The organism is Micromonospora sp. NPDC005172 (assembly GCF_040608555.1).
In the GTDB taxonomy this organism is placed as follows: domain Bacteria; phylum Actinomycetota; class Actinomycetes; order Mycobacteriales; family Micromonosporaceae; genus Micromonospora.
In genome coordinates this window covers 1-56460 of sequence record NZ_JBEXIL010000034.1, presented here as the reverse complement: position 1 = coordinate 56460, position 56460 = coordinate 1, and the positions used below count along the sequence as shown (strand labels likewise).

53 protein-coding genes, 1 pseudogene and 1 riboswitch (1 of these 55 only partly in view) are annotated in these 56460 nt (G+C 72.1%); of the genes and pseudogenes, 25 read left to right on the top strand and 29 right to left on the bottom strand.

What is annotated here, in order from left to right:
- On the bottom strand, window positions 1-491 hold the 5' portion of the coding sequence (locus tag ABZV06_RS22240) for a hypothetical protein (protein ID WP_355623795.1). 223 nt of this gene lie to the left of the window's left edge; only the first 491 of its 714 coding nucleotides appear in the window; the start codon lies at window positions 489-491; its stop codon lies beyond the left edge, outside the window.
- Between the two features lie 140 nt (window positions 492-631).
- Window positions 632-1162: pseudogene (locus ABZV06_RS22235) on the bottom strand (helix-turn-helix transcriptional regulator); the annotation flags it as partial.
- Window positions 1163-1275: 113 nt separating this feature from the next.
- Here ABZV06_RS22235 and ABZV06_RS22230 point away from each other — a divergent pair.
- Window positions 1276-2073, top strand: coding sequence for an alpha/beta hydrolase (locus ABZV06_RS22230; protein WP_355623792.1), 798 nt, complete (start codon window positions 1276-1278; stop codon window positions 2071-2073).
- A 216-nt stretch (window positions 2074-2289) separates the two neighbouring features.
- On the opposite strand, the gene ABZV06_RS22225 is transcribed toward ABZV06_RS22230, so the two are convergent.
- The 4 genes from ABZV06_RS22225 to ABZV06_RS22210 all read right to left on the bottom strand — a co-directional run bounded on the left by ABZV06_RS22225 (window position 2290) and on the right by ABZV06_RS22210 (window position 5708).
- On the bottom strand, window positions 2290-3249 hold the full coding sequence (locus ABZV06_RS22225; protein WP_355623789.1) for an asparaginase: 960 nt from the start codon (window positions 3247-3249) through the stop codon (window positions 2290-2292).
- Between the two features lie 94 nt (window positions 3250-3343).
- Window positions 3344-4171, bottom strand: coding sequence for a 3-keto-5-aminohexanoate cleavage protein (locus ABZV06_RS22220; protein ID WP_355623786.1), 828 nt, complete (start codon window positions 4169-4171; stop codon window positions 3344-3346).
- A gap of 23 nt (window positions 4172-4194) precedes the next feature.
- Entirely contained in the window at window positions 4195-5307 is a 1113-nt protein-coding gene (locus ABZV06_RS22215; protein ID WP_355623783.1) for a folate-binding protein, read from the bottom strand.
- A complete protein-coding gene (locus tag ABZV06_RS22210; RefSeq protein WP_355242704.1) occupies window positions 5304-5708 on the bottom strand; it encodes a Fur family transcriptional regulator in 405 nt (134 codons plus the stop codon). Before ABZV06_RS22210 ends, ABZV06_RS22215 begins: the two co-directional genes overlap by 4 nt.
- A 93-nt stretch (window positions 5709-5801) precedes the next feature.
- Here ABZV06_RS22210 and ABZV06_RS22205 point away from each other — a divergent pair, with 93 nt between their 5' ends.
- A complete protein-coding gene (locus ABZV06_RS22205; protein WP_355623780.1) occupies window positions 5802-6683 on the top strand; it encodes an aminotransferase class IV in 882 nt (293 codons plus the stop codon).
- A 3-nt stretch (window positions 6684-6686) separates the two neighbouring features.
- Here the strand turns inward: ABZV06_RS22205 and ABZV06_RS22200 are convergent, their stop codons facing one another.
- Both ABZV06_RS22200 and mtfM read right to left on the bottom strand, forming a co-directional pair.
- Window positions 6687-7277, bottom strand: coding sequence for an FABP family protein (locus ABZV06_RS22200; protein WP_355242622.1), 591 nt, complete (start codon window positions 7275-7277; stop codon window positions 6687-6689).
- A gap of 58 nt (window positions 7278-7335) precedes the next feature.
- The gene (mtfM, locus tag ABZV06_RS22195; RefSeq protein ID WP_305076120.1) at window positions 7336-7440 is read right to left on the bottom strand and encodes a small membrane protein MtfM; all 105 of its coding nucleotides are present in this window, start codon (window positions 7438-7440) and stop codon (window positions 7336-7338) included.
- A 12-nt stretch (window positions 7441-7452) separates the two neighbouring features.
- Between mtfM and ABZV06_RS22190 the strand changes: the two genes are divergently transcribed.
- The 3 genes from ABZV06_RS22190 to ABZV06_RS22180 all read left to right on the top strand — a co-directional run bounded on the left by ABZV06_RS22190 (window position 7453) and on the right by ABZV06_RS22180 (window position 10330).
- Window positions 7453-7827: a DsrE family protein gene (locus ABZV06_RS22190; RefSeq protein ID WP_007465736.1), complete on the top strand. Its 375-nt coding sequence runs from the start codon at window positions 7453-7455 to the stop codon at window positions 7825-7827.
- 71 nt (window positions 7828-7898) lie between these two features.
- A complete protein-coding gene (locus ABZV06_RS22185) occupies window positions 7899-8279 on the top strand; it encodes an SCP2 sterol-binding domain-containing protein (RefSeq protein WP_355623777.1) in 381 nt (126 codons plus the stop codon).
- Entirely contained in the window at window positions 8276-10330 is a 2055-nt protein-coding gene (locus ABZV06_RS22180) for a glycogen debranching N-terminal domain-containing protein (RefSeq protein WP_355623774.1), read from the top strand. The genes ABZV06_RS22185 and ABZV06_RS22180 overlap by 4 nt, the downstream gene beginning before the upstream one ends.
- A 9-nt stretch (window positions 10331-10339) precedes the next feature.
- Here the strand turns inward: ABZV06_RS22180 and ABZV06_RS22175 are convergent, their stop codons facing one another.
- Window positions 10340-11104, bottom strand: a complete 765-nt coding sequence (locus tag ABZV06_RS22175) for a hypothetical protein (protein ID WP_355623825.1) — start codon at window positions 11102-11104, stop codon at window positions 10340-10342.
- 261 nt (window positions 11105-11365) lie between these two features.
- On the opposite strand from ABZV06_RS22175, the gene ABZV06_RS22170 reads away from it, so the two are divergent.
- Window positions 11366-15739 carry a S8 family serine peptidase gene (locus tag ABZV06_RS22170; RefSeq protein ID WP_355623771.1) on the top strand — a complete coding sequence of 1458 codons (4374 nt, stop codon included), beginning with the start codon at window positions 11366-11368 and terminating at the stop codon, window positions 15737-15739.
- A gap of 65 nt (window positions 15740-15804) precedes the next feature.
- Here the strand turns inward: ABZV06_RS22170 and ABZV06_RS22165 are convergent, their stop codons facing one another.
- From ABZV06_RS22165 to ABZV06_RS22145, 5 genes are all read right to left on the bottom strand, one after another.
- Window positions 15805-16125 carry a DUF1416 domain-containing protein gene (locus ABZV06_RS22165; protein WP_355242610.1) on the bottom strand — a complete coding sequence of 107 codons (321 nt, stop codon included), beginning with the start codon at window positions 16123-16125 and terminating at the stop codon, window positions 15805-15807.
- A 2-nt stretch (window positions 16126-16127) separates the two neighbouring features.
- Window positions 16128-16976, bottom strand: a complete 849-nt coding sequence (locus ABZV06_RS22160) for a sulfurtransferase (protein ID WP_355242607.1) — start codon at window positions 16974-16976, stop codon at window positions 16128-16130.
- 210 nt (window positions 16977-17186) lie between these two features.
- Complete coding sequence (locus ABZV06_RS22155; protein ID WP_310503780.1) at window positions 17187-17264, bottom strand: Ms5788A family Cys-rich leader peptide; 78 nt, start codon at window positions 17262-17264, stop codon at window positions 17187-17189.
- 116 nt (window positions 17265-17380) lie between these two features.
- A complete protein-coding gene (locus ABZV06_RS22150) occupies window positions 17381-18169 on the bottom strand; it encodes a DUF2993 domain-containing protein (RefSeq protein WP_355242604.1) in 789 nt (262 codons plus the stop codon).
- 105 nt (window positions 18170-18274) lie between these two features.
- Window positions 18275-19327 (bottom strand): hypothetical protein, encoded by a 1053-nt coding sequence (locus tag ABZV06_RS22145; RefSeq protein WP_355242601.1) that lies wholly within the window; start codon window positions 19325-19327, stop codon window positions 18275-18277.
- A 241-nt stretch (window positions 19328-19568) separates the two neighbouring features.
- Here ABZV06_RS22145 and ABZV06_RS22140 point away from each other — a divergent pair, with 241 nt between their 5' ends.
- From ABZV06_RS22140 to mshD, 3 genes are all read left to right on the top strand, one after another.
- Window positions 19569-20288, top strand: a complete 720-nt coding sequence (locus tag ABZV06_RS22140; protein ID WP_179781168.1) for a response regulator transcription factor — start codon at window positions 19569-19571, stop codon at window positions 20286-20288.
- A 135-nt stretch (window positions 20289-20423) separates the two neighbouring features.
- Window positions 20424-21329 carry a polysaccharide deacetylase family protein gene (locus ABZV06_RS22135; protein ID WP_355623768.1) on the top strand — a complete coding sequence of 302 codons (906 nt, stop codon included), beginning with the start codon at window positions 20424-20426 and terminating at the stop codon, window positions 21327-21329.
- 87 nt (window positions 21330-21416) lie between these two features.
- Window positions 21417-22343, top strand: coding sequence for a mycothiol synthase (gene mshD / locus ABZV06_RS22130; protein ID WP_355242595.1), 927 nt, complete (start codon window positions 21417-21419; stop codon window positions 22341-22343).
- 182 nt (window positions 22344-22525) lie between these two features.
- On the opposite strand, the gene ABZV06_RS22125 is transcribed toward mshD, so the two are convergent.
- Window positions 22526-22873 carry an SH3 domain-containing protein gene (locus tag ABZV06_RS22125; protein ID WP_355242592.1) on the bottom strand — a complete coding sequence of 116 codons (348 nt, stop codon included), beginning with the start codon at window positions 22871-22873 and terminating at the stop codon, window positions 22526-22528.
- A 610-nt stretch (window positions 22874-23483) separates the two neighbouring features.
- On the opposite strand from ABZV06_RS22125, the gene pstS reads away from it, so the two are divergent.
- Genes pstS through pstB form a run of 4 tightly spaced genes read left to right on the top strand, consistent with a single transcriptional unit; the run spans window position 23484 to window position 27605 of the window.
- Window positions 23484-24593 carry a phosphate ABC transporter substrate-binding protein PstS gene (pstS, locus tag ABZV06_RS22120; protein WP_355242589.1) on the top strand — a complete coding sequence of 370 codons (1110 nt, stop codon included), beginning with the start codon at window positions 23484-23486 and terminating at the stop codon, window positions 24591-24593.
- Window positions 24594-24631: 38 nt separating this feature from the next.
- Window positions 24632-25726 carry a phosphate ABC transporter permease subunit PstC gene (pstC, locus tag ABZV06_RS22115; RefSeq protein WP_355242586.1) on the top strand — a complete coding sequence of 365 codons (1095 nt, stop codon included), beginning with the start codon at window positions 24632-24634 and terminating at the stop codon, window positions 25724-25726.
- Window positions 25723-26811: a phosphate ABC transporter permease PstA gene (gene pstA / locus ABZV06_RS22110; RefSeq protein ID WP_355242583.1), complete on the top strand. Its 1089-nt coding sequence runs from the start codon at window positions 25723-25725 to the stop codon at window positions 26809-26811. The genes pstC and pstA overlap by 4 nt, the downstream gene beginning before the upstream one ends.
- Window positions 26812-26828: 17 nt before the next feature.
- The gene (pstB, locus tag ABZV06_RS22105; RefSeq protein WP_099848932.1) at window positions 26829-27605 is read left to right on the top strand and encodes a phosphate ABC transporter ATP-binding protein PstB; all 777 of its coding nucleotides are present in this window, start codon (window positions 26829-26831) and stop codon (window positions 27603-27605) included.
- 84 nt (window positions 27606-27689) lie between these two features.
- Here pstB and ABZV06_RS22100 read toward each other — a convergent pair whose 3' ends face one another.
- Window positions 27690-28523 carry an NUDIX hydrolase gene (locus ABZV06_RS22100; RefSeq protein ID WP_355623765.1) on the bottom strand — a complete coding sequence of 278 codons (834 nt, stop codon included), beginning with the start codon at window positions 28521-28523 and terminating at the stop codon, window positions 27690-27692.
- Window positions 28524-28897: 374 nt separating this feature from the next.
- Between ABZV06_RS22100 and ABZV06_RS22095 the strand changes: the two genes are divergently transcribed.
- Window positions 28898-29866, top strand: a complete 969-nt coding sequence (locus tag ABZV06_RS22095; protein WP_355623762.1) for a Gfo/Idh/MocA family oxidoreductase — start codon at window positions 28898-28900, stop codon at window positions 29864-29866.
- Window positions 29867-29917: 51 nt separating this feature from the next.
- Here ABZV06_RS22095 and ABZV06_RS22090 read toward each other — a convergent pair whose 3' ends face one another.
- The 3 genes from ABZV06_RS22090 to ABZV06_RS22080 form a co-directional block, all read right to left on the bottom strand.
- Entirely contained in the window at window positions 29918-30925 is a 1008-nt protein-coding gene (locus ABZV06_RS22090; RefSeq protein ID WP_355242574.1) for an inorganic phosphate transporter, read from the bottom strand.
- A gap of 4 nt (window positions 30926-30929) precedes the next feature.
- Window positions 30930-31556: a DUF47 family protein gene (locus ABZV06_RS22085; protein ID WP_007465788.1), complete on the bottom strand. Its 627-nt coding sequence runs from the start codon at window positions 31554-31556 to the stop codon at window positions 30930-30932.
- 127 nt (window positions 31557-31683) lie between these two features.
- Window positions 31684-32634 carry a PPK2 family polyphosphate kinase gene (locus tag ABZV06_RS22080; protein ID WP_355623759.1) on the bottom strand — a complete coding sequence of 317 codons (951 nt, stop codon included), beginning with the start codon at window positions 32632-32634 and terminating at the stop codon, window positions 31684-31686.
- Between the two features lie 178 nt (window positions 32635-32812).
- On the opposite strand from ABZV06_RS22080, the gene sigJ reads away from it, so the two are divergent.
- Window positions 32813-33778 carry an RNA polymerase sigma factor SigJ gene (gene sigJ, locus ABZV06_RS22075; protein ID WP_355242567.1) on the top strand — a complete coding sequence of 322 codons (966 nt, stop codon included), beginning with the start codon at window positions 32813-32815 and terminating at the stop codon, window positions 33776-33778.
- Between the two features lie 12 nt (window positions 33779-33790).
- Here the strand turns inward: sigJ and ABZV06_RS22070 are convergent, their stop codons facing one another.
- A complete protein-coding gene (locus tag ABZV06_RS22070; RefSeq protein ID WP_355242564.1) occupies window positions 33791-34297 on the bottom strand; it encodes a DUF402 domain-containing protein in 507 nt (168 codons plus the stop codon).
- Window positions 34298-34376: 79 nt separating this feature from the next.
- Here ABZV06_RS22070 and ABZV06_RS22065 point away from each other — a divergent pair, with 79 nt between their 5' ends.
- Window positions 34377-36566, top strand: coding sequence for an ATP-dependent DNA helicase (locus tag ABZV06_RS22065; protein ID WP_355623756.1), 2190 nt, complete (start codon window positions 34377-34379; stop codon window positions 36564-36566).
- Between the two features lie 223 nt (window positions 36567-36789).
- Here the strand turns inward: ABZV06_RS22065 and ABZV06_RS22060 are convergent, their stop codons facing one another.
- Complete coding sequence (locus tag ABZV06_RS22060; protein ID WP_355242558.1) at window positions 36790-38088, bottom strand: AI-2E family transporter; 1299 nt, start codon at window positions 38086-38088, stop codon at window positions 36790-36792.
- Between the two features lie 158 nt (window positions 38089-38246).
- Here ABZV06_RS22060 and ABZV06_RS22055 point away from each other — a divergent pair, with 158 nt between their 5' ends.
- Window positions 38247-38585, top strand: a complete 339-nt coding sequence (locus ABZV06_RS22055; protein ID WP_355242555.1) for a co-chaperone GroES — start codon at window positions 38247-38249, stop codon at window positions 38583-38585.
- 82 nt (window positions 38586-38667) lie between these two features.
- On the top strand, window positions 38668-38835 hold the full coding sequence (locus tag ABZV06_RS22050; protein WP_355242552.1) for a hypothetical protein: 168 nt from the start codon (window positions 38668-38670) through the stop codon (window positions 38833-38835).
- 18 nt (window positions 38836-38853) lie between these two features.
- On the opposite strand, the gene ABZV06_RS22045 is transcribed toward ABZV06_RS22050, so the two are convergent.
- Window positions 38854-40332, bottom strand: a complete 1479-nt coding sequence (locus tag ABZV06_RS22045) for a PrsW family intramembrane metalloprotease (RefSeq protein WP_355242549.1) — start codon at window positions 40330-40332, stop codon at window positions 38854-38856.
- A gap of 23 nt (window positions 40333-40355) precedes the next feature.
- Window positions 40356-40476: riboswitch (SAM riboswitch) on the top strand.
- Window positions 40477-40523: 47 nt separating this feature from the next.
- Between ABZV06_RS22045 and ABZV06_RS22040 the strand changes: the two genes are divergently transcribed.
- Window positions 40524-41792 (top strand): aminotransferase class V-fold PLP-dependent enzyme, encoded by a 1269-nt coding sequence (locus tag ABZV06_RS22040; protein WP_355623754.1) that lies wholly within the window; start codon window positions 40524-40526, stop codon window positions 41790-41792.
- Between the two features lie 9 nt (window positions 41793-41801).
- Here the strand turns inward: ABZV06_RS22040 and ABZV06_RS22035 are convergent, their stop codons facing one another.
- Entirely contained in the window at window positions 41802-43037 is a 1236-nt protein-coding gene (locus ABZV06_RS22035) for an FUSC family protein (protein WP_355242543.1), read from the bottom strand.
- A gap of 107 nt (window positions 43038-43144) precedes the next feature.
- Here ABZV06_RS22035 and ABZV06_RS22030 point away from each other — a divergent pair, with 107 nt between their 5' ends.
- The gene (locus ABZV06_RS22030) at window positions 43145-43795 is read left to right on the top strand and encodes a metal-dependent phosphohydrolase (protein ID WP_355623751.1); all 651 of its coding nucleotides are present in this window, start codon (window positions 43145-43147) and stop codon (window positions 43793-43795) included.
- Here the strand turns inward: ABZV06_RS22030 and ABZV06_RS22025 are convergent.
- A complete protein-coding gene (locus ABZV06_RS22025) occupies window positions 43773-44048 on the bottom strand; it encodes a DUF4031 domain-containing protein (protein ID WP_355623748.1) in 276 nt (91 codons plus the stop codon). The genes ABZV06_RS22030 and ABZV06_RS22025 overlap by 23 nt on opposite strands.
- Window positions 44049-44104: 56 nt before the next feature.
- Here ABZV06_RS22025 and ABZV06_RS22020 point away from each other — a divergent pair, with 56 nt between their 5' ends.
- The gene (locus ABZV06_RS22020; protein ID WP_355242534.1) at window positions 44105-45505 is read left to right on the top strand and encodes an FAD-linked oxidase C-terminal domain-containing protein; all 1401 of its coding nucleotides are present in this window, start codon (window positions 44105-44107) and stop codon (window positions 45503-45505) included.
- 10 nt (window positions 45506-45515) lie between these two features.
- Here ABZV06_RS22020 and ABZV06_RS22015 read toward each other — a convergent pair whose 3' ends face one another.
- Both ABZV06_RS22015 and ABZV06_RS22010 read right to left on the bottom strand, forming a co-directional pair.
- A complete protein-coding gene (locus ABZV06_RS22015) occupies window positions 45516-46055 on the bottom strand; it encodes a hypothetical protein (protein ID WP_355242531.1) in 540 nt (179 codons plus the stop codon).
- 89 nt (window positions 46056-46144) lie between these two features.
- Complete coding sequence (locus ABZV06_RS22010) at window positions 46145-47974, bottom strand: glycerol-3-phosphate dehydrogenase/oxidase (RefSeq protein WP_355242528.1); 1830 nt, start codon at window positions 47972-47974, stop codon at window positions 46145-46147.
- Window positions 47975-48115: 141 nt separating this feature from the next.
- Between ABZV06_RS22010 and ABZV06_RS22005 the strand changes: the two genes are divergently transcribed.
- From ABZV06_RS22005 to ABZV06_RS21995, 3 genes are all read left to right on the top strand, one after another.
- Window positions 48116-50647 carry a S8 family serine peptidase gene (locus tag ABZV06_RS22005; protein ID WP_355623745.1) on the top strand — a complete coding sequence of 844 codons (2532 nt, stop codon included), beginning with the start codon at window positions 48116-48118 and terminating at the stop codon, window positions 50645-50647.
- Between the two features lie 39 nt (window positions 50648-50686).
- Complete coding sequence (locus ABZV06_RS22000) at window positions 50687-51622, top strand: GNAT family N-acetyltransferase (protein ID WP_355623742.1); 936 nt, start codon at window positions 50687-50689, stop codon at window positions 51620-51622.
- Window positions 51623-51698: 76 nt separating this feature from the next.
- Window positions 51699-51944: a hypothetical protein gene (locus tag ABZV06_RS21995; RefSeq protein ID WP_355242519.1), complete on the top strand. Its 246-nt coding sequence runs from the start codon at window positions 51699-51701 to the stop codon at window positions 51942-51944.
- A gap of 58 nt (window positions 51945-52002) precedes the next feature.
- On the opposite strand, the gene groL is transcribed toward ABZV06_RS21995, so the two are convergent.
- From groL to ABZV06_RS21980, 3 genes are all read right to left on the bottom strand, one after another.
- On the bottom strand, window positions 52003-53625 hold the full coding sequence (gene groL / locus ABZV06_RS21990) for a chaperonin GroEL (RefSeq protein ID WP_355242516.1): 1623 nt from the start codon (window positions 53623-53625) through the stop codon (window positions 52003-52005).
- Between the two features lie 270 nt (window positions 53626-53895).
- Window positions 53896-55122: a hypothetical protein gene (locus ABZV06_RS21985; RefSeq protein WP_355242513.1), complete on the bottom strand. Its 1227-nt coding sequence runs from the start codon at window positions 55120-55122 to the stop codon at window positions 53896-53898.
- A gap of 118 nt (window positions 55123-55240) precedes the next feature.
- Entirely contained in the window at window positions 55241-55444 is a 204-nt protein-coding gene (locus ABZV06_RS21980) for a cold-shock protein (protein WP_124815530.1), read from the bottom strand.
- A 283-nt stretch (window positions 55445-55727) separates the two neighbouring features.
- Here ABZV06_RS21980 and ABZV06_RS21975 point away from each other — a divergent pair, with 283 nt between their 5' ends.
- Complete coding sequence (locus ABZV06_RS21975; protein WP_355242510.1) at window positions 55728-56258, top strand: GNAT family N-acetyltransferase; 531 nt, start codon at window positions 55728-55730, stop codon at window positions 56256-56258.
- Window positions 56259-56460 lie beyond the last annotated feature (202 nt).

The following is a 56460-nucleotide window of genomic DNA, read 5'->3' as shown; positions in this document are numbered from 1 at the left end:
GTCGTCGCCTCGGTGGCCTCGATGTCCGCGTTGACCGTCTCGGCGGCCTCAATCACGCCGGCGCCGACGACCCGCTCGCCACGAGCCACCAGCGCGCCGTACGCGGCGAACGCCCGCCCCTGGGCCGCCTGCGCCGCGGTCACCACCACGGCCGCATTGCGGGTGGCGGCGGCACGAAGCTTGTCCATGTCGGCGACCTCGCGCAGCTTGGCCAGGTCGGCCGACTCGCGCAGCTTGGCCAGGTCCAGCTCGGCCTGCGCGCGGTCGCGCAGGGTGCCTGCGGTCTCGTTGGCCGTACGCAGGGTCTCGGTGGCCTTCTGACGCAGCTCGAAGCCGGTCAGAACCGCCCGGCCACCCAGGTCGGCGACGACCCGGGTGCCGTGCACACCGACCGCCGCGGGCAGCTTGCGGAGCTGCTCGAGAGCCAGCTCGGCCGCACCGGCGGCGGCGTAGATCGGAGCGGGGATGCGGTTGGTCTTCGGCTCGGTCATGACGTCTCCTCCTCGGCCGTCTCGGCGGCCTTCTTCTTCTCGGGGGTGTTGCTCGGGGCGGGTGCGAGCTTTTCGGGGGTGCTGCTCGGGGCGGGTGCCGGGCCTGCCTCGGTGACGGCGACCGATTCGAGCACGGCCTCGGTCGGGGTGCCGCCCGCGGTGGTGGGACCGGTCGCTGCCAGGTTGGCCACGTCGGCGGGCGCGTCGGCGACGTCGGTCGGGGTGGTCGGCTCGGTCGCGGCCTGGGTGGTCGTCCCGGTCGCGCCCTGGGTGGTCGTCCCGGTCGCGCCCTGGGTGGTCGTCCCGGTCGCGGCCTGGGCCTCGGACAGTCGGGCGTTCTCCCGGCGGAACGTCTCGTAGATCTGGCTGAGCGACTGCTTCTGGGCCATCGTCAGGTCGGGGTCCACCGCAATGGCGGCGAGCACGCCGTGGCCTTCCTTGTCGTCGAGCAGCCCAGCCCGCAGGTACATCGCCGGAGTCGACACCCGCAGCGCGCTGGCCAGCTGCTGGAGCACCTCGGCGCTGGGCTTGCGCAGACCGCGCTCGATCTGACTGAGGTACGGGTTGCTGACCCCCGCCTGCTCGGCAAGCTGGCGCAGGGAGATCTTGGCGTTGCGGCGCAGATCGCGGATGAACCCGCCAACGTCGGGAAGGTCCTTTGGTGTCGCCATGCCGCCGACGCTAGACCGACCTGCTAACTCCTGCAAGCAAAATGCTAGCCAGAGTTAGCAAAGTCTCAGCGTCCCGTTTGCGTGCCGCCCCGCCCGGTCCGTACGGTCCGGTGGTGCACAAGATCACAGTCAATGGAGCAGTCATCGCGTACGACGAGGCCGGCAGCGGTTCGCCCGTCGTCCTGCTGCACGCCGGCATCGCGGACCGGCGGATGTGGCGGGACGTCCTGCCCGCGCTCGCCACCCGACACCGGGTGATCGTCCCTGACCTGCGCGGATACGGGGACTCGGAGCTACCGCCGATGCCGTTCGCGCACCACGACGACGTCGCCGGTCTGCTGGACGCCCTCGACCTGCCTCAGGCCGCTCTGGTCGGCTGCTCCTTCGGTGGATCGGTGGCCGTCGACACCGCCCTGGCCCACCCGGACCGGGTGAGCGCGCTCGCCCTGTTCGACACGGCGGTCTCCGGCAACGAGTGGTCCGAGGAAGCCAACGACCTCTGGGACGACCTGGTCGGCGAGGTCGATCCGGACGACTTCGTCGCGGGCGCGGCCGGCGAGGTGCGCTTCTGGGTGGTCGGCCCGGCACGTCAGCCCGCCGACGTCGACACCGACCTGCTGGCGTTGGCACAGGAGATGGACCAGCGCGCCCTGGCCGCGGAACTGGCACTCGGCGCGGTGGAGGTGGGCGAGCTGACGCCTCCGGCGATCGGACGTCTCGGCGAGCTGAAGATCCCCGTCCTGGTCGCCGCCGGCGCGGCGGACGTGCCGGACATCCGCCGGCTCGCCGACCGGATCGCCGCCGAGGCCCCCAACGCGGTACGGCTGCCGGACGTGCCGGACGCCGCTCACCTGCTGCCGCTGGAGCGTCCGGAGCCGGTCAACGCGGCCCTGCTCGACTTCCTGCCCTGAGCAACCCGCACCCCAACGCTGCCGCGCTCGGGCCCAGGCTCGGACCCACTGCATCACCCCGTTGATCATGAAGTTGTTGCCATCCGCGACGGCGTGTCGTGGCAATAACTTCATGATCACGGGCGGGGTCGCCGTGACAGCCGTGACAGCCGTGGCCCGGGGCGGGGCGGGGCGGGGCGGGGCGGGGCGGGGTGGGGTGGGGTGGGGTGGGGTGGTTCACCAGAGGGGGCGGATTGCGCCGACTGGGAGGCCGCCGCCGAACAGGGGCACCTCGGCGTACTCGGTCAGCACGGGAGCGTCCACGCCGAGCCGCCGCAGGGCCGAGACCAGCACCGGCATCCGGGCCCGGTCGGCCCCGTCGTCGATTTTGAGAGCGACCGCGCCGACGCCCGGCAGTCCGACCGCGAACACGCCCTCGGCACCGACCTTGGCCAGCAGGCCCGGAACGCCGCGCATCAGCCGGGTGTCGTCGGCCTGGGTGCCACCCACGATCTCCGGGTGGGCGCGCATCGCGTCGGCGACCCGGCGCGGCGCCGAGCCGGGCTCGGCATCGACCAGCCGGAGGTACGCCCCGGCCAGGCCGGTCAGCGACACCGCGAGCACGGGAGCGCCGCAGCCGTCCACCCCCACCGCCGCCGCCGGCTCGCCGGTGAACTCCTCGACTGCGGCCCGCAGCCCCTGCTGCAACGGGTGCTCCGGCCGCCAGTAGCCGTCGTGCGGCCAACCAGCGGCCGAACAGGTCAGCAGCATCCCGCTGTGCTTGCCGGAGCAGTTCATCTGCACCCGGTTCGGTCCGCCCCCGGCGCGCAGCACCGCTTCCCGGGCCGCCGCCCCGGCCGGCAGGTCGGGCGGGCAGTGCAGCGCTGAGGCGTCCAGCCCGGCCCGGTCGAGCAGCGCGCCGACCCGGGCCAGGTGGAAGTCCTCCCCCGCGTGGCTCGCCGAGACCAGCGCCAGGTCGGCCGGCTCGGTGAGCGGCAGTCCGGCGCGGAGCATCCCGATCGTCTGCATCGGCTTGCTGGCCGAGCGCGGGAAGATCGGCGCGGTCACGTCCCCGGCGGCGGCCAGCGGCGCCCCGGTCGCGTCCAGCACCACCACCGAACCGCGGTGCCCGCCCTCCACGAACCCGGACCGGACCACCTCGGCGAGCGGTACGCCGCCCTCGTACGTCTTTCCCACGTGCTGGACGGTACCCAGGAGGCTGGACTGTCCGTCGGCGGGGTGACCAGGCCGTCCACCGCCCGGGTGACAGGGGCGCGGGAAGCCCTCGCCCTTACAGGCCGAGCAGCGCGCGGGCCTCGGTCGTGGTCAGCGGCGGCCGCTGCGCGAGCTGGGCGAAGCCGACCGCGCGGGCGACCAACTGCATGTTGGACTCGACCGGGCGGCCCTTGGCGTACGTCACCGTGTCCTCCATGCCGACCCGCAGGTGCCCGCCGGTCGACAACGAGGCCAGCAGCACCGGAATCGTGCTGCGACCGATGCCGGTGGCTGAGAACGTGGTGCCCTCGGGCAGGTCCCGCAGCATCCGGTGTGCGGCGACGAGCGTCTCGGCGGTGCCCGGCATGCCGCCCGGCACACCCATCACGAAGTCCACGTGCACGTGCCCACCGGCCGGCAGCCCGTACCTGCCGAGCAGCCGCTGCAACGCGGACAGGTGGCCGAGGTCGAAGATCTCGTACTCCGGCACGATCCCGCGCTCCTGCATCCGGGTGTGCAGGTCGACGATGAACTCCCAGCGGTTGAGGAAGACGTCGTCACCGAAGTTGACAGTGCCCATCGTGCAGGAGGCCATGTCCGGGCGAGCGTCGAGCACGGCGAGCCGGGACGCCTCCGGGTCGGTCACCGCGCCGCCGGAGGAGAGCTGCACGATCAGGTCGGTTCTCTCCCGCAGCGCCGCCACCGTCTCGGCCAGGCGGGCCGGGTCGAGGGTCGGCCGGGCCTCGTCGTCGCGGATGTGGACGTGGATCACGGCGGCACCGAGCGCCTCGCACTCCTTGGCGGTGCGCAGCAGCTCGTCAAGCGTCACCGGCAGCGCCGGCACCTCCGCCTTGGCCGACTCCGCGCCGGTCGGGGCCACCGTGATCAACGTCCCTGTCGTCATGCCGGCGATCCTAGACGTGCCGGTCAGGACGGGTCGATCGCCGCCGCGCTCTCGCCGATCATCAGCGCGGCGTCGTCCGGGACGTTCCGCTTCAGGACGGCGAGGGCGACCTGGCCCAGCTCGTGGTGCAGCACCGCGGTGCCCACGAAACCCACCGCCCGACCGTCGAGGGTCACCGGCGTACCGGCGGTCGGCGGCTGGTCGGTGGTCACCCCGTCGAGGTGCAGCAGCACCAGGCGACGCGGCGGCCGGCCCAGGTTGTGCACCCGGGCGACCGTCTCCTGACCCCGGTAGCAGCCCTTGTCCAGGTGTACGGCCGGACCGATCAGGTCCACCTCGGCCGGGATGGTCCGGTGGTCGGTGTCCACCCCGACCCGGGGCTGCCGGGCGGCCACCCGGATCGCCTCGTACGCCCACAGGCCGGCGACCGGCACGCCCGCGCCGCGCAACTCGGCGACCACCTGCTCCATCGCCGAGCGGGGCACCAGCAGGTCGACGCCGAGGAGGCCACGTCGCGCCCAGCCGCCGATCGGCAGCGGGCGGACGTCGTACCGGATGCCTGCCCGAGGCGGCACGGCGCCGGCGGCGAACTTCGGACCCGGCACCGGGACCAGGTCCGGTGCGGCCAGCCCGGTCACGCCCAGCGTGCCCAGGGCCTCCGTCGCCGCCGGTCCGACCAGCGACAGCAGCGCCCGTTCGGCGGTCGCGTCGCGGGGCTCGACCTTGCTGAAGAACCGCATCTTCTCCAGGTACGACAGCAGGCCATCCGTCGCCCCCGGCTCGGTGTCCAGCCAGGTTGTCTCGCCGTCCTCGGCGACCAGGGCGTGCTGCTCGACGTGCCCGTGCGGGGAGAGCACCAGCAGCTCGGTGCCCTCACCGGCGGACAGCGTCGACAGGTGCTGCGAGGTGATCGTGTGCAGCCAACCGGCACGCTCCTCGCCGGGCACCGCGATGATCCCCCGGTGTGACCTGTCGACAAGACCGACCTCGGTGTCCAGCACACGCTGCTCGCGAAGCGGATCGCCGTAGTGGGCCGCCACGCCCCGTACGCCCGCCGCGACGTGCGCGGGGTCGGGCTGGTCGCGACTGGCCTCGTCGATGCTCTCGACGGCCACCGCACCCGCGATGTCGATCATTTGTGGTCCCCGTTCTCGCAACGGCCGCAGACGCCGAAGAGTGACACGTGCCCGATGTCCACCCGGAATCCCCGCTGCGCCTCCAACTGCTCGGCGAGCGGACGGAGCAGCTCCGGATCGATCTCGTCGATCGCGCCGCACTCCCGACAGACCAGGTGGACGTGTTGGTGCTCACCCGCCGCGTGGTAGGTCGGCGAACCGTGCGAGAGGTGCGTGTGCGTCACCAGGCCGAGCCGTTCCAGCAGCTCCAGCGTGCGGTAGATGGTGGTGATGTTGACCCCGGCCGCGACCTCCCGGACGGCGGCGTGCACCCGCTCCGGGGTGGCGTGGCCCAGATCGAGCACCGCCTGCAGGACGAGCTGCCGTTGGGCCGTCAGCCGCAGCCCACGGGCCCGGAGCATTTCCGCGAGGGAGGATTCGGACACCGTCCGATCATAGTTCGGCAATCGCGCCGACCTCCTGCGCGCCGCCGACCGCCGCTACGCTCGACGGTCATGGTGACGTCGTCCGTCGGTAATGTCTCGGCCACGCCGAGCACACGGATCGCCGTGCTGGGGCGCGGCCCGATCCCGGCGGACGAACCCGTTCTCCGCGGCGACGACCTGGGCGTCCTGCGCGGCGACGGGCTCTTCGAGTCGATGCACCTGCGCCACGGGCGGCCGTGGCTGCGCGACGAGCACCTGGCCCGGCTGGTCACGGCGGCAGCGGCCGTCGACCTGGAGCTGCCTCCGACCGACACGCTCACCGATCTGCTCGACTCGGTGCTCGCCGGCTGGCCGGCGGAGGTGGAGGGCGCGTTGCGTCTGGTCTGCACCCGGGGCTCGGAGGCCGGCGGCCCGCCGACCGTCTACACCACGCTGAGCGCGGTGCCGGAGTCGTCACTGACGGCCCGTCGGAACGGGATAACCGTGGCCATCCTGCCGCTGGGGGTGCCCGCCGACGCACGTACCGGCTTGGACTGGCTGCCGGCAGGCATCAAATCCACCTCGTACGCGGTCAACAGCGCCGCCCGCCGCTGGGCTCGACGGGCTGGGGTGGACGACGTGCTCTGGGTCTCGTCGGACGCGTACGCCCTGGAGGGGCCGATCGCCAACGTGGTGTGGCTCACCGGCGACACGATCTGCACGGTGCCCGCCGCCACCACCGGCATCCTGCCCGGCACGACCGCCGCCTGGCTGCTCGCCCACGCGCACGAACTGGGCCTGAACGGAGCCGAGCGGATGGTGACGCCCGAGGAGCTGCACACCGCCGACGGGGTCTGGTTCAGCTCCTCGGTACGCGGACTCGCCGAGGTGCGGATGCTGGACGGGGTACGCCGGGACCGCTGCCCGCGTACCCCCGCCCTGCACGAACTGCTGGGTTTCCCCGTCGATTGAGCGTCAGCCGCCGACCCGGACGAGCCGCGCCGAGAGGTGCGGGCTGAGCGGGTGACCCAGCGCGGCCATCTCCTGGGCGTAGAGCAACGCGCCCTCGACGATGCCGAAGAGACGGTGGCCTCCGGTGACCTCCTTGGCGGTCGCCGTCCGCACCACCGCGTCGGTGGTGAACTCGACCTGGGTGCCGGAGCGCTTGCCGAGGTGCAACTCCATCACACCGGTCGGAGTCGTCAGCAGGGCCTCCAACTCGTCGGTGGCCCGGCCGTCCACCAGCACCGGCCGCCACCAGCCGACCTCACGCCCGGCCGGGCGGACGGGCCGGCTCTGCTCGTCGAGGATCCAGGCCCGCGACTCGTAGTGCAGGAACGGTCGGCCGTCGTGGCTGATCCGGATCTCCTGCGCGTAGTCGAAGTCCTCGATGGTGGGGAAGCCACCCTTGCCCCGACCGCGCCACAGACCGACGTACGGCAGCAGGCCGTCCAGCGCGGGGTGCAGCTTCGGGCCGACGCGCAGGTCGTAGCTCTCCTCGTACGGGTACTCGTCGACCGGAGGCGCGTTCAGCCACGGCGGTTGCAGCGGATTCTCGTCGCTCACGCGGAGCCACCTTTCGTTCGCGACTGCGGGGCTCGCAAACCCGGCTCACTCCTCGCGCTCACCAGCGTCCCCTCGAAATCTTCACTGCCAGGTAGACCAGGCCACCGGCGAGTCCGCCCAGGCCGGCGACCAGCAGGCTGACGAACCCGATCTCGGTAACCATCCCGACCATCCTATGCTGGGCCTCATGGCCCGCTCTCTCGTCGTCAAGGTCACCGCCGGGGCGGACGCCCCGGAGCGCTGCGCCCAGGCGTTCACGGTCGCCGCCACGGCGGTCGCGGCCGGCGTGGACGTCTCGCTCTGGCTGACCGGGGAGTCGACCTGGTTCGCGCTGCCCGGCCGCGCCCAGGAATTCGAGCTGCCGCACTCCGCACCGCTGGCCGAGCTGCTGCACGTCATCCTGACCAGCGGTCGGGTGACCGCCTGCACCCAGTGCGCGGCCCGCCGGGAGATCGGCCCGGACGACGTACTGCCCGGCGTGCGGATCGCGGGTGCCGCGGTGTTCGTCGAGGAGGCGTTGGCCGAGGGCGCACAGGCGCTCGTGTACTGATCCTTGACTCAGCCGGGTGGCGGAGTTCGGATACCGACCCGGCAACCCGAAGCGCTGCCTACGATTCGATTGTGACCGAGGCGACCCAGCGGTTCTTCGAATCCCTGCCGGAGCGCGCCCCGACGGTCCTGCGCGGCCTGGTCGCGGGAACCCTCCAGATCGACCTCGGCACTGACCACCAGACCGAGCACTGGCTGGTCCGGATGCGGCCGGGCGCAATCCAGAGCAGTCGCGAACGGGGTCCCGCCGACGCCATCTGGTACAGCAGCTCGACCCTGTTCGACAGGTTGATCACCGGCGAGGCCCAGGCGCTCGCCACCGTGCTGCGCAACGAGAGCACCTTCAGCGGTGACGTGGTGCTCTTCCTGGCCTTCCGCCGCTTCTTCCCGGACCCGCCGGGCACGAGGGACCCGTGCGAGGTCGCCCGCGAGGCAGTCGGGCGGCGTTCGTGAAGGACCTCGTCAGCATCCTGGACGGCAACACCTTCCTGGTCACCGACCATCGCGGAGACATCGAGCCGTCCTTCGACTTTCCGACCGGGCTGTTCTCCTTCGACACGCGCTTTCTGTCGAGCTGGGTGCTCACCCTCGACGGCCAGCGGTTGCACGCCCTCTCCGTGGACGCCAGCGAGTCGTACCGGACCACCTTCTTCCTCGCGCCCGGCGAACCCACCCACTACCTGGACGCCAAGGCTTCGGTGATCCGCAGCCGGGAGATCGGGGGTGGCTTCGACGAGGAGCTGACCGTCCTCAACCACTCCGGTGAGGAGGCCGAGTTCACCGTCCGGATCGAGATGGGCAGCGACTTCGCCGACCTGTTCGAGATCAAGCACGCCCAGCAGAAGGTGGGCCGGACGACGGTCGAGGTGACCGACAACGAGCTGCGCCTGACGTACCGGCGGGAGGGCTTCCACCGGGAGACCCAGATCCGCTCGACGGTGCCGGCGCAGGTCGACGTCGCCGGGATGACGTTCCGCGTCCGGATCCACCGCAACAGCGAGTGGACGACCCGGCTGCACATCTCCACCATCGTCTACGGGGCACGGGGCGAGGACATCCGGACCACCCTGCCGTTCTCGGGCAGCCGCGGCGGGGACGCCATCCGCGCCGAGCACCGGGCGCTGATCGACCGGGCGCCCACGCTCGGCTGTGACTGCGAGCCGCTGGCCGGGGCGTACCGGCGCAGCCTCAACGACCTGGCCGCGCTGCGCTACGAGTCGATCGCCCTGGGCACACGGCTGATCGCCGCCGGGTTGCCGTGGTTCATGACCCTGTTCGGCCGGGACAGCATCATCACCTCGTTGCAGGTGTTGCCGTTCCTGCCGCAGCTGATCCCGCCGACCATCAGCATGCTGGGCGGCCTGCAGGGCCATCGGGTGGACGACTTCCGGGACGAGGAGCCCGGCAAGATCCTGCACGAGCTGCGGTACGGCGAGACGGCCGGCTTCGAGGAGCAGCCCCACTCGCCGTACTACGGTTCGGCCGACTCGACGCCGCTGTTCGTCATCCTGATCGACGAGTACGAGCGCTGGACCGGTGACACCGCGCTGGTCAAGCAATTGGAGCCGCAGATCCGCTCCGCACTGGCGTGGATCGACACCTACGGCGACCTGCTCGGCACCGGCTACCTCTGGTACCGCACCCGCAACCCGGAGACCGGGCTGCAGAACCAGTGCTGGAAGGACTCCTGGGACGCCATCTCGTACGCCGACGGCCGGATGCCCGGCTTCCCCCGGGCCACCTGCGAGTTGCAGGGCTACGCGTACGACGCGAAGATCCGTGCCGCCCGCCTGGCGCGCGAGGTCTGGAACGACCCGGCGTACGCCGACCGGCTGGAGCGGGAGGCGGCGGCGCTCAAGCAGCGGTTCAACCGCGACTTCTGGATTGCCGACCGCGGGTACTACGCGCTCGCCCTGGACGCCGACGGACAGCAGGTCGACGCCCTGACGTCGAACATCGGGCACCTGCTGTGGAGCGGGATCGTGGACGAGTCCCGGGCCGGCAAGGTGGTCGAACATCTGCTCGGGCCACGGCTCTTCTCCGGTTGGGGGGTGCGGACACTCGCCGAGGGCGAGGGCCGTTACAACCCGATCGGCTACCACGTGGGTACCGTCTGGCCGTTCGACAACTCGATCATCGCCTGGGGACTGAGCCGGTACGGCTACCGGGAGGAGGCCGGGCGGATCTGCGACGCGATGCTGGCCGCGTCGGAGTACTTCGACGGGCGGCTGCCGGAGGCGTTCGCCGGGTACGCCCGCAGCCGCACGGGCTACCCGGTGGAGTACCCCACCGCGTGCAGCCCGCAGGCCTGGTCGAGCGGCACCCCGCTGTTGTTGCTGCGGGTGATGCTCGGGCTGGAACCGCAGGGCGAACACCTGATCATCGATCCGGCCGTACCGCCGGGGATGGGCCGGGTGGAACTGCTGGACATCCCCGGCCGCTGGGGCCGCGTCGACGCGTTGGGTCGCAGCCGGGGTCCGCAGGACCAGGAGACGGCCGGCTGACCCGGCGACTCAACCGGGGCAGCCGACGGTGGCGGCCACCCGTGCGGCGTCCGGGCCGAATTCGGCCAGCACGGTCGCGTCGCCGGCGCGGTACGCGTACACCGGGGGGTTGTCCAGCAGTGGGTTGCCGCCGGCCAGCGGGGCGAGTGCGCTGGCCGTGGCCGGACCTGAGCCGGCGGCGGACCGTGCGGTACGGGCCAGCGTGCCGTCCGGGCACGGCGCGGTGACCAGCTCGGGTGCGCCGTCGGCCGGACGGTTCAGCGCGGTCAGCGCAGCCGTGAGGGCCGCCGCTTCCGGGCCGGCGGCGGTGGCCGGCGCGGGCTCGTAGCCGGCGCCCGGCGGCCGACAGCCGGTGTCGACGGTCAACCGCAGCCGCCCGTCCCCGGTCGGCCGCCCCTCGACGGCGACGAACTCTCCGGCGTCGGCGCGCAGTTCCGGGCCGTCCAGTCCGGGACCGACCCCGGCCCGCCAGGTCGCCGGCAGTCGATCGGCGATGGCGGTCAGCACGGTCCGCTCGGTGCCGGCGGGCGCCAGCACACCGACCTCGCGACGCAGCCTCGCGCCGTCGGCGAGCGGGGTGACGCGGCATCCCGCGCTGACCCGCGCCGGACCCAGCTCCAGCAACCCGGCTGTCCCCGCGGCACGGGCCAGCTCACCGACCGCCCGCTCGACCACCGGGACGGCCTCGGCGAGCGTGCGCTGCTCGCGCACCGTCGGCGGGTCGTTCCGGACCGACAGCCAGGTGAGCCCGGCCAGCAGCAGGGCCCACAACACGGTCCCGACCAGCAGCCAGCGCCGCCCACGCCGGGCGTGTGCCGGCGGGGCGGGGTCGCTCGACGGGGGCCAACCCGTCTGGACAGCACCGCTCACCCGGCCATGGTGTCACGAGCTGTCCTCCGCTCCGAATGGCAGTGGCCCACGGCCCGACAACCTGCCACTCGGTCTGAATAACGCCAGGTCACCGGCCGATCGTTAGTCATTGAGCACCGTCCGAGCAGGTCCCGAACCCATCGGGACCCCATGTGGGGAGGAACAGTGCTCCGACCATCGAACCCGAGATCCGCTGTCTGGCGGACCGCCGTGGCATGCGGCACCGCCCTGCTGGCCCTCACCGCCCAGCCCGCGGTCGCCACCCAACCCAGACCCGCGCCCGCCCGCGTCGACCAGCGACTGCTCCGCCAACTCGGCACGACGGGCAGCGGCACCTTCCTGGTCTACCTGCGCAGCACCGCGCCGGTGGCGAGGACCGCCAAGCTGCGTGACCCGGACGACCGGGCCCGCGAGGTGCACCGCCTGCTCACCACGACCGCCACGCGCACCCAGAAGGGTCTGCGCAAGCTGCTCACCAGCCGCAAGGCGCCACACACCGCGTACTGGATCGCCAACGCGGTACGCGTGACAGGTGATCGCGGGCTGCTCGACGAGATCGCCAAGCGGCCCGAGGTGGCGAGAATCGAGCCCAGCCGCAGCTACCCGCTGCTGCGACCGACGCCCGCCACCGGCAGCCGCGCGGAGGCGAACGGCCCGGAGTGGGGGCTCACCAACATCAACGCCCCGCGGGTGTGGAGCGAACTCGGCGACCGGGGCGACGGCGTGGTCGTCGCCACCATCGACAGCGGCGCCCAGTACGACCATCCGGCGCTGGTCGGGACGTACCGCGGCAACCTCGGCGGTGGCACCTTCGACCACGACCACAACTGGTACGACCCGGCCGGCGTGTGCCCGAGCGCGGCGCCCTGCGACAACGCCGGCCACGGCACGCACACCATGGGCACGATGGTCGGCGACGACGGAGCGGGCAACCAGATCGGCGTCGCTCCCGGCGCGAAGTGGATCGCCGCGAAGGGCTGCGAGACCGACTCGTGCACCGACGCCTCGCTGCTCGCGGCCGGCCAGTGGGTGCTGGCCCCGACCGACCTGGACGGGCAGAACCCCCGCCCCGACCTACGCCCCGACGTGGTCAACAACTCCTGGGGCGGCGCCGGGGGCGACCCGTGGTTCCAGCAGACCATCGCGGCCTGGCGTGCAGCCGGCATCTTCGGAGTCTTCTCCGCCGGCAACGACGGTCCGGCCTGCGGCAGCGCCGGCTCACCCGGAGACAACACCGACGCGTACGCGGTCGGCTCGTACGACGTGCAGAACACCATCTCCGACTTCTCCGGCCGGGGCGGCGGGACCGACGCACGGTCGTACAAGCCGAACGTCGCCGCACCGGGCAGCAACGTGCGCTCCAGCGTCCCCGACAACTCCTACGCCGCCTACGACGGCACCTCGATGGCCGCGCCGCACGTCTCCGGCACCGTCGCGCTGCTCTGGTCGGCCGCACCGACCCTCAGGGGCGACATCGCCGCCACCGAGGAGCTGCTGGACCGGACCGCCCACGACGTCGACGCCACCGCCTGCGGAGGCACCGCCGCCGACAACAACGTGTTCGGCGAGGGCCGACTGGACGCGTACGCGGCGGTAGCGGCCGCGCCGCGCGGCGCCGTCGGGCGGATCAGCGGCACGGTCACCGCGGCCGGAGGCGGCGACCCGCTCGCCGGCGCGACAGTCGGCGACGGCACCCGCAGCGTCACCACCGGCGCGGACGGCAGGTACGCGCTCACCGTGCCGGCCGGCGAGGCGACCGTCGCCGTCAGCGCCTACGGGTACGCCGGCCAGAGCGCCACCGTCACCGTCACCGAGGGCGGGGAGGTCACCCGGGACTTCGCCCTGGCCGCGAACCCGTCCGTCACCGTCAGTGGCCGGATCACCGACGCCTCCGGGCATGGCTGGCCGCTCTACGCACGGATCGAGGTCGCCGGCCGTCCCGGTGGACCGGTGTTCACCGACCCGGCCACCGGCCGGTACACGTTCACCGTGCCGGGCAACACGACGTACCGGCTCACCGTCACCGCCCGCTACCCCGGCTACCGCACGGCCACCCGGGACGTGGTCACCGTGGGTGGTCCGGTGACGGCCGACATCGCCGTACCGGTCGAGACCTCGTGCACCGCGGCCGGCTACACCGGCAGCCTCGGTACGCCCCTGCTGGACGAGAGCTTCGACGGCAGCGCCACCCCGGACGGCTGGTCGGTGCGGAACCGGACCGAGGACGGCGGCTGGACCTTCACCGACGCCGGCGAGCGGGGCAACCTCACCGGCGGCAGCGGCGCCTTCGCCATCGCCGACAGCGACCGTCTCGGCTCCGGCCGGACCCAGGACACCGACCTGGTGACCCCGAGCGTCGACCTGCGCGGCACACCGGCACCGGTCCTGCGGTTCCACAGCGACTGGCGGGCCGTCGGGGTGAGCGACACCGCCGACGTGGACGTCTCCACCGACGGCGGCGCCACCTGGAACACGGTCTGGCACCAGACCACCAGCCGACGCGGACCGCTCGTCGAGGAGGTACCGCTCGATCCGGCGGCCGGGGCCTCCGCCGTCCGGGTCCGGTTCCGCTTCCACGGCAGCTTCGCCTGGTGGTGGCAGGTGGACGACGTACAGGTGGTCAACCGTGACTGCGTGCCCGCACCCGGCGGCCTGGTGCTCGGCGTGACCACCGACCGCAACACCGACACCCCACTCAACGACGTCACAGTGGTCAGCGTCGACCGCCCGCAGGACCGCGGCAGGTCCACGCCGACGCCGGACGACCCGAGGACGCCGGACGGCTTCTACTGGCTCTTCTCCGGGCTGACCGGCGCACATCGGCTCACCGCCAGTCGACCGCCGTACCAGGTGGCCACGGAGACGGTGACGGTGCCGGCCGACGACGTCCGTCGCCTGGACGTGGCGCTCGCCGCCGGTCGGCTCACCGTCACGCCGCCGACCGTCCAGTCGTACCAGCCGTACGGCAGCACCCGGACCGCGAAGCTGCGGATACGCAACACCGGCAGCGCGCCGGCCGCCGTCAACCTCGTGGAACGCAGCGGCCGGTTCGAGTTGCCGTCCAAAGCCGGTGCGCCACTGCGGGAGCAGAGGACGAAGGGGATCAGCAAGGCCCGCGCGGGCACCGCGTACGGCCCGGCCGCAACCGAGGCGGCGCCACGGGCGCAGGACGCCTGGAGCAGCATCGCGGCCCTTCCGGCGGCGGTCTACGACAACGCGGCGGCCACCCTCGACGGCAAGGTCTACTCCGTCGGCGGTGGCGGTGGCAGCGGCCTGGAACGAAAGGCCTGGCGCTACGACCCCGACACGGACACCTGGACGGCGCTGCCCGACATGCCGAGCGCCCGGGCCAAGCCGGTCGCGGCGGCCGTCGGCGGCAAGCTGTACGTCTTCGGTGGTTGGGGCGCCGACGACGAGACCGTCGCCTCGGTGGACGTGTTCGACCCGGCCACGGACACGTGGAGCACGCTGGCCGGAGCGGGTGATCCCTTCCCGGTGGCGGCGGCCGGCGGGGCGGTCACCGGCGGGAAGGTCTACCTGGTCGGTGGCTGCCGGGACAACGACTGCGCCGAATCGGACCGGCTCGTCGTCTTCGACCCGGGCACCGGCACGTTCCGCACCGGTGCGGCGTACCCGCACACGGTGTCCTGGCTCTCCTGTGGCGGGATCGGCAGCGCGGTCTACTGCGCCGGGGGCACCGGCGACGCCGACTACACCGACGCCTACCGGTACGACCCTGCGGCGGACGCCTGGCGGCCCCTGCCGAACCTGCCGGTGGACCTGTGGGGCTCCCAGTACGCGGCGGCCGGTGACCTCCTGGTCCTGGCCGGCGGGGTCACGGGCGCGTCGACCACGGTGACCAACCGGACCATCGCGTACGACCCGGTGGTCGGGAGTTGGCGCGACCTGCCCAACGTCCAGTCCGGTCGGTACCGGGGCGCCGCCGCCTGCGGCGCGTACAAGATCGGTGGTTCGCCGTCCTCGTTCGTGGGCTCCACGGACGGTGAACGGCTCGGCGGCCTGGAGCTGTGCGCCGGAGAGGCGGACCTGCCCTGGCTGACGACGAAACCCGCCACGTTCACCCTCGCACCGGGCGCCTCCCGGACGGTCACCGTCACATTGCGCGCCTCGGCCTCGGCCGGTGTGGCCCAGCCCGGCACCTACTCGGGCGAGCTGGGCATCGCATCCGACACGCCGTACCGGGTCCCCGCGGTGCCGATGCGGATGACCGTGTCACCGCCGGCCAGCTGGGGCAGGATCCAGGGCACCGTCACCGGAATCACCTGCGCCGGGGTCACCGTCGGGGTCGCGGCGACGGTTCGGGTGAACCGGGTGGGTACGACCACCGGCTGGACGCTGACCGCGGACGCCAACGGCCGGTACGTCTGGTGGCTGCCGAAGGGTCGCTACGAGGTGATCGTCGCCAAGGACGGGTGGATACCGCAGACGCAGCGCACGCGTGTCAGGGCGGGCATCGTCGACACCCTCGACGTCGTCCTCGACCCGGCCTCGTCCTGCACGAGAGCCACCGGAATCTGACCGCACACACGACCGGGGCCGGCCACCCAGCAGGGTGACCGGCCCCGGTCGATCGAAGCGGTGGGTCAGGCGACGGTTACGGCCACCTCGTTGATGCCCCGGCCAGCGGTGACGGCAGCGTCGCCGTTGCCGTGCCGGGACAGCGCCCGTAGCGTCCACGAGCCCGGCGCGGCGAAGAACCGGAACTGCCCGGCGGCCGAGGTCACCACCTCGGCGGTGAACTCACCTGTGGAGTCGAGCAGCCGGACGTACGCGCCCGGCACGACCTCGTCCGCCGCCGAGCGGACGATGCCGGTGATGACGGTTTCCTTCTCGAGGTCCAGGCTGGCCGGCAGGGGCGCGGCCTGGTCGGGTGCGGCGCAGCCCGCAGCGGTGGGAGCAGTCATCGTCAGGCCTCCCCGGGCTCGTCGCCGAGAGCGACCGGCACGCCGACCAGCGAGCCGTACTCGGTCCAGGAGCCGTCGTAGTTCTTCACGTTGCGGTGACCGAGCAGCTCCTGCAGCACGAACCAGGTGTGCGAGGACCGCTCACCGATCCGGCAGTACGCGATGGTCTCCTTGCCGTCGTCCAGCCCGGCGTCGCCGTAGATCTTGCGCAGCTCGTCGTCGGACCGGAAGGTGCCGTCCTCGTTGGCCGCCTTGGACCACGGCACGCTGATCGCCGTCGGGATGTGACCGGCCCGCTGCGCCTGCTCCTGCGGAAGGTGGGCGGGGGCGAGCAGCCGGCCGGCGAACTCGTCGGGGCTGCGCACGTCGACCAGGTTCTTGGTGCCGATCGCGGCGACGACCTCGTCGCGGAAGGCCCGGATGGAGGTGTCCGGCTCCTGCGCGACGTACTGGGTCGCCGGGCGGGTCGCCGTCTCGGTGACCAGCGGGCGGGCGTCCAGCTCCCACTTCTTGCGGCCACCGTCGAGCAGCTTGACGTCGCGGTGACCGTAGAGCTTGAAGTACCAGTAGGCGTACGCCGCGAACCAGTTGTTGTTGCCGCCGTAGAGGATCACGGTGTCGTCGTTGCTGATGCCCCGCTCGGACAGCAGCGCCTCGAACTGGGTCTTGTTGACGAAGTCCCGGCGAACCTGGTCCTGGAGGTCGGTCTTCCAGTCGATCTTGATGGCGCCGGTGATGTGGCCGGTCTCGTAGGCCGAGGTGTCCTCGTCGACCTCGACGAAGACGACGCCCGGGGCGTCGAGGTTCTTCTCGGCCCACTCGGCCGATACGAGTGCGGTGTCGCGACTCATCGAATCACTCCCTGGTGAGGATGGATGGTGAGCCAACGCGCGAATATCGATGGGTTGAACTGTCGCACCGCGCGCGGGACCCAGCGGAAGGACGGGATCACGGGGTTCGTGCGACGGCGCCGCTGCCGGGCATTCGGTGGGATCACCGGAAAGGATCGAGGACCCTGCGTGCCGGTGGCCGCCGTCAGGCGGCCGAAAACAGCCCCGCCGTCAGATGACAGGGCGACACAGGCAGGTGGCCACGCGGCACAGGTCGACCGCGCGCCGTTTGGTGAGGTGGGTCCCCATGGTCACGGAGCCTACCAGCCAGTGACCGGGCTGCCACCGTAGCGACCACCATCCGGGAATCGGCCGGCTACCGGGCCGCCGCGTCGTCCCAGCGGCCCGGACCGTTGACGCGCCACTCAGCTGACGGAGTTGATCGGCACGTTCTTCGCGTCGGCGGTGACCGCCAGCCCCTCGGGCAACGGCTGGACCTTCCGGACCGCGAGTTGGAACGGCAGGTCGGGCAGCGGCACGTCGATGGAGATGCCCTTGGCGTAGTTGTTGAGCACCGTGCGGGCCAGCGGCAGGTTCGGCAGACCCGCGGCGTCCAGGTTGTTGAACCGCAGGGCCACCTTGCCGTTCTCGCCGACGGTGACGTCGGCGGTGCCGGCGACGGTGAACTTCCGGCCGAGGATGTCGACCGGGGCGGTGACGGCCAGCTTGCCGCCCTGCTCGCCGAGGGTGAGCCCGGGCCGGTCCAGCAGCGCGGCCAGGCTCTCGTAGCTGACCGTGCCGGTGCCGTTCACCGTGTCGGCCACGATGTCACCCTGGCCGGAACGCAGCGTGTCCAGCGAGGCCCGCACGTTGTGGGCGTCGACGTCCAGCACCGGCAACCGTACGGCGTCGCCCTCGACCGAGGCCTGCACGTCCCGCAGCGAGATGGAGATGCGCTCGTACCGCCCGTCGAGCACCTGGGTGAGGAACGGCACCCCACCGACCTCGACGTCGGGTGCCGTGGACTGCGCGCCCTGCTTGCTGATCTCCTGGCTGACCCGCTCGGCGATGAGCCGCTCGGCCACGCCGACCGCCACCCGGTCGGCGACCACGAGCAGACCCGCCACCACGAGGAGCAGGACGACCAGGCCGATGAGCACCTTGCGTCCGCGCCGTCGGGGCCGGGTCTCGCCAGCCGGATAATCGTCGGCCACGCCGCCTCCTGTCTCTGCCCGCCGCGACACGGCGGGACGTCCGAACTCGTGCCGCAGCGCGGCGCAACGGAAGGTACCCGACGGGCACCGGCCTCAACCGTGGGCTCAGAGGAAGAGCATGCACATGGCGTACGCCGCGGGCGCAGCCAGGGCGAACCCACCGAGCGGTCCCTGCATGTGCCGGGCGACCCACATGGTGGGCGGCTCTCCGGCCATCAGGCGGCCTGCCTCCGCGTACCCCACCGCAAGGTCGGAGAGGACGGCGGTGACGGCCGCGACCAGGCCGATCACCGCGGCTTTGGTCGGGGTGAAGGGGGCCACCAGATAGCTGCCGAGCAGCGCGCTGCCCAGCGTGCCCACCATCGCGCCGCCGACGACGCCGGCCGCGCCCCGGGGCACCTGCGGGGCCAGCCGGGGCCACGGCAGCACCGCGTCGGTGAGCCGGGCGACGGTCAACGCGACCCCGCTCGCGGTCAGGCAGACCGTGATCGCCTGGGTGCCGGCCGGGATGCGGCTGAGCACGATCAGCGTGCCGAAGGCCACGACGCCGACCACGATGAGCAGGGTGGCGCCGAGCGAGTCGGTGACCCGGACCCGGTCGACCCGGCGGACCAGCTGGCCGAGCACGGCGGCGAGGAAGCCGCCGACGGCCAGGTAGCCCAGCGGCGCCAGACCGGCGATGTCGCTCCGGACGGCGGCGACGTCGGCGGCAGCGGCGACGACGGCGCTGATCCCGCCGACCAGCAGCAACGCCGGTGGGCGCATGGCCATCGTCCAGGCGAGGACGAACAGCAGTTGGACGCCGAAGATGATGAAGGCGAACGGCAGCCGGTGGCCCGGTCCCGACGTCTGCGCGCCGAGCACGAGTCCCACGCCGAGCAGCGCGGCGAAGCCGGCGATGGTCAGCGCCAGCGGACGGTGCACCTCGACCGGAGGGATGACCTCCTCTTCCGGCTCGTCGACCTCGTCCTCGCTGCGACGGGCCGGCTCTCCGGCACGACGGGCTCGGCGCGGACCACGTTCACGGCGCTCGCCCTCGGCGGGCGCCGGCCCGGTACGCGGCGCGGGCGGGTGGCCACGGGTCGGAGCGGCCGGACCCGGACGGGGGCCGTCGACCCACGAATCGCGGCCGGCGTCGGGCGAGGTAGAGGGAAACACGCCCCGATCGTGCCAGATCGGCCGCCCGACGCGACGGTCACGGGTTTCAGCAACGTTAAAACCTGTGCCACGATCAGGGGCAAGCTAGACAAACAGGAAATGGCCTGCGGGCGCAGCCGAGGCGATCGGTTACGCTCAACGCCTTACCCGCCCGTCAGCGACGCCGGGACCACGCAATTTCTCAGCGCACTCCCTCACGAGTGTGTCTGGTCGCGTGCGGCGATGCGCCGCCGGGACGGAGGTGATCGTGGAGATCCTGCTGCTGGTGACCGCACGCGCAGGGGAACCGTCGGCTGTGCTGCCGGCACTCGACCTGCTGCCACACTCGGTGCGCACCGCGCCGCGCGACGTCCGCACCCTGGTTGCCGGGCCCAGCCCGGACGCGGTGCTGGTGGACGCCCGGTCGGAGTTGAGCGAGGCCCGGGCGACCTGCCGGATGCTGCACGCCACCGGGCTCGGCGTGCCGCTGGTCGCGGTCGTCACCGAGGCCGGCCTGATCGCGCTCAACGCGGACTGGGGCGTCGACGACGTCATCCTCGCCTCCGCCGGCCCCGCCGAGGTCGAGGCCCGACTGCGGCTCGCGGTCGGTCGCCTGAGCAACGCGACCGCCGGCGCCGGCGGCTCGATCCGGGCCGGGGAACTCACCATCGACCCCGACACGTACGCGGCAAAGCTCAAGGGTCGCCCGCTCGACCTCACCTACAAGGAGTTCGAGCTGCTGAAGTTCCTGGCCCAGCACCCGGGCCGGGTCTTCACCCGCGACCAGCTGCTGCGCGAGGTCTGGGGGTACGACTACTTCGGTGGCACCCGGACGGTGGACGTGCACGTCCGGCGGCTGCGCGCCAAGCTCGGCTCCGAGTACGAGTCGATGATCGGCACGGTCCGCCAGGTGGGCTACAAGTTCGTCGTACCGCCGTCGCGGTCCCTGCCCGAGGCGGAGCACGCACCGCTGCCCGTCTAGCTCCACCTGATTCCCCATATGCCCCTTTTGCGCATCTCGCCGGTCCTATTCTGACTGCCGGGTTTGTCGCAAAAGGGGGTTCAGGGTGCGCGCAGGTAGCACGGGGGCGACGGGCCGGCGGCTCCGGCCGACCGGATGGAAGCCGTGACGCGGGTCAGCTCGACCGCGCGGGCGGCAGGGATCGTGACAGTGGTGGTGGCGGCGCTGCTCGGCTCGGCGTACGTGCTGGGCCGCAGCCTCGTCCCCGACCAGCCGCAGCGGCACGCCACCGGCGTCACCACCGACGCCGACGGGCCGCACTACGCCGACCAACCACCCGAGCGGCCGTCGGCCGCGAGCCCCAGCCCCAGCCCCAGCCCCAGCGCCAACGCCAGCCAGAACGCCGCCGGTCCCACCGAGGCCGGCCAGGACGGCACGGGCCGCGACGCCGGCGGCGACAAGCTGTTCGGCGCCCACACCGGCACCGGCACCGCCCGACTCGCGCTGACCTTCGACGACGGTCCAGACCCGCGCTACACACCGCAGGTCCTCGCGACGCTGCGCGAGTACGACGTCAAGGCCACGTTCTGCGTGGTGGGCGAGAACGCCCAGGACCACCCCGACCTGATCCAGGCCATCGTCGCCGACGGCCACACGCTCTGCAACCACTCCTGGCACCACGACGTCACGCTGGGCAACCGGTCCGCCGACCAGATCCGCGCCGATCTGGTACGCACCAACGAGGCGATCCGAGCGGCCGTGCCGGACGCCCCGATCGTCTGGTACCGGCAACCCGGCGGCGCCTGGACCTACCCGGTGGTGTCGGTGTCCCAGCAGCTCGGCATGACCCCTCTGCACTGGTCGGTGGACCCGTCGGACTGGCAGGCGCCCGGCGCCGACAAGATCGCTTCGACGGTGCTCGCGCAGGCGCGAGCCGGGGGCGTCGTGCTCATGCACGACGCCGGCGGCGACCGGCAGGGCACTGTCGACGCGCTGCGCCGAATCCTGCCCGAACTCAGCGCCCGGTACGAGCTGGAGGCGCTGCCCACCGACCCGACGTGAGCCGGTCATCCTCCTCCGGCGACGGGTCCAGGGCGCTACTCGGCAGACAGTCCGGGACGCACGGGACGCAGCGGCTACGGTGACGGGATGAGCAGCGCGGAGCCGACCAGCGACCAGGTGACCCGGACCGACCGACTGTCCCCCACGGAGATCGCCGGCGTACTGGCCCTGGCCCGCACGGCGGGCGACACCGATGGCGCGGACCCGCTCGACGAGCACGTCCTGCTCCGCCTGCGCGACCCGGACGCTCCGGCCGTGCACCTGCTGGCCCGCGCGGACGACGGCACCCTGACGGGGTACGCGCACCTGGACACCACCGACCCGGTGGACGGGATCGGGGTGGAGCTGGTGGTGCACCCGGCGTACCGGCGGCGGGGCACCGGCCGGGCGCTGGCCCGAGGTGTGCTCGCCTCGGCGACCGGACCGTTGCGGGCGTGGGCGCACGGCGACCACCCGTCGGCGGCGGCACTCGCCGTGGACCTCGGATTCACCCGGACCCGGGTGCTCTGGCAACTCCGCCGGCCGTTGGCGGCGCCGCTGGGCGAGCCACGCCTCCCCGACGGGGTGGTGCTGCGCGCGTTCCGGCCCGGCGCGGACGACGCGGCATGGCTGACTCTGAACGCGCGGGCCTTCGCCGAGCACCCCGAACAGGGCCGGTGGACCTCGGACGACCTGCGGGTCCGTCTGGGCGAGCCGTGGTTCGACCCCGCCGGCTTCCTGCTCGCCGAGGAGACCGCGACCGGCCGGCTGCTCGGCTTCCACTGGACGAAGGTGCACGAGCGGCCCGGGTCGGCCCGCATCGGCGAGGTGTACGTGCTCGGGGTCGAGCCGACCGCACACGGCGGTGGCCTCGGGCGGGCACTGACCACGGCGGGGCTCGCGTACCTGCGGGACAAGCGGGGTCTGGACCGGGTGATGCTCTACGTCGACGACTCGAACACCGGGGCTGTCGCCCTGTACGAACGACTCGGATTCGCCCGATGGTCCGCGCACATCAACTACCACCTGGGCTGAAGGCCGGCCGTAGCGGGCTGGCAGAACCTCACCATGGTTCTGCCAGCCCAGACGAGGAAAGCACCACCGTTCAATGGGGTGGGGCTAACACCCGCAAAGCGCCAGGAGATATGCCTGCCAATTGCGGTGTGGCTGCGGCTCCGCCGTGCCGAACCAGGGCGTCTCAGCGATCTGCATCAGGCCTAACATTCGCTATTCACATTACCCATTTGATCACCCTGCAGATAGATTCCACTAACCCAACCGTGGCCACCATTCTTCAGATCAATCAGAATCCAGTACTTGTTCGTGTAGCCAAGATCCTTGACCGTCTGACCAATGACGTAACACTCAGCGGGGTAGCTGTTGGAGGCATAGATCTTGCCAACAACGGAGGCGCTGGTGCTGGTATTGGATCGAACATTCGCATCATGCCAGGCCCACACCGTGTAAGGTGCCGCGAGGGCAGGCGTTCCTGTAGCGATCAAGCCCAGACTTACAGTGGCAGCACTTACCGCCATGGCCCGCGGAATCTTACTAATCACCTTCATTGCAATATCCTTCCCTCGCGTTCGCCTTGAGATAGGATTACCACCCCAGACGGGAATGTCAATGAATGGGTCGGGGAGCATTCTCTTACGGTTCTCTTCATCCCATCGCAGCCTCGCATTAAGCGCGGGTTCATCTCCATGTACGAGCAGCGCTTCGACGCTGGAGGGTCGGATGGAACGATCGAAAAGTCGCCGATTCGACATCCACGCTGACAGGACAACATCCAGATCCCACGACCAGCCAACACCTAGGGGGTCAGGATTTAACCCAGCGCGGGGACGAGGCAGAACCGATTGCGAAGCCGCCCGAGTCTGAGGTTCCGGCGCTCGCCGCAGTGGTCAGGTCGCCGGCTGGTCACGAAATGTGTCGGCGAGATAACAGCGTACTAGAAATATAACCATACTTCCGACAGGTGCATCGCAGTTCACTTAACGGACAACTCACCCTCAGCGAGCGGTCACCTCAGGGGCCGCACGTGTTCACCTCGCGTTCACTCGCGACCGGCGAACCGGCTACCTGGCACTTCTAACTTTCGTGTCAGCCGGTCAGTGCCGGTCCTCGGCCCCCGGGATCGGGGCGCCAAGTCAGACGCGAAGGGAAACCCCTCAGGTGAAGCTCCAGCGGTACGGCACTATTGCCTGCCTCGCTCTTGCCGCGACGCTCGGCCTCAGTGCATGCGGCTCGGACAACAACGAGCCCACTTCCGGCGCCAGCGCCTCGGGCTCCGCCGCCGCGGTCGACTGCGGTACCGGCACGGTGAACGCCCAGGGCTCGTCGGCCCAGAAGAACGCCATGGCCGAGTGGATCAAGGCCTACCAGCAGAAGTGTGCTGGCACCACCATCAACTACGAGGCTTCCGGCTCGGGTGCCGGCATCCAGGCGTTCATCGCCGGGACCGCCGACTTCGCCGGCTCCGACTCCGCGCTCAAGCCGGAGGAGCAGCCGCAGGCCGACGCCAAGTGCGCCGGTGGCAAAGCTCTCAACCTGCCCATGGTGATCGGCCCGGTCGCGGTCGTCTACAACGCCGGCAGCGGCGTGGACAACCTGCAGTTCAAGCCGGCCACCCTGGCGAAGATCTTCGCCGGCAAGGTCACCAAGTGGGACGACCCGGCCATCAAGGCGGACAACCCGGACGCCAAGCTTCCGTCCGCCGCCATCCAGACGGTCCACCGCTCGGACGAGTCGGGCACTACCGACAACTTCACCAAATACCTGTCGAAGACCGCCGAGTCGGACTGGACCTTCGGCAACGCCAAGGCGTGGAAGGCCCCGGGTGGTATCGGTGCCGCCAAGTCCGACGGCGTGGCCAGCAAGGTCAAGAGCACGGTCGGCACGATCAGCTACGTCGAGTGGTCGTACGCCGAGAACTCCGGCCTGAACAAGGCCAAGGTGCAGAACGGTGCCGGCGAGTGGGCCGCGCTGACCGCTGAGTCGGCCGGCAAGACCATCGCCGGGGCGAAGATCGATGGCCAGGGCGACGACCTCAAGCTATCGATCGACTACAACACCAAGGAGGCCGGGGCCTACCCGATCGTCCTGGCGACGTACGAGATCGTCTGCAGCAAGGGCCTCGCGGCCGACAAGCTGAAGCTGGTCAAGGGTCTGCTGAGCCACGCCGCCAGCGCTGAGGGCCAGAACTCCCTGACCGACCTCGGCTACGCCCCGCTGCCCGAGACGGTCCGCACCAAGGTCGAGACCGCGGTAAAGAACCTCTCCTGACCCGACCCCACACCTCCGCAATCGAATCGAGCGAGCAGATGGGTGAAACCCCTCACCGCTCGGCCGACGCCGGCACCGGTGGGACGCGCGTGACCGAAAGTCACGAGTGGCCCGCCGGTGCCTCGGCGCGTGAGGCCGAGGCACCAGTCAGCACCCGTTTCCCGGGCGGCACCGGGCTGGGCGGCGGCGGCGACACGCTGCCCCGTAACCGGAAGTTCGGGGCCGAGCGGGCCTTCCGTGGCCTAACCCTGGCTGCCGGAACGACAGTGTTGGTCATCATCGTGGCCATCGCGGTCTTCCTGGTCGCGAAGGCGATCCCGGCACTACGCGCCAACTCCGCGAACTTCTGGACCTTCGAAGGCTGGTTTCCGAACGACAGCCCGCCCACGTTCGGCATCGGCGCACTCGCCTTCGGCACCGTGCTCACCGCCGCCCTGGCGCTGCTCATGGCCGTACCTGTGGCAATGGGCATCGCGCTCTATCTCTCCCACTACGCTCCGCGCAGGCTCGGCAACAGCCTCGGCTTCCTGATCGACCTGCTAGCTGCCGTACCCAGCGTGGTGTTCGGCCTCTGGGGTCGCGACTACCTCATCGGCCCGGTGTCGGACCTCTCTGTCTGGCTCAACAAGTACTTCAGCTGGATCCCGATCTTTGGCGGCGACGGCCCCTACGGCAACTCGATCCTGCTCGGTTCCCTGGTACTGGCCATCATGATCCTGCCGATCGTCACCTCGCTCACCCGCGAGGTGTTCCTTCAGACGCCGAAGGCCAACGAGGAAGCCGCCATCGCACTGGGTGCCACGCGTTGGGAGATGTTGCGCACCGCGGTGCTGCCGTACGGCCGCCCCGGCATCATCGCCGCGGTCATGCTCGGCCTCGGCCGCGCGCTGGGCGAGACCATCGCGTTGGCGTTGACCCTCGGCTCCACCTACGCCATCTCGTTCAACCTGCTCGAGTCCGGTGGTAACACCATCGCGGCCAACATCGCCAACCGGTTCGCCGAGGCGAACGAGACCGGCCGGGGCGCCCTGATCGCCTCTGGCCTCGTGTTGTTCGCGATCACCTTGATCGTCAACATCATCGCGCGGGCGATCATCTACCGCCGCCGGGAGTTCACGGAGTCCGCCGCATGACCACAACCGTCACCTCCCACCGCACCCGGCCGCCGGCCCAGCCGGCTTCACTGCGAGCCCGGCGGCTGCCCTGGTACGCGGCACCGGTCATCGCCGTGGCGGCCCTCGCACTCTCCGCCGTGATCGTCTACGGCGCCGACATCGGCGGACCGGTCCTCGTCGTCGTCCTCGGCGCGATCCTCTACCTGGCCGGGCTCTTCGCTGCGGCCAACGTGGTCGAGGGGCGTCGGTCGGCCCGCAACCGCACCTGGAGCGCGCTGATCCACTCCGCGTTCGTGCTGGCGGTTCTGCCGCTCATCTCGGTCGTCTGGACGCTGGTCAGCAAGGGCACCGAGCGGCTGGACGGCAACTTCTTCCAGACCTCGATGAACAACATCGGGGCCCGGGACGCCAACGGCGGCGCGTACCACGCGATCGTCGGCACCCTGGAGCAGGTCGGCATCGCCACCCTGATCACCGTCCCGCTCGGCGTCCTCTGCGCGATCTACATCGTCGAGTACGGGCGGGGTCGGTTCGCCTTCGCGATCCGGTTCTTCGTGGACGTGATGACGGGCATCCCGTCGATCGTCTCCGGCCTCTTCGTGCTGGCGTTCTGGGTGCTGATCGTGTCGCCGTGGTTCAACGGCGGCCGGCCGAGCTTCTCCGGCTTCGCCGCCGCGCTGGCCCTTGCCGTACTGATGCTGCCTACCATCGTCCGGTCCACCGAGGAGATGCTCCGCCTCGTGCCGGCCCCGCTGCGTGAGGGCGCGTACGCGCTCGGCGTACCCAAGTGGAAGACAATCCTGCGGGTGGTGCTGCCCACGGCGCTGCCCGGCATCGTCACCGGCGTCATGCTCGCGATCGCCCGCGCGGCCGGCGAGACCGCACCGGTCCTGCTCGTCGCCGGCGGTGGCGCCGCCATCAACACGAACCCCTTCGAGAACAACCAGTCGTCGCTGGCCCTCTTCGTCTACCAGCAGGCCGGCGAGGCGTCGAAGTACGCGCCGGCACGGGCGTGGACCGCGGCACTCACCCTGGTCGCCCTCGTGCTCATCCTGACGATCGCGGCGAAGCTGCTGGCCCGTCGCAACAGGCTCAGCCGATGAACCCCGGAGGTACCACCATGGCCAAGCGCGTCTCCGCCTCGAACGTCACCGCGTACTACGGCGGCTTCAAGGCGATCGAGAACATCAACCTGACCGTCGAGCCGAAGACGGTCACCGCTCTCATCGGGCCGTCCGGCTGCGGCAAGTCGACGTTCCTGCGGTCGATCAACCGGATGCACGAGGTGCTGCCGGGAGCCCGCGTCGAGGGCAGCCTGACCATCGACGACCAGGACATCTACGACCGGGACGTGGACGTCACCGCGGTCCGGCGCACGATCGGCATGGTCTTCCAGCGGCCGAACCCGTTCCCCACCATGAGCATCTTCGAGAACGTGGTGGCCGGGCTGAAGCTCAACGGCGTCCGGAAGAAGTCGATCCTGGAGGACGCGGCCGAGAAGGCCCTGCGCTCGGCGAACCTGTGGGACGAGGTCAAGGACCGCCTCGGCAAGCCCGGCGCGGGCCTCTCCGGCGGTCAGCAGCAGCGGCTGTGCATCGCCCGGACCATCGCGGTCGAGCCGCAGGTCGTGCTGATGGACGAGCCGTGCTCGGCCCTGGACCCGATCTCCACGCTGGCCATCGAGGACCTGATGTTCCAACTCAAGGACAAGTTCACGATCATCATCGTGACCCACAACATGCAGCAGGCCGCGCGGGTCTCGGACCGGACGGCCTTCTTCTCGATCGAGAAGACCGGCGACCCGGGCCGGCTCATCGAGTACGACAACACCCAGAAGATCTTCAGCAACCCGAGCGTGAAGAAGACCGAGGACTACATCACCGGCCGCTTCGGCTGAGCCGGTCACGCCCGCTCACCGGCGCCCCGCCCTCCCGGCGTGGGCGCCGGTGCCGTTCCCGGCACCGCCTCAGCACCCGACGTGTCACCCGAGGACGAAGCGGGGTTCGCCGTTCGGCGGCAGGTCCAGGCGTGGGGTGACCGGGGTGGCGGCGTCCCGCTGAGCTGCCGCGCGGGCCACGCCGGCCAGGTCGCCAGCGGCCACCACTTGGGCCAGCGTGACCAGCGTCGGTGGCAGCATGGTCAGCTCACCGGCCTGTGCCCGGGCCAGCGCATCCGCCGGCCGGATCCACAGCGTATGGTCGGCCTCGCCGGAGACGTCGCGGGTCCGCTGTCCCGCCGGCAGCAGGGCGACGAAGAAGTACGTGTCGAAGCGCCGTGGCTCGAACTCCGGAGTGACCCACCGGCTCCAGGGCAGCAGCAGGTCCGACCGCAGGGTGAGCTGACGGTTGGCGAGCAGCGCCGCGAAGCCCAGCCGGCGACCCTCCAGGTCCTGCCGGGCCGCTTCCCAGTCGTCGCCGCTCACGTCGCCCACCACGGTCGCCGGGTCCGGGCCGGCGAGCAGCACACCCGCCTCCTCGAAGACCTCCCGCGCGGCGGCGCAGACCACCGCCCGGGCCGCGTCTGGGGGGACGCCGAGGCGGCCTGCCCACTCCTGCGGTGTCGGGCCCGCCCAGTCCAGGTGTGCCTCCGAGTCGGAGCGGTCCACCCCGCCCCCGGGGAAGGCGTACATCCCGCCGAAGGTCATCGCGGCGACGCGGCGGATGACGTACACCTCGAAGTCGGTGTCGGTCGGACGCAGCAGCAGCACCGTGGCCGCGACCCGGGGCACCGCCGGGGTGCCGCCCTCGGCCCGGAACCGGCGGGCGTGCTCGACCAGGGCGGCCGGGGCGGCGAAGCCGTCGCTGTCGCTCGTCATGCCGCGAGCCTAGTTCCCCGGCCAGTCGGCGCAGGCGGGCCGGCCCCGCCCAGTCGGCGCAGGCGGGCCGGCCCCGCCCAGTCGGCGCAGGCGGGCCGGCCCCGCCCCCCCACACATCCTTTGCTCTGCTTCAACCCAGGCAACAAAAATCCCCGGCACTGTTGCGTCGGCTGAAGCAGAGCAAAGGGCGTAGGTGAGGGGTGGCCCGGCCGGCGCGGCGCGCGGTGCGCAGTGTCCGGCGCGCGGCCTCGGCGCAAGGCGCGGGGCGCGGGGCGCGGGGCGCGGGGCGGCCAGGAGCGCGCCGAGGTCCCGACGGATGAGCTGGGCGGCGGCCAGGCAGCGGGCGGTTCACGTCGCTCAGCTAGCGTTCCAGCATGACTCGTTGGGGCATCCTGGCCACCGGCCACATCGCCAGCCGTTTCGCCGAAGACCTCCGGCTGGTGCCGGACGCCGAGCTGGTCGCGGTCGGTTCCCGCTCCGTCGACAGCGCGCAGCGGTTCGCGGACACCTACGGCGCGCAGCGGGCGTACGGCTCCTGGGTGGAGCTGGCCGCCGATCCGGAGGTCGACGTGATCTACGTGGCGACTCCGCACGCCGCGCACCACGAGGCGGCACTGACCTGCCTGACCGCCGGCCGGGCGGTGCTGCTGGAGAAGCCGTTCACCCTCGACCTTTCCACCAGCACCGAGCTGGTGGACGCCGCCCGCGCCGCCGGGGTCTTCCTGATGGAGGCCATGTGGATGAGGACGAACCCGCTGATCCTGCGGGCGGTCGAGTTGATCGCGGACGGGGCGATCGGCACGGTGAGCAATGTGCGGGCCGACTTCGGGGTGGCCGGACCGTTCCCGCCGGAGCACCGGATGCGCAACCCGGCGCTGGGTGGGGGCGCGCTGCTCGACCTGGGGATCTACCCGATCAGCCTGGCGCACCTGCTGCTGGGCGTGCCGCAGCACGTCCGCTCCTGGGCGCACCTCGGCCCGGAGGGGACCGACGAGAACACCGGCATCCTCTTCGGGTACGACAGCGGAGCGGTGGCGACGTTGAGCTGCGGCATGGTCGGTGCGAGCTCGTTGGCCGCCTCGGTCACCGGCAGCAGCGGCCGTATCGACCTGCCGGAGCCGTTCTTCCGACCGGCTTCGCTGACCCTGCACCGGGACGGCGCCGAGCCCGAGACGATCACAGCCGAGGAGGCCGGCAACGGCTACCAGTACGAGGCGATCGAGGTGGGGCGCTGCCTGGCCGCCGGGCTCACCGAGAGCCCGCTGGTGCCGCACACCACGACCCTTGAGGTGATGGCCCTGCTGGACACGGTCCGCGAGCAGATCGGCGTGCGCTACGAGTGAACGCGAAAGGCCCCCCGGTGTCCGGGGGGCCCTGTCACGCGTCGGGTCCGGTCAGCCGAACAGCGGCCGGACCAGCAGGTAGGTGACGCAGGCGATCAGCGCGGAGGCCGGGAACGTGATGATCCAGGCGATCACGATGTTGCCCGCGACGTTCCAGCGAACCGCCGAGAGCCGCTTCGTCGCTCCCACGCCCATGATCGCCGAGGTGATCGTGTGGGTCGTGGAGATCGGGGCCTTCAGCACCAGGGCGTTGAAGTAGAGCACCGCGCTGGCCACCGTCTCGGCGGCGAAACCCTCCGGCGGCCCAAGGTCGATGATCTTACGACCGAGGGTACGGATGATCCGCCAACCACCGGCGTACGTGCCGAGGGCCAACATCGTCGCCGAGGTCCAGAAGACCCAGCCCGGGATGTGCGTCTTGCTCTCCTGGAAACCGCCGGTGTAGAGCGCCAGCACCACGATGCCCATCGTCTTGGCGGCGTCCTGCATGCCGTGGCCGACGGACATGGCGGCGGCGGAGACGGTCTGCGCGTGGCGGAAACCCCGGTTGAGCCTGCCCGGCTGGCCCTTGCGGAACAGCCAGAGGAGCGCCAGCATCAGCAGGTAACCGAGGGTGAGGCCGACGATCGGCGAGAGCACCATCGGCAGGATGACCTTCTCGCCGATGTTGCCCCACTGCACGAGACCGCCCGTCGACAGCAGGGTCGCGCCGACCAGACCGCCGAAGAGCGCGTGCGAGGACGACGACGGCAGGCCGAAGTACCAGGTGATCAGGTTCCAGGCGATGGCACCCAGCACCCCGGCGAAGACCACCCCGAGGCTGCTCACCCCCGTGGGGAGGGTGACCAGGCCGTCGCCGACGGTCTTGGCGACCCCGGCACCGAAGTGTGCGCCGAAGAAGTTGCCCACCGCGGCGAGGCCGAGGGCGATCCGGGGTGTCAGCGCCCGGGTGGAGACGCTTGTCGCGATCGCGTTGGCAGCGTCGTGGAAGCCGTTGGTGTAGTCGAACGCCAGGGCAACCGCGATCACCGCCAGCACGGCGATGAGTTCGGGAGTCACCGGTTCAGGACTCCTTGACCGCGATGGTCTCGACCGTGTTGGCCACGTGCTCGAAGGCGTCGCAGGCGGCCTCCAACTCGTCGGCGACCTCCTTCATCTTCAGCACCGTCAACGCGTCGTACTCGCCGGAGAAGAGTCGGACGAGCAGCTGCCGGTTGATCCGGTCGCCCTCGTTCTCCAGTCGGTTGCACTCGATCCAGTAGTCCTCGAGGTCCTTCATCGACTGCAGCCGGGGCATCGCCTCGGCGGTCAGCTTGGCCTGCTGGTCGAGCACGTTGACCATTTCGTGCAGCTCGCGGGGCAGCGCCGGCAGCTCCGTCAGCCCGTACAGGTAGAGCAGGTCGCCGACCGCCTCCAGGTGGTCCATCACGTCGTCGAGCAGCGAGCCCAGCCGGTAGATGTCCTCCCGGTCGAAGGGCGTGATGAAGGTCGAGTTGATCTTCTTGTACAGATCGTGCGTGATCTGGTCGCTGTCGTGCTCGACCTCGGTCAGGCGCTCGCTGACCGACTGCACGTCGACACCGGGCAGAGCCAGCTCGTTCAGCAGCGCCGTGCCCCGGACCAGGTTCTGCGCGGCCCTGGTGAAGAGCTCGTAGAAGGCGCCCTCGGTGGGGCGGAAGGAAAACTTCACAGCACAGACCTCGTCGCGTCGGTGGAAGGGTGGCGGCGTCCGTAGGCGTCCGCTCGGTGAATGCTAGGAAACGCCAGAACCGCAAATTCCCCGGCCCACCCCTGGCCAGGCCACATTCACCGGTCGTTCATCTGCTGTTCATCTCGGGCGTCCCAACCGTCCCCGCTCCCCCAGCGGCCAATCGCTCACGCTCGTGCGCGACGTCGAAATCGGCAGGCGGATACCCCAGACCGAGCGTGTCGAACGTCTCACGGAGCAGGTGGGCCACGGCCCAGTCCCGGTACCACTTGCGGTCCGCCGGCACCACGAACCACGGCGCGACGTCCGTGCCGCACCGGCTCAGGGCCTCGGTGTACGCGGCCTGGTAGTCGTCCCAGTGCGCCCGGGAGTCGACGTCCGACGGGTTGTACTTCCAGTGCTTATGGGGGTCCGTGAGCCGTTCCAGCAGCCGCTCGCCCTGCTCGGCGTACGAGATGTGCAGCATCACCTTCACGACGGTCACCCCGTCGTCGACCAGCTCCCGCTCGAAGGAGTTGATCTGCTCGTAGCGCGCCCGCCAGGTCGCCTTCGGCACCAGGGCGCCGACCCGGGCGATCAGCACGTCCTCGTAGTGCGAGCGGTTGAACATCCCGACGTACCCGGGCGGCGGCAGCTCGCGGCGAATCCGCCAGAGGAAGTCGTGCCGCAGCTCCTGCGGGGTCGGCGGTCCGAACGAGCGGATGTGCAGGCCCAGCGGGTTCATCGCGCCCGCCACCCGCTTGATCGTGCCGTCCTTGCCACCGCAGTCCATGGCCTGGAGCACCAGCAGCACCCGGCGCGCCGGGTCCGCCGAGCCGGCCTTGGCCATCGCGAACAGCATCTCCTGCTGCCGACCCAGCTCCTCGCCGATCAACTCCACCTGCGTACGGGCCCAGGTCTTCCGGCGCTCGCCGATCGCCTTGGCGTCCGGCAGGCCGGGCGTGGACCGGGGGTCGATCGCGGCGAGATCCACGGGCGCGGTGACCCGTAGCAGATCCCGTACGGACCCGCCGTGGGGTGCCACGATCCGCTCGCCCTGCTCCTGCCCGCTTTCGCTCATCCTCGGATCATCGCCCACCCCCGCACCTTCCGCCCGCCGAGGCCCACCAGGGCGGCCCCTCGTCCGTCGCGGGCCGCCACGAGTGACCAGCCCGCCGTCACGTCCGGGGCCACCGGCACGTCCGGTTGGTTGGAGGATGTACGCCAGGGCACCTGGCGAGCGGGGAGGGTGGTGGGTCGTGCGGGACCTGGCGACGGAGTTCGAGGTCGAGCGGGGGCGGCTGCTCACGGTGGCCCACCGGATGCTGGGCAGTCGCAGCGAAGCCGAGGACGCCGTGCAGGAGACCTGGCTGCGGTACGCCGGCGCCCTCGCCGACCCGGCCGCCCGCGCCGAGATCCGCGACCTCTCCGCGTGGTTGACCACCACCTGTGCCCGGCTCTGCCTGGACGTCCTGCGCTCGGCTCGGGTCCGTCGGGAGGCGTACCCCGGGCAGTGGCTCCCGGAGCCGGTCGTGAGCCCGCTGCACGGCGGCGTGGCCGGCGGTGGGTATGCCCCCGATCCCGCCGAGCGCGCGGTCCGCACCGACCAGGTCGGCACCGCCCTGCGGGTGATGCTGGAACGGCTCGCGCCCGAGCAGCGGGTCGCGCTCGTGCTGCACGACGTGTTCGCGGTGCCGTTCGCCCGGGTGGCGGACGTCCTGGGCACCAGCGAGGTGGGCGCGCGGCAGCTCGCCTCCCGGGCTCGGCGGGCGGTCACCGCACCGGATGCGCCCCGGCACACCGCCGACCCGGCCGAGCAACGGCGTGTCCTCGCGGCATTCGTGGCCGCCACCGAGTCCGGCGAGCTGGACCCGCTGCTGCGGGTGCTCGCGCCGGACGTGGTCCTCGTCGGCGACGCGGGTGGGCACTTCCCGACGGCTCTGCGGCCGGTGGTCGGGGCTGACGCGGTGGGTCGCCTCACGCTCGGCCTGTTCGGCCGGACCGGCCGGTACGCGCAGCGGGTGCGGGCACGTTCGGTGCTCGTCGACGGCGCCCTGGGCTTGCAGATGGAGACGACGCACACCGACGGGAGGCAGATCCGGCTGGTCACCGCGTTCACCGTGGACGACGGCCGGATCACCGGCATCTTCAACCAGCTCAACCCGCTGAAGCTGACCGGCCTGCCGCCGCTGCTCGACGACGACCGGTGGCCGCCGCGCTGGTGAGCCGCTGCCGGCTCAGACCACCAGGGCCAACCATTTGCGGTACGACGTGGCGAACGGCTCGGTGCCGTCGCCGAGAGCCCCGTACAGCCACCGGGCCGCCGCCTCGGCCTCGACCACCACGTCCTCCGGGTAGCCGAAGCGGGCCCGGTGCTCGGCGAACTCGTCCTCGTCGAGCAACTCCACGAGGCCGGTGGCCCGCCGTCGGACCACGTCCAGGTCGAGGTCGATCAGGTGGACGGTGTCGTCGGACTCCCAACGGGCCGGCGTGGCGATGTCGCAGTAGACCTCGCTGGTGCGCGGCGGCGGGTTGAACATGCACGTCCACCAGGCGTGGTGGGGCACCAGCAGGACGAAGGGGATCTTCTCCACCGACGGACGGCCGTGGTAGACCGATTCGGTCCCGAAGGGGACGCCGAGCCAGACGCCGAGGTCGTCCTCCGCGAGGCGACGGGCCGGGTAGTCACGGTGCGCGCTGCCGTCGTACTTGCGGTAGATCACTCGGACCACGTCGCTCGGCATGATTCGCACCCTAACCGATACCGCCCACACGTCGTAGCGCAGCCGTAACGCGACAGGTGGGTGCGCGCCACGCGGGCGGATGGGCGCTGTCGGTGTCGGCGCCGACGGGTACCGTCGCACGGTGACTCCGCCCCGCACCGCCACCGGTTCCGCCACCCCCTCGGCCCGCGGCACGAGCCGGCGGCGGGGTGCCCGGCCCAGCGGCACGGAGCTGCTCGCGGCGGCGGTCGGCGCGGTTCCCGGCGGCATGGCGCGCCCCGGTCAGCAGCAGATGACCACCGCCATCGAGGAGTGCGTGACCAGCGGCGAGCACCTGCTCGTGCAGGCGGGCACCGGCACCGGCAAGTCGCTGGCGTACCTCGCACCTGCCCTGACCGTGGACGGTCCGGTGGTGGTCTCCACGGCCACGCTGGCGTTGCAGTCCCAACTCGTCGACCACGACCTGCCCCGGCTGGCCGACGCCGTCGAGCCGCTGCTCGGCCGCCGGCCCACGTTCGCGGTCCTCAAGGGTCGCCACCACTACCTCTGCCTGGCCCGACTGGACAACTCCACGGCGGACGAGCCGGAGGAAACCCTCTTCGACGCCCCGGCCGCCCGCCCCGGCGGCGGCACGAAGTGGCTCGGCGAGGCCGGCCGGCTCGGCAAGCAGATCGAGCGCCTGCGCGACTGGGCCGAGAAGACCGACACCGGCGACCGCGACGAACTGGACCCGGGCGTCGACGACCAGGCGTGGCGGCTGGTCTCCATGCCGTCGCGGGAGTGCGTCGGCGCGACCCGCTGCCCGTTCGGGGCGGAGTGCTTCGCCGAGGCGTCCCGGGCCCGCGCCCGCGAGGCCGACATCGTGGTGACCAACCACAGTCTCCTCGCGGTGGACATGCTGGCCGACCGGCACATCGTCCCGCCACACAAGCTGCTCATCGTCGACGAGGCGCACGAGCTGGCCGACCGTGTCTCCTCGGCCGCCCAGGCCGAACTGGTGCCGGAGATGATCGACCGGTCCACCCGACGCGCCCGGCCGCTGCTGAAACCGGAGACGGCCGACGCGCTCACCGCCGCCGGTGACGCCCTCGCCGTCGGGCTCGCCGAGGCGCCGGCCGGTCGACTCACCGCCGGCCTGCCGACGCCGCTGCACCAAGCGTGCACTCTGCTCGACTCGGCCACCCGCGCCGCCCTGGACGCGATCGGCGACATCAAGTCGGACGATCCCGACCCGGTCCGCAAGCAGCAGGCCAAGGCCGCCATGGACGACCTGTCCACCACCGCGCAGCGGCTCCTCGAAGAGGCCGACCACGACGTGGCCTGGGTGGAGAAGAACGACAGTGGCAACCGTCGGGCACTTGTCGTCGCGCCCCTCTCGGTCGCCGGCACTCTCGCCGCCCACCTGTACGACGAGCGCACAGTGGTCGCCACCTCGGCCACCCTGGCGCTCGGCGGCCGGTTCGACACGGTGGCCCGTGCCCTCGGCCTGGACGCGCCGCCGGTCCCGGCGTCACCGGCTGCCGCCACGATGGCCGCCCGCACCGGCGCGGGCCGCCCGGCCGCCGAGACACCGGGCCGCCGGCTGGCCGACGCCACCACCATCCCCGCGACCGAGGGGCCGGGCTGGCGGTCACTGGACGTCGGCTCGCCGTTCGACTACGCGCGGCAGGGCATCCTGTACGTCGCCGCGCACCTGCCCCGACCCAGCGTCTCCGGCCTGCCCGACGCGGCCGGTGAGGAACTGCTCGGTCTCGTCGAGGCGCTCGGTGGTCGTACTCTCGGGCTCTTCTCCTCCCGGCGGGCCGCGACGCAGGCGGCGGAGCTGCTGCGCGCGCGGACCGACCTGCCGGTGTTGTTGCAGGGCGAGGAGGCGCTGCCGCTGCTGGTCCGCCGGTTCCGCGAGGAGCAGTCCAGCTGCCTGTTCGGGGTGATGTCGCTCTGGCAGGGAGTGGACGTACCGGGCGACGCCTGCCAGCTCGTGGTCATCGACCGGCTGCCCTTCCCACGCCCCGACGAACCGCTCGCGGCGGCCCGCGCCGCAGCCGTCGACGCGGGCGGCGGCTCCGGGTTCGCGGCGGTCAGCGTGCCGATCGCCGCGGTACGCCTCGCACAGGGAGTGGGCCGGCTCATCCGGGCTACCGGCGACAAGGGCGTCGTCGCGGTGCTCGACTCGCGCCTGGAGACCGCCCGGGGCTACGGGCCGTTCCTACGCCGGTCGCTACCCCCGTTCTGGTACACGACCCGCCCCGAGGTGGCCCGAGGCGCCCTAAAGCGCCTCGCCACCACCTGACCCCCCACCCACACCCCGCACCCCGCACCCCGCACCCCGCACCCCGCACCCCGCACCCCGCCGATCTTGCGGTTTCTGTGGTTGATTTAGCACGGTATGCCCTCTATGCCGCGACAGAAAGTGCAAGATCGCGGAGCGGGGAGGCGTGGGGAGCGCGGGGGCGTGGGGAGCGTGGGGGCGCGGGGGGCGCGGGGGGCGCGGGGTAGGGCGGGGGCGGGGCGGGTTAGGGGGCTTGGGAGGCGACTACTACGGCGTCTGGTGGGGTGTCCGGGACCGTGCGGGCGGCCAGTCGGCGTACCGCGGTGTTCAGCACCGCGATCAGCGGCACGGAGACCAGCGCGCCGGTGATACCCGCGAGCACCACTCCCGCCGCGATCCCGATGATCACCGCGAGCGGGTGGATGGCCACCGCCCGACCCATGATGAGGGGCTGGAGAATGTGCCCCTCCACCTGCTGCACACCGATCACCGCACCCAGGATGATCAGCGCGGTGACCGGGCCGCTGTCGACGAGCGCCACCAGCACGGCCACGCCTCCGGAGAGCGCCGCGCCGACGATCGGGATGAACGCGCCGAGGAACACCAGCGCCGCCAGCGGGAAGGCGAACGGCACGTCGAAGACGACCAGGAAGATGCCGATACCGACGGCGTCGATGAAGGCGACCAGCACGGTCGCACGGACGTACGCGACGAGGGTCTGCCAGGCGGCCCGGCCGGCGTCGTCGACCTTCCAGCGGGCGGCCACCGGCAGCAGCCGTACGACGAAACGCCAGATCTTGTTGCCGTCGCGCAGGAAGAAGAACGTCGCGAACAGCACCAGTAGCGTGCCGGTCAGCACCTCCGCCAGCGTCGCCGCGGTGCTCAGCGCGCCGCTGGTGAACTTCGAGGTGTTGTCGTTGATCCAGCCCTGCGCCTCGTCGATGTAGCGGTCGAGCTGGGTGTCGGACAGGTGCAGCGGACCCGTCTTCAGCCAGTTCTGGATCTGCCGGACACCCTGCGACGACTTCTCGCTCAGCTCCGGTACGCCCTGGATGAACTCGTTGACCACCAGGGTGAGCGTGCCGATGACGGCCGCCAGGCCGCCGACCAGCACCACTGCCGTCGCCATCGAACGGGGTAGCCGGGCGCGCAGCAGCCAGCCCACGGCCGGCGCGAGCAGTGCCGAGAGCAGCATCGCGATGGCCAACGGGATGATCACGATCCGGACCGTGCCGACGATCCGGAGCAGCGCCCAGGCCACCACACCGATCACGATCAGCCGCCAGCACCAGGCGGCGGCGATCCGTAGGCCGTGCGGCACGTCGGCGTCGTCCCGGCTGGACGTCGAGCTGTGCAGGTCCACCGGAGGCTCCGCGCCGACGACCGTGGCCTTCGCCGGTGCGACGGGCCCAGGGATGGCCGGCGAGGCCACTCCCGGCGTCTCCGGGGCGTCGCCCGGGGTCTGCTCAGCGATGCTCACCGACTTCTGTCCTGACTGGTAGGCGCGGCGCAGCCGCCCGCGTACCTGCTCGAAGCGGCTCAAGCGCACCTCCTGGCAGAAGAGTCGTCCGCCCAGGGCGACAGGTCGGACAGCATACGTCCGTTCCCGACACCGTAGGGCAGTTCCGCCACACAATGCCCGCATCGCCGTGGGCGTAACCACCGGCAGCCGGTCACCTGCGACACGGTAGCGTCTGCCCCGTGACCGCCGACCAGGATCTCGACTCCGGCCTGCCCATCCGCCTGCTGCACGATCGTGTGCTGGTGCGGATGGACGGCAGCGAGGGCGAGCGTCGCTCCACCGCTGGCATCGTCATCCCGGCGACCGCCGCGGTCGGCAAGCGCCTCGCTTGGGCGACCGCCGTGGGTGTGGGGCCGAACGTCCGCGCCATCGTCTCCGGCGATCGGGTGCTCTTCGACCCGGACGAGCGTTCCGAGGTCGAGTTGCACGGCCGCGGGTACGTGCTGCTGCGCGAGCGCGACGTGCACGCCGTGGCCGCCGTACGGGTGGAGAACGACTCCACCGGCCTCTACCTGTAGACCTCCCCCCGAGCGCGGTCGCGCCGTTTGTCGGCGCGTACGACGGGAAGCCAGCCGGCGACCGTGGCCCTGGGGAGGGACGATGCCGGTATTCGTCAAGAAGCTGCTGACCTGGGGCAGCGTCGCGTTCCTGATCTACTTCATGGCGTTCCGCCCGGACGGTGCCGCGCAGTTGTTCAAGGGGATCGGGGTCGCGCTCATGGCGATGGCCCAGGGGCTCGGCGACTTCCTCACCACGCTGATGACCTGACCCGCCGCCCGGCCGCGCTCAGGCGTGACCGTGCGGCCACGGCGCGGCGGGGCGTAGTTCATGCCAGCCGGCCGGCGGGTGGTTGACCGGGGGCGGCGGGGCGAGCACCACCGGGATGGGCACCACCGGCTCGTCGGGCGCGGCGACCGATCGCCGCGTACCGTCCGGGAAGCGCAGGTGGTACTGGCTGCCGTCCCAGACGCCGGCCGGGGCCTGCGGATCGCGGCCCACGAAGTACGACCGGTACGCCGTGATCGCCTCCAGCAGTTGACGTTCCTCGACGGCGGTCCGCTCCCGGTCGGCCGGTTTGCGGTCGAGACCGCGCAGCGTCCCGTCGCGCAGCAGGGCCAGCCGGGTCGCCGCGAGCTGGTATCCGCGCATCGCCCGCGCCCCGGCGTCCCCGGCGACGCGGCGCGCCCAGCTCCGGGCGGCGTGCCGACGACCCAGGCTGCTCAGAGCGGCCACCTCGGGCGGGCTCAACCAGCCGGCGCGTACGTAGTCGGGCAGCGTCCGCTCGGTGAGCCGTCCCTCCCAGGCGCGCAACCACACGGCCAGCCCGACCACGCCGAAGAACACCGGCACCATCAGGCCCAGGAAGCCGTACAGCATGATCACTGCCTCGCCGGTGGCCTGGGTCAGCGTCGGCAGCAGGTTCCACGTCCCGTGCAGCATCATCGCCAGCAGCAGGCCGGCGATCGGGGCCAGCACCCGGACACGCCGGTCGGCGGTACGGGAGGCCACCCCGAGGCCGACACCGGTCATCGAGGTGAAGAGGGGATGGGCGAACCCGAAGAGGAGGATCCGCACGATGAAGATGGCGATCACCTGCTGGGTACCGGTCGCCGGACCGTACCGGTCGGCACCGGCCGCGTAGCCGTATCCGCCCAGGTAGAGGATGTTCTCCACCATGGCGAAGCCGACTGCGGAGAGCCCGCAGTAGACCAGGCCGTCGGTGATCCCGGACCACTCCCGGCGGCGGAAGATCAGCAGCAGGATCGGGCCGAGGGCCTTGGTCAGCTCCTCGATGAACGGTGCCACCAGCACGCCGGTCAGCGCATCCGGCAGTCCCCAGTCCGCGAAGCGTCCGGCGGCGAACTCGTTCACGTTCAGCGAGGCGGCCGTGGAGACGAACGCGCCCCAGGCGAAGCAGAAGATCAGATATTTCAGGGGTTCCGGTTCGTAACGGTCGAGCCAGAGGAAGCAGGCGACGAGCACCGGCACCGGCAGGATCGCGGCGACCACCCCGACCAGCAGCGCCTGTACGCCCAGCGACTGGCCGAGGGTGAACACCATGAAGACCGCGCACGCGGCGATGAGCAGCACCACCCCGGCCAGCACCAGGAACCGCACCCAGCCGAAGCGGCGCGGCGGCATCCCGGGTGACGAGCCGGCGGGCGGGGCCGCGGGCGTGTGCGGCGGCGACGGCAGGGGTGCACCGGGCGGGGTGTCGGCCATGCGGTCAGCGTAGCCATCCGCCGCCGGCTGGTCCGGGCGCATCCACAGCCGCTATGCTGCCGGCAGGTCACGAGCGCCAGCGTCAAGCCCCGGCTTGCTGGCCGGCAACCCTCGTCGAGTTCGCGGTGGGGTGCCCCGGGTGATGACCGGGCCCAGCCCGATCGGCGTGCTGGGCAAGCGCGGACCCCGTCCCGACAGGCACACCCGGGGTCCCTGACCCCGGAGGTTCCGGCGTGTCCGTCACTCTCGTACCCTCGCTGCCCAGCCTGCCCGCCGTCGCGTCCGCGCCGTCGGCGGCGCTCGACGTGCTCGGCGTACCCGGCGAGATCAACCTCGACTACGCGGCCACCGCGCCGTGCGCGCGGGCCGCGGCCGACGCGGTCACCGAACTGCTCCCCTGGTACGCCAGCGTGCACCGGGGCGCGGGAGCGCTGTCGCGGCGCTGCACCCTGGCGTACGAGCGGGCCCGGCAGACGGTCGGCGACTTCTTCGGCGCGCGTGCCGACGACCACGTGATCTTCACTCGGAACACCACCGACGCCCTCAACCTGTTGGCCCGGTCGTTGCCCGCTGGCACGACTGTGGTCACCTTCGCCGGTGAGCACCACGCGAACCTGCTGCCCTGGCCGCGCGGCTCGGTACGCCTGCCGGTGCCCGCCGACCCGGCCGGGGCGGTACGCGCTCTCGCCGCCGCCCTGACCGAGCTGCGCCGCGACAGCAACCCCACGCTGCCGGTGCTGGTCGCGGTCACCGGGGCGAGCAACGTGACGGGTGAGCTGTGGCCGGTCGCCGAGCTGGCCCGGGTGGCCCACCGGCACGGCGCCCGGATCGTCCTCGACGCCGCGCAGCTCGCCCCACACGCCCCGGTCGACCTGCACGCGCTCGACGTGGACTACCTGGCCGTCTCCGGCCACAAGCTGTACGCCCCGTTCGGCGCGGGTGTGCTCGTCGGCCGGGCGGACTGGCTGGACGCCGCCCCGCCGTACCTCGTCGGCGGCGGTGCCACCAGCAACGTCGGGCCGGCCACCCATGACGTGACCTGGGCGACCGGCCCGGCCCGGCACGAGGCCGGCACCCCGAACCTGTTGGGCGCGGTGGCGCTGGCGGCGGTGTGCGCGGCGCTGGCCGACGCCGACCGGGTCGCGCTGCACGCCCGTGAGCAGGCGTTGCTGGCTCGGCTGCGCGACGGCCTCGCCGCCCTGCCGCACGTGGTGGAGCTGCGGACCTTCGACGCGGACGCGCCCCGGGTCGGCATCGTGTCGTTCGTGGTCGCCGGTCAGGACTCCGCGACGGTAGCCGCGCGGCTCGCCTCCGAGCACCGGATCGGCGTACGCGACGGGTTGTTCTGTGCCCATCCGCTGGCCCGGCGGCTGCTCGGCGAGGCTGCCGCGCGTACCGGCCGAAGGGATCTTCCAGCGACCGCGCTGCGCGCCAGCATCGGTCTGGGCAGCACCGCCGCCCAGGTCGACCGGCTGCTCGCGGCGCTCGCCGAGCTGGCCTGAGCCCCGTGCTCAGCCGACCGGCGGGGCGGTGGGTGGTTTCGGCGCCTCGCCCGGCTCGGCCGGTTCGCCGACCGGCCGCTCCTGTTCCCCGAAGGAGATCCGGATGCAGCGGTTCGCCTCCTCCTGCTCGATCCCGGAGGCCACCAGCAGGTCACTGGCCGTGGTACGGATCTGGGCGACCACGACGCTGCCGGAGAAGCCGACCCCTGCGCCGTACGCCCGCCCGGCCTCGCTGACGGCCCGCAGCGACCGCTCCCGCGCCTGCTGCGGCTCCTCACCCACCGCGAACTCGTGCTTGAGCAGCCGGACCGACTCGGCGAGGTGGCCGATCGCGTCCGGCATGGTCTCGGGCACCGGCTCGTCGTCCTCGATCAGGGTGACGGACCGGCGGATCAGCGTGCCGGAGTTGCGCATCGCGCGGTCGATCGGGTCGGCCGCCTCCGCGTAGTGGGTGAGTTCGCTGCGACGGTGCCAGCGGGCCGGTGACAGGGTGGCCGTCTCCTTCGCCCCCTCGATCGCCTCGGACAGGGTCGCCAGCTCGTCCTTGTTGTTGCGCAGCCGTTCCAGCGCCCGCTGGATGCCGGCGCGATCCCGCGCGCGCAATCCGTCGGCGGTGGCGTCGAGTTGCGCCGCGAGCAGGTCCAGCGCCGGCCGGGCGGCCCGGTTGATCACTCGGAGCGGGTTCAGCGGCAGCAGCACAGCCGTCACCAGCAGGGCGACCCCGCCGCCGAGGAACGCGTCGACGAAGCGGGGGATCTCCAGGTTCTGGGTCGACGGGCTCAGCGTCACGATCAGCACCGCCGTGGCCGCCGCCTGGATGACGATGGCCACGCTCGCGCCGGCGAAGATGGTGAGCAGGATCGCCACGGTGACCACCAGGCCGAGCTGCCACGCGCCGGTGCCGAGGAAGTAGATCAGCAGGTCACCGACGAATACCCCGACGCCCACACCGACGATCAGCTCCACGGTCCGGCGGAAGCGCTGGCCCACCGACGCGGCCAGCGTGCCGACGGCGGAGATCGGCGCGAAGACCGGCTGCGGATTGCCGAGCACCTTGTGCGAGACGAGGTACGCCAGGCCGGCGGCCAGACCAGCCTGCACGGCCAGCCCACCGGCCATCCGTACCCGGTGCAGCCGGTCGTGCAGGGTGGCCCGGCCGCGGTGCCGGAGCTGCTCGGTGGCCTCCGCGATCCGCGCCCCGTCGACATCCACCAGTCCATCGCGCAGCGGGGCACGCCGCACCATCGGAGGTCTCTTGTCCCGGGCCGCCGCCATGGGCGCGACTACCCGTGGCAGGGCCGCTGAATCCTCCCGTGCGCGTGCCGCGCGAGCGGATGCGGCAGACTCGGGCGGTGGCGGATCTGCTGGACCGGTGGCGGGCGGCGGCCCACGCCGCCGGTGCGAAACCCGACGAGCGCATCATCCGGGCCGGTGAACAGCTACTCGCCCGCTGGGGGGAGCCGCACCGGCACTACCACACCGTCGCGCACCTGGGCGTCGTCCTCGATGTGGTGGACCGCCACGCCGGGCTGGCCGGGCGGCCGGATCTGGTCCGGTTGGCGGCCTGGTGCCACGACGCGGTCTACGACCCACGGGCCGCCGGCGACGCCAACGAACGGGACAGCGCGGCGCTGGCCGAGAGTCTGCTCACCGGGCTCGGGGTGCCGGCGCCCGCCGTCGCCGAGGTCCGCCGGCTGGTCCTGCTCACCGCCGGGCACCGGGTCACGCCGGACGACGCCGATGGTGCCCTGCTCTGCGACGCGGACCTCGCCGTGCTGGCCGGCCCGCCGGCCGCCTACGACCGCTATGCCGCGGCGATCCGACGGGAGTACGCCCACGTGCCCGAGCCGGCCTTCCGGAGCGGACGGGCCGCCGTGCTCACCGGGCTACTGGAGCTACCCACGCTGTTCCGGCTACCGCCGCTCGTCGCGCGGTGGGAAGCGCCCGCCCGGGCCAACCTGGGCCGGGAGCTGGCCACTCTCACCGGGTCGACGGCGCACTGAGGTGCTTCGGGCGACGCAGACCGGCGTCGCGGAGCAACCGGACCAGCTCCCGGCTCGGCACCACCCGGGCACCGAGCCACACCGCCGACGCGAACCGGTCGGCAGGGATGTCGTAGTGGTCCCGGTCGAAGCCGCGCCGGGGCGCGCCCAGCGCCTCCGCGAAGGCGTGCAACTCGGCGTAGGAGACGTCGCTGATCAGGTGCGACCACAGCCGACCGCGCGCCGGCCACGCCGGCCGGTCCAGGTAGAGCATGCCGCCGAGGCTAGCTCGCGTTGATGATCGGTGGCCGGCGACCTAGCCTCGGCGGCATGGCCCCCACCGGACTCCTCGACGACCTGCGCGCCGCCCTGGGCGAGAACGCCGTGCTCACCGACCCGGACCTGCTGCGCGTGCACCAGCGCGACGAGGCCGACCTGTGCGCCGCCGGCGTACCCCTGGTGGTGACCCGCCCCCGCACCACCGAGCAGGTGGTCGCGGTGATCCGGGCGGCGGCACGGTACGGCGTACCGGTCGTGCCCCAGGGTGCGCGGACCGGGCTGGCCGGCGCGGCGAACGCGGTGGACGGTTCGGTGGTGCTCAGCACCGTCGCGATGGACGAGATCCGGGAGATCGACCCGGTGAGCCGGATCGCCGTCGTCCAGCCGGGCGTCGTCAACGCCGCGCTTGCCGGGGCGGTCGCCAAGCAGGGCCTCTGGTACCCGCCGGACCCCGGCTCCTGGGAGTCGTCCACCATCGGCGGCAACGTGGCCACCAACGCCGGCGGCATGTGCTGCGTGAAGTACGGCGTGACCACCGAGTACGTGCTCGGCCTGGAGGTGGTGCTCGCCTCCGGCGAGGTGCTGCGCACCGGTCGGCGTACCGCCAAGGGGGTCGCGGGCTACGACCTGACCCGGCTCTTCGTCGGCTCGGAGGGAACCCTCGGCGTGATCACCGAGGTGACCGTGGCGCTGCGGCCCGCCCCGGCCGAGTCGCTGACCCTGGTGGCGGTCTTCGGCTCCACGGCGGCGGCCGGCACGGCGGTGGCCCAGATCGCCGCCCGGGGTCTCACGCCGAGCCTGCTGGAACTGCTCGACCAGACGCACCTGCGGGCGATCGAGGCGTACCAGCCGATGGGTCTGCGAACCGACGCGCAGGCCCTGCTGCTGGCCGCCGCCGACACCGGTGGCCGGGCGGCCGACGACCTGGCCGCGCTGGCCGAGGTGTGCGAGGCGGCCGGCGCCGAGGAGGTCTACGCGGCCACCGATGCGCTGGAGGCAGCGGCGTTGTTGCAGGCCCGCCGGCTCGCCCACCCGGCGATGGAGAAGTTCGCCGCCGAGACCCACCCGGGTGGCAGCGGCGGTCTGGTGATCGACGACGTGGCGGTGCCGCGGGGCGCGCTCGCCGCGCTGCTCGACGGGGTGGCCCGGATCGCGGCGGACTGCGACGTGCCGATCGGCGTGGTGGGGCACGCCGGGGACGGCAACATGCACCCGAACATCGTCGTGGACCGGGCCGATCCGGCGAGCGTGGAGCGGGGTCGCCGGGCGTTCGACGAGATCATGCGGCTCGGCCTGGACCTGGGCGGCACCTGCACGGGCGAGCACGGGGTGGGCCTGCTCAAGCGGGGTTGGCTGGCGCAGGAGATCGGCCCGGTCGGCGTCCGGGTCCACCAGGCGATCAAGTCGGCACTGGACCCGACCGGCCTGCTCAATCCCGGCAAAGTGCTCTGACGGGCTGCCCTCAGCCCTGGACCTCGGCGGGCGTCGCCTGGGTGAGCAGCAACAGGATCTCGCCGGCCACCGGCGGGCGTTCCTCGCCGGGGCAGTCCTGCGAGCTGATCAGCCCGGACGAGGTGAGCAGGCTCGACGTCAGCGCGTCGATACAGGTGGTCCGGTACCGCCGGACCTGGTCGGTCTCCTCGGCGAGCCGAGGATCGGCGAGGAGCACCTGAAGCCGCTCGGTCTGCTCCGGCGCCAGCCTGCCCCGGGAGGTGACCCCGTCGCCGGCACAGTCGAGGCACTGCCACGAGCCGTCCCGCTCGACACTCAGGGTACGCAGCGGGGCGTCGGCGCCGAGGCGCTGAAGCAGGCTGACCTGCCCCTTAGCGACCGTCGTCGGGACCTCGGGGGACGACCCGCCGGCAGCCGAGCCGGGCGGCGGCGGGGCGGCCGGTGTGTCGGCGGCGTCGTCGCGGCCGAGCAGCGAACACCCGGCCGATGCACCGACGAGCACCACACCGAGAAGAGTGGCGAGCAGACGAGGGCGCGCGCGGTTAGGCACGCGCGGAAACCTACCCCACCGTAGGTAGCGTTCGAAACCACCATCCGGGCCGCTATCGCTTGTTACCCCTCGGTAGCGTTACATTCCGGTCATCTGGCGGTCGACCGCAGCTCCGCATGATCGTCGCCGCCCCGGTCCGCGGCGTACCCGCGTGCGTCCGGCACGCCGAGTCGGGCAGCGTCCGCTCCGGCGTCGTCCGGCATGAGCTGGGACTGGCGCTCCGCCTCGACCCGCGCGCGATAGTGCTCGACCTCGCGGGCCCGCGTGGCCGCGTCCCACCCGAGCACCGCACCCATCAACTCGGCGGTGTGGTCCGCCGACTCCAGCCCACGGTGGCTCGTCTCGAACGAGATCCGGGTACGCCGCGTCAGCACGTCCTCCAGGTGCAGCGCCCCTTCGGCCCGCGCCGCGTAGGTCACCTCCGCCGCCAGGTACTCCGGGGCGCCGGCCAGCGGCGACGCGAGCAGCGGCTCGGCATCGACCAATGCCAGCAGGTCGAGGGTGAGGCTCCCGTACCGCTCCAGCAGGTGCTCCACCACGCCCACCGGAACGCCGTGCCGCCGGGCCAGGTCGGCCCGGTCCCGCCACAGCGCGGTATACCCGTCGGCGCCGAGCAGCGGCAGGTCGGCGGTCCGCGACTCGCGGCCGCCCCCCAACCGGCGTACGGCCCGGTCGACGACGTCGGACGCCATCACCCGGTACGTCGTGTACTTGCCGCCGGCCACCAGCAGCAGCCCGAGCATCGGCTCGAACACCGCGTGCTCCCGGGAGAGCTTCGAGGTGGAGTCGGCCTCGCCGGCCAGCAGGGGGCGCAGCCCGGCGTAGACGCCCTCGATGTCGGCGGTGGTCAACGGCCGATCCAGCACGGTGTTGACCTGCTGCAACAGGTAGTCGATGTCGCGCGCCGAGGCCGCCGGGTGGGACCGGTCCAGCCGCCAGTCGGTGTCCGTCGTACCGATGATCCAGTGCCCGCCCCACGGAATCACGAAGAGCACCGACGTCGCCGTACGCAGGATGAGCCCCGTCTCCCCGGTGATCGCCGAGCGGGGCACCACCAGGTGCACCCCCTTCGAGGCGCGCACCCGGATGCCGGGCCGCAGGCCCACGTCGTTGAGCATCCGCGACATGTCGTCGCTCCACACACCGGTGGCCGCGATGACGGTACGGGCGTGCACCTCGAACTCCGCGTCCGGTGAGCCGGCCGGGGCCTCCAGGTCGCGGACCCGGACACCGGTGACCTCTCGCGCCTGCCGGATCAGCCCGACGGCGCGGGCGCTGCTCACCACCGTGGCGCCAAGGCTCGCGGCGGTGCGGGCCAGGGTGACGACCAGCCGGGCGTCGTCGACCTGCCCGTCGTAGTAGCGGATCGCACCGGCCAGGGCGTCGGCCCGCAGGCTCGGGAAGATCCGCCGCGCGCCCTCCCGGGTCAGGTGCCGGTGCAGCGGCATGCCCCGGCCACCGCCGAAGATCCCGGCGAAGGCGTCGTACGCGGCCACGCCCGCGCCGTAGTACGAGCGACGGAAGATGCGCGCCGGCAGGTCCCGCAGCCCTCGCCCGGCGGGCAGGGGCACCAGGATCGGCACCGGGCGCACCAGGTGCGGCGCGAGCCGGGTCGCCAGCAACCCTCGCTCGGTCAGCGCCTCGTGGACCAGGTGGAACTCCAACTGCTCCAGGTAGCGCAGCCCGCCGTGGATGAGCTTGCTGGACCGGCTAGACGTGCCCGAGGCGAGATCCCGCGCCTCGACCAGGGCCACCTTGAGGCCCCGGGAGGCCGCGTCCAGGGCAGCACCGGCACCGGTCACCCCACCCCCGATGACCAGCACGTCGAAGCGCTCGGCGCGGAGCCGGCGCAGGTCTGTCGTACGGCGGATCGGCGAGAGTTGCCCGGCGACGGATCGGGAGACATTGGGGTCACGCACTCATCCACCGTAACCGCCGTACCAGCCGGTCGACATGTGCCGCCCGCCCCGCCCCCGGTCGTCCGGCCGCAGATCTTGGACAGGACCCGCCCGGCTGACGGAAACTGTTCAAGATCTTCGAGGTGGTCGTAAAGTTCTCGGATGCATGGTGAGCCCGCGCGTTCCGTAGCCGGCGACCGCAGCTCCCCGTGGGCGGTGGTCGCGGCCGTGTTCGTCGGCTGCTGGATCGTCGCGGTCACGGTGGCCACCCAGACCGGCGGCTGGCTCACCGATCAGGTGCTGCTCGGCTTCGGACGGGACCGGGTGGGCTGGCTCTGGCCGGTGCTCGGCCTGGCCACCGTGGTGCTGGTCGGCACGCCCGCCCTGCTGCTGACCGTGCTGCCCCGCTCGACCACGATCCGGGCCACCGGCCGGGTCTGGTTGGCTGCCGCGCTCACCCTCGGGGTGCTCACGTTGCTGCGCGTCGTGCCGCCCGTGCACCACGAGGCGTACCTCGCCGCGCTGGCCGCCACGACGCTGCTCGCCGCGCTCGCCGTGCGGTGGACGCGGCGTCGGCGGGCGTACCCCGGGACGGCTGGCCTGGTCGACGGCCTGGCCCGGCGCGACGAGGGCGACGCCGCCAGCACCGAGGCCGCCGGCAGCGCGGAGCCCGCGCGTGGCTCGCGCCGGCCGGGCACCGTGTCGCTGCTCGCGGTCGCCGCCGGGCTGGCGTTGCTGCTGCCCTGGGCCTGGCTGGGAGCGCTCGGCGGGCTCCTGGAGACCGTCCTCGCGCTGGTGGCCGCCGCCGCCCTCGGGGTGCTGGCGGCGACGCTTCTGGACGCCGCCCTGTGGTCCCGGTTCGCGGTCGGTCGACCGCCCCGGCCGGCCCGGCTGGTGCTGGTCGGCGGCCTGGTCGCCGGTGTCGCGCTGCTGCTGCTCGCGGCCGGGGCGGGCCAGTCCGGCGCTCAGTTGCCCGCTCTGCTGACCCTCCCGCCGACGGGCTTCGCGCTCGCCGCGCTCTGGGCCGCGACCTGGCATTTCACCGCCGAGCCGGCCGCCACCCGGCAACCCGTCGGCGATTCGACCGAGCAGGTTCGCGGCGGACGGGCGGCGACCGGCTGGCTGGTGGGCCTGGCCGCGCTCGGGCCGCTGGCGTTCACCGACCCGGAGGAGATCACCCTGCTCCTGGTCGGCACCCGCGACGTGCCGTTCTGGGTGGCGGCGGCCGCCACCGCCGGGCTCGCCGTGGCCGTCCTGGTGGCCATCGGGTACGCGGTGCTGCTCGCCCGGCCGACGGCCCGTGTCCCGAGCCGTCGGATGGCGGCGGCGACCGCCCTGGTGCTGCTGGTGGCGTTCGGTGTGGTCGACGTCGGGCCCGGTCAACCCGGCCTGCACGGCGAGCGGCTGCTGGTGGTGCTGCGCGAGCAGGCCGACCTGGGCGGCATCCCGGCCGGCGCACCCGGGCAGGCCGGACGGGACGCCCGGACGGCGGAGGTCTACCGGCGGTTGGTCACGACCGCCGACCGCACCCAGGCCGACCTGCGCCGCACTGCGGAGCGTCTACGGCTCGACCCGGTGCCGTACTACCTGGTCAACGCGGTCGAGGTGGACGGTGGCCCAGCCGTGCGCGCCTGGCTCGCCCGACGGCCCGAGGTGGCCCGGGTACTGATCAGCCAGCGCCTCCGGCCGCTACCCGCCCCGGCGGGGCAGACCCGCGGCACCGCGCCGGCACCCACCGGTCCAGAGTGGAACATCCGGCAACTCGGCGCGGACCGGGTCTGGTCTCAACTCGGCGTGACCGGCAGGGGAATCGTGGTCGGCAGCTCCGATTCCGGCGTCGACGGCGGCCATCCGGCGCTGCGGGCCGGGTTCCGGGGCGGCGACGACTCCTGGTACGACCCGTGGGACGGCACCCGGGCACCGAACGACCAGGGCGGGCACGGCACCCACACGGTGGGCAGCGCGGTCGGGCGGGACGGCATCGGCGTGGCACCGGACGCGCAGTGGGTGGGCTGCGTCAACCTGGACCGCAACCTGGGCAGCCCGGGGCACTACCTGGACTGCCTCCAGTTCATGCTGGCGCCCTTCCCCGCCGGTGGTGACCCGTTCACCGACGGTCGGCCCGAACGCGCCCCGCAGGTGCTGACCAACTCGTGGGGCTGCCCCTCGATCGAGGGCTGCGACCGGGACACGCTGCTCCCGGCCACCACGGCGCTCGACGCGGCCGGCATCTTCGTGGTCGCCGCCGCCGGCAACACCGGCCCGTGGTGCGCGTCGATCGACGACGCTCCCGCGCCGTACGCCAACGTGCTGACCGTGGGCGCGGTGGACGCGCAGCGCCGGGTGGCGGAGTTCTCCTCGCGCGGGCCGGTGCCCGACGGCGCGGGCAAACCGGACGTACTGGCACCCGGCGTGGGCGTGGTGTCGGCCATGCCCGGCGGCGGGTACGCGGCGCTGGACGGCACGTCGATGGCGACCCCGCAGGTGGCGGGAGTGGTGGCGCTCATGTGGTCGGCGAACCCGACGCTGATCGGCGACCTGCCCCGGACCCGGCAGATCCTGCGGGACACCGCCACGCCGGCCGAGCCCACGTACCGCTCACGCAATCCCAGCGACGCCTGCGGGAGCCCGGCGAACGTCACCGGCGCCGGTCAGGTCGACGCGTACGCCGCCGTGCGCGCCGCCCGAGGGTGAGCAGGGCGGGAGGCGACGGGTGATCTAGGGTCGGCGACCATGGACGCCGAGATCACCGTCACCGAACTGGACCTGGACCTCGTGCCCACCGTGGCTCGGCTCTGCGCGCAGGCGCTCGACCTGCCGGAGGACGCGGCCGAGGCGGACGCGATCGTGGACGTGCTCTGGCCCCGGGCCGCCGCCGACCGGCCGGTGATCGGGCTGGGGGCGTACCGGGGGGACGATCTCGTCGGGGTCCTCATCGGCTCGGTGTCGCCGACCGAGCCGGGCATCGGGCACGTGGACCTGGTCGCCGTACTGCCGGGTCAGCGCCGCCGGGGCGTGGGCCGTGCGCTGCTCGCCCGGGCCGAGCAGGCCCTCGCCGGGCACGGCGTGACGGAGGTGCTGCTGGCCGGAAGCCCGCCGTACTACGCCTGGCCGGGCATCGACGTGCGGTACACGCCGGCGGTCTGCGCGGCTCTGGCGCTCGGCTACCAGCAGGACCGGACCGCCTGGAACATGACCGCGGACCTGTCGTACGACGAGTCGCCGGCGCTGCGGTCGACGACGGCCGCCGAGGAACGGCTGGCTGGGCAGGGTGTCACGGTACGCCGGGCGGAGCCGGCGGACCTGCCGGCGCTGACCGCGTTCGCCCGGTCCACCTTCGGCGGGGCCTGGGACGGTGAGCTGGCGGGATCGGTGGGCCGCGAGGGGGCCGGCTGCCACCTGGCGGAGCGGGCCGGCGAGGTGCTGGGTTTCGCCGCCTACGGGTCGTCCCGGCCGAGCTGGTTCGGGCCGATGGGCACCGCCCCGGCCGCCGAGGGCTCGGGCATCGGCGGGGTGCTGCTGCGGCGCTGCCTACGGGACCAGCGTGCGGCCGGGCTGGACCGGGCGGAGATCGGCTGGGTGGGGCCGGTGCCGTTCTACTCGGGCAGCGCGGGTGCGCGGATCGAGCGGGTCTTCTTCCTGTACCGGCGGACGCTGCCGACGCCATAACAGGCAAATGGGACATTGATCCATTCGCCCGCGTCGGGCATCGACGCCCCCTACCGTTTCGGTAGAGGAGGCAGCCATGACCACGGATGACGACCAGACCGAGGACGGCCCGCCGATCACCTGGAAACCGGTCGGTGAGCTGCCCGGTCAACTGCCGTTCGACCGACTGGACTACGGCGACGCCGAGCAACTGGCCGAGATGACCACCGACGGTCAGCCGGCGACCGAGGAACCGCAGGAGATGGTGGACGCGCCGATCCAACTACTGCCGCCGTACGACCGGGCGCAGAAGCGCCGCAACCAGCGACCCCTGCCCACCTGACGACGAACGGGGCGGACCGCGTCAGCGGCCCGCCCCGTTCGGTGTGTCGGAACTGGACTCAGAAGTCCATGTCCCCGCCACCCGGGCCAGCCGGGGCAGCCGGGGTCTTCTCCGGCTTGTCCGCGACAACAGCCTCGGTGGTGAGGAAGAGCGCCGCGATGGAAGCGGCGTTCTGCAGCGCCGAGCGCGTCACCTTGGCCGGGTCGATGATGCCCGCGGCCAGCAGGTCGACGTACTCGCCGTTCGCGGCGTTGAGACCGTGACCCGCCTCGATGTTGCGGACCTTCTCCACCACGACGCCGCCCTCGAGGCCGGCGTTGACGGCGATCTGCCGCAGCGGGGCGTCCAGCGCGACCTTGACGATGTTGGCACCGGTGGCCTCGTCGCCCACCAGGTCCAGCTTGTCGAAGGCGGTCTTGCCGGCCTGCACCAGCGCGACGCCACCACCCGGGACGATGCCCTCCTCGACGGCCGCCTTCGCGTTGCGAACGGCGTCCTCGATGCGGTGCTTGCGCTCCTTGAGCTCGACCTCGGTGGCCGCGCCGACCTTGATCACCGCAACGCCACCGGCCAGCTTGGCCAGCCGCTCCTGCAGCTTCTCGCGGTCGTAGTCGGAGTCACTCTTGTCGATCTCGGCCCGGATCTGGTTGACCCGGCCCTGGATCTGCTCGGCGTCACCGGCACCGTCGACGATGGTGGTCTCGTCCTTGGTCACCACGACCTTGCGGGCGCGGCCCAGCATGTCGACGCCGACGGCGTCGAGCTTGAGGCCGACCTCCTCGCTGATGACCTGACCACCGGTGAGGATGGCGATGTCGGCGAGCATGGCCTTGCGGCGGTCACCGAAGCCCGGCGCCTTGACGGCGACCGACTTGAAGGTGCCCCGGACCTTGTTGACGACCAGGGTGGCCAGAGCCTCGCCCTCGATGTCCTCGGCGATGATCAGCAGCGGCTTGCCCGACTGCATGATCTTCTCGAGGATCGGGAGCAGGTCCTTGACCGACGAGATCTTGCTGTTGACGATCAGGAGGTAGGGGTCGTCGAAGACGGCCTCCATGCGCTCCGGGTCGGTCATGAAGTAGGCCGAGACGTAGCCCTTGTCGAAGCGCATACCCTCGGTGAGCTCCAGCTCCAGCCCGAAGGTGTTGCTCTCCTCGACGGTGATGACGCCTTCCTTGCCGACCTTGTCCATCGCCTCGGCGATGATCTCGCCGACGCTGCTGTCACCAGCGGAGATGGAGGCGGTGGAGGCGATCTGCTCCTTGGTCTCGACGTCCTTGGCGAGCTTGGACAGCTCCTCCGAGACGCTCGCGACAGCAGCCTCGATGCCCCGCTTCAGGGCCATCGGGTTGGCGCCGGCGGCCACGTTGCGCAGGCCCTCGCGAACCAGGGCCTGGGCCAGGACGGTCGCCGTCGTCGTGCCGTCACCGGCGACGTCGTCGGTCTTCTTGGCGACCTCCTTGACCAGCTCGGCGCCGATCTTCTCGTACGGGTCCTCGAGCTCGATCTCCTTGGCGATGCTCACACCATCGTTGGTGATGGTGGGGGCACCCCACTTCTTCTCGAGCACGACGTTGCGGCCCTTGGGGCCGAGGGTCACCTTCACGGCGTCAGCGAGCTGGTTCATGCCCCGCTCGAGGCCGCGGCGCGCCTCTTCGTCGAACGCGATCATCTTTGCCATACGGCGTTGTCCTCCTGGACACTCACGGCCACCCGAGTGTGTGTCCCGGATGGGCCGCCTGGTTTACGCACCTTGGGACGTCGCCACCAGGCGACGACGACGTCCTCCGGTCGGGCCGGATAGCCCGCGACGACCGGCCATGTGCTGCCCCGGCGTCTCCACACCGGCACAACCAGGCCCCACCGTCCCGACCATTGGCACTCACGGTACGCGAGTGCCAATGACTTGTTTAGCACTCTCACCTGCCGAGTGCAAGCACGATGAGCTCGGTCAGCCGAGTTCCGCGGCCAGTGTGGCCGCGTTCACGGGCCCTTCGTGAGCACGTTGCTCGGCGTACGTGATCAGCAGCCCGACCAACTGGACGAGGTGGGCCGGCAGGGCCAGCACCGCCGTGAGGCCGATGACCGCCACCACCCCGACCGCGGCACCCGGGGACGCGAAGGGATCCGCGCCGAACGCGGCGGTACCGGCCGACTCCAGGATCCCGGGAACCATGGTTCCGATGATCACCGCGACACCCACTAGGGCCACCCGACCGAGCAGCATCCCGAGCCGGTCGTGGAACATCCGGAACGAACGGCCGATCGGGTTGTCCCGCTCGAACAGGTAGACCGGCCCGGCCATGCTCAACGCGAACGCCAGGTAGATGCCCGGCAGCACGCAGAAACAGACTCCGACGCCGATGAGCAGGCTGACCAGCAGCGTCCAGCCCCACACGCCGAGCGCCCGACGCAGCCCGTACCGCAGCGCCGCGTCGAGGCGGGCGGGTCGGCCGGCCGCCTGCTGGGTGATCACCCAACTACCCGCGGCCCAGCCCAGCGCCTGCACGAGGCCGATCACCAGGCTGCCGCCGACCAGCACGACGACGAGGGTCAACAGGCCGGTGGCGAAGTTGTCCGGAAGCCCGCTCGGGTTCGTCTCGGCCTGCGCCTCCCAGGCGGGCGACGGGTCCACACCGAACGAGATGACCGAGAGCACCGCCGCCGGCAGCACCTGCGTGAGCAGCATGATCGGCACCAACTGCCGCCAGCCCCGGCGCAGCGCGCCCCAGAACCGCTCGAACCAGGCACCGATGCCGGCACCGGGCGGAGTGATGAGGGGGTCGTTCGGGTCGAGGCCGTGACCCGGCGGGTACCAGCCGACCGGCGCCCCCGGATACCACGGCTGTCCACCGTAGGGGCCGGCCCCCGGCGGGTAGCCGCCGACGGGAGGGGAGGTCCAGCCCGGCGGCGGCCCGGCGTGCTGACCCCAGGCTCCCTGCGCGGGGTCCCAGCCCGGCGGCGGACCGACGGGCTGCCCCCAGGCGTCCGTCGCGGGGTTCCAGCCCTGTGGCGGCACGCCGACGGGTGGCATCGCGACGCCGGGCGAGGGCGGTGTGCCCGGGGCCGCGCCGGACGAGGGCGCCGTGCCGGAGCCTTCGGCGGGCGGGTTGGGGTCGGACGGGCCCGGCTCACCCGGCCCGGAGGGCGTGGCGGGTGGCGGCGTCTGGTCGGTCATGAACCCTCCTCAGCATCGGCTGGAACGGTTCACGATCTTCCAGGGCGGGCGTCCGCGCCGCAGCCCCGACTCGCCAGCCGATCGGGGCGAACCACCGGCGGGTAGATCGGGGAACCGGTCAGCCGATGACGCGGACGTGCTCCGCCTGCGGACCCTTCTGGCCCTGGGCGATCTCGAACTCCACCCGCTGACCGTCGTCGAGGGCCTTGTAGCCGTCCATCTCGATAGCGGAGAAGTGGACGAACACGTCCTGACCGCCGTCCACGGCGATGAAGCCGTAGCCCTTCTCGGCGTTGAACCACTTCACGGAACCCTGGGCCACGGTGCACATCCCTCACTCTGCGCGGCGTTGCCTGCCCGGACGTCCGGCACGCCGGACACCCACGGACCACCGCCACAGCGATCGACGACGACCGCTGAAAGAGGTGATCGAAATCGCACGCTACACGAGGAGTGACGGTCGCGCACGACCACAAATCGGGCATGGTCCAGGGCGCCTCGAACGCGCTGACGGATTCATGACGATGGTTGCCTTTGACCGCATGTAGGCGATCTGGCCGCCGTTGATCGCGGTGAGCGTCCGGCCCTGTGGTAGGCATTCGGACATGACCACCGACACGGGCGGTCCGGCCCTGCGGCAGGCGCGGATTCACCGGGTACGGCCGCAGGACGCCGCCCGGATGCGGGCGCTGCGCCTGGAGATGCTCGCCGACGCGCCGTTGGCCTTCCTGGAGACATTGGCGGACGCTGCGGCCCGACCGCACAACGAGTTCGCCGCCCGGGTGGCGTACACGTCGACCGGTCCCCACAACGCGCAGTTCGTCGCGGACCCGGGCGGCCGGCTCGTCGGGCACGCCGGCGGAACGGTCGCTCCGAACGAGCCGGGGCTGACCGTGATCTACGCCGTGTACGTCACGCCGACGTGGCGGGGCCGCGGGCTGCTCGGCGAGCTGATCGACGGGGTGGCCGCCTGGTCACGGGCGTGCGACCGGCCGGAACTGCTGCTGGAGGTGGTGGTCGGCAACGATCGCGCCTACCGGGCCTACCAGCGGCTGGGCTTCGAAGACACCGGCGTACGGGTCCCCCACCCCACGATCCCCGCCCTGACCGAACTCCAGATGCGCCGAACAGCATAAAGAGAACTCTTCCCAAGGCAAGACCACGAAGATCTCCCACCCAAAGCCGGAGCGTCAGGCGACAACCGTGCCCACAGAAGGGTTTCCGGGGCAGCCCGCCCCGCGCACGCCGAGCGAGCAGGTCATCGACATGCACCGCGAGCGCTTCGGCGACGAGTACCGCATCGAGACCGAGGGACCGCATCCGGTCGAGGCGTTGCGC

Excerpts from the sequence above, each read along its gene's own strand:
- ABZV06_RS22215 (WP_355623783.1), bottom strand. The coding sequence starts at position 5,307 with ATGATCGACATCGCGGGTGCGGTGGCCGTCGAGAGCATCGACGAGGCC.
- ABZV06_RS22020 (WP_355242534.1), top strand. The coding sequence starts at position 44,105 with ATGGCCCCCACCGGACTCCTCGACGACCTGCGCGCCGCCCTGGGCGAG.
- ABZV06_RS22035 (WP_355242543.1), bottom strand. The coding sequence starts at position 43,037 with ATGGTGCGGCGTGCCCCGCTGCGCGATGGACTGGTGGATGTCGACGGG.
- ABZV06_RS22165 (WP_355242610.1), bottom strand. The coding sequence starts at position 16,125 with ATGACTGCTCCCACCGCTGCGGGCTGCGCCGCACCCGACCAGGCCGCG.
- ABZV06_RS22205 (WP_355623780.1), top strand. The coding sequence starts at position 5,802 with ATGGTGACGTCGTCCGTCGGTAATGTCTCGGCCACGCCGAGCACACGG.
- ABZV06_RS22095 (WP_355623762.1), top strand. The coding sequence starts at position 28,898 with ATGACTCGTTGGGGCATCCTGGCCACCGGCCACATCGCCAGCCGTTTC.
- ABZV06_RS22080 (WP_355623759.1), bottom strand. The coding sequence starts at position 32,634 with ATGAGCGAAAGCGGGCAGGAGCAGGGCGAGCGGATCGTGGCACCCCAC.
- ABZV06_RS22070 (WP_355242564.1), bottom strand. The coding sequence starts at position 34,297 with ATGCCGAGCGACGTGGTCCGAGTGATCTACCGCAAGTACGACGGCAGC.
- mshD (WP_355242595.1), top strand. The coding sequence starts at position 21,417 with ATGAGCAGCGCGGAGCCGACCAGCGACCAGGTGACCCGGACCGACCGA.
- ABZV06_RS22155 (WP_310503780.1), bottom strand. The coding sequence starts at position 17,264 with ATGGGGACCCACCTCACCAAACGGCGCGCGGTCGACCTGTGCCGCGTG.
- ABZV06_RS21985 (WP_355242513.1), bottom strand. The coding sequence starts at position 55,122 with ATGACCGACCAGACGCCGCCACCCGCCACGCCCTCCGGGCCGGGTGAG.
- ABZV06_RS22000 (WP_355623742.1), top strand. The coding sequence starts at position 50,687 with ATGGACGCCGAGATCACCGTCACCGAACTGGACCTGGACCTCGTGCCC.
- ABZV06_RS21975 (WP_355242510.1), top strand. The coding sequence starts at position 55,728 with ATGACCACCGACACGGGCGGTCCGGCCCTGCGGCAGGCGCGGATTCAC.
- pstC (WP_355242586.1), top strand. The coding sequence starts at position 24,632 with ATGGGTGAAACCCCTCACCGCTCGGCCGACGCCGGCACCGGTGGGACG.
- ABZV06_RS22210 (WP_355242704.1), bottom strand. The coding sequence starts at position 5,708 with ATGCTCCGGGCCCGTGGGCTGCGGCTGACGGCCCAACGGCAGCTCGTC.
- ABZV06_RS22045 (WP_355242549.1), bottom strand. The coding sequence starts at position 40,332 with ATGCGCCCGGACCAGCCGGCGGCGGATGGCTACGCTGACCGCATGGCC.
- ABZV06_RS22135 (WP_355623768.1), top strand. The coding sequence starts at position 20,424 with ATGGAAGCCGTGACGCGGGTCAGCTCGACCGCGCGGGCGGCAGGGATC.
- ABZV06_RS22065 (WP_355623756.1), top strand. The coding sequence starts at position 34,377 with ATGGGCGCTGTCGGTGTCGGCGCCGACGGGTACCGTCGCACGGTGACT.
- ABZV06_RS22025 (WP_355623748.1), bottom strand. The coding sequence starts at position 44,048 with ATGCTCTACCTGGACCGGCCGGCGTGGCCGGCGCGCGGTCGGCTGTGG.
- ABZV06_RS22125 (WP_355242592.1), bottom strand. The coding sequence starts at position 22,873 with ATGAAGGTGATTAGTAAGATTCCGCGGGCCATGGCGGTAAGTGCTGCC.
- ABZV06_RS22160 (WP_355242607.1), bottom strand. The coding sequence starts at position 16,976 with ATGAGTCGCGACACCGCACTCGTATCGGCCGAGTGGGCCGAGAAGAAC.
- mtfM (WP_305076120.1), bottom strand. The coding sequence starts at position 7,440 with ATGGTTACCGAGATCGGGTTCGTCAGCCTGCTGGTCGCCGGCCTGGGC.
- groL (WP_355242516.1), bottom strand. The coding sequence starts at position 53,625 with ATGGCAAAGATGATCGCGTTCGACGAAGAGGCGCGCCGCGGCCTCGAG.
- ABZV06_RS22050 (WP_355242552.1), top strand. The coding sequence starts at position 38,668 with ATGCCGGTATTCGTCAAGAAGCTGCTGACCTGGGGCAGCGTCGCGTTC.
- ABZV06_RS21995 (WP_355242519.1), top strand. The coding sequence starts at position 51,699 with ATGACCACGGATGACGACCAGACCGAGGACGGCCCGCCGATCACCTGG.
- ABZV06_RS22100 (WP_355623765.1), bottom strand. The coding sequence starts at position 28,523 with ATGACGAGCGACAGCGACGGCTTCGCCGCCCCGGCCGCCCTGGTCGAG.
- pstB (WP_099848932.1), top strand. The coding sequence starts at position 26,829 with ATGGCCAAGCGCGTCTCCGCCTCGAACGTCACCGCGTACTACGGCGGC.
- ABZV06_RS22190 (WP_007465736.1), top strand. The coding sequence starts at position 7,453 with ATGCTGGGCCTCATGGCCCGCTCTCTCGTCGTCAAGGTCACCGCCGGG.
- ABZV06_RS22005 (WP_355623745.1), top strand. The coding sequence starts at position 48,116 with ATGCATGGTGAGCCCGCGCGTTCCGTAGCCGGCGACCGCAGCTCCCCG.
- ABZV06_RS22220 (WP_355623786.1), bottom strand. The coding sequence starts at position 4,171 with ATGACGACAGGGACGTTGATCACGGTGGCCCCGACCGGCGCGGAGTCG.
- pstA (WP_355242583.1), top strand. The coding sequence starts at position 25,723 with ATGACCACAACCGTCACCTCCCACCGCACCCGGCCGCCGGCCCAGCCG.